This window comes from Arthrobacter sp. NPDC080073, from assembly GCF_040686575.1.
In the GTDB taxonomy this organism is placed as follows: domain Bacteria; phylum Actinomycetota; class Actinomycetes; order Actinomycetales; family Micrococcaceae; genus Arthrobacter.
The window spans coordinates 110,710-165,689 of sequence record NZ_JBFBKR010000008.1 but is presented as its reverse complement, the minus strand read 5'-3'; the positions used below and the strand labels follow the sequence as shown (position 1 = coordinate 165,689).

56 protein-coding genes (2 of these 56 only partly in view) are annotated in these 54,980 nt (G+C 64.9%); 18 read left to right on the top strand and 38 right to left on the bottom strand.

What is annotated here, in order from left to right; all coding sequences use genetic code 11:
• Window positions 1-459: the start of a LacI family DNA-binding transcriptional regulator gene (locus AB0O52_RS11815; RefSeq protein WP_364537745.1), read on the bottom strand. The gene continues 660 nt to the left of window position 1, outside the view; 459 of the gene's 1,119 nt are visible here — the first part of the coding sequence; the start codon lies at window positions 457-459; its stop codon lies off the left edge, out of view.
• 167 nt (window positions 460-626) lie between these two features.
• Here AB0O52_RS11815 and AB0O52_RS11810 point away from each other — a divergent pair, with 167 nt between their 5' ends.
• Genes AB0O52_RS11810 through AB0O52_RS11800 form a run of 3 tightly spaced genes read left to right on the top strand, consistent with a single transcriptional unit; the run spans window position 627 to window position 3,873 of the window.
• Window positions 627-1,808: a Gfo/Idh/MocA family oxidoreductase gene (locus tag AB0O52_RS11810; protein ID WP_364537743.1), complete on the top strand. Its 1,182-nt coding sequence runs from the start codon at window positions 627-629 to the stop codon at window positions 1,806-1,808.
• Complete coding sequence (locus AB0O52_RS11805; protein WP_364537741.1) at window positions 1,808-3,022, top strand: dihydrodipicolinate synthase family protein; 1,215 nt, start codon at window positions 1,808-1,810, stop codon at window positions 3,020-3,022. Before AB0O52_RS11810 ends, AB0O52_RS11805 begins: the two co-directional genes overlap by 1 nt.
• Entirely contained in the window at window positions 3,019-3,873 is an 855-nt protein-coding gene (locus AB0O52_RS11800) for a sugar phosphate isomerase/epimerase (protein ID WP_364537739.1), read from the top strand. The genes AB0O52_RS11805 and AB0O52_RS11800 overlap by 4 nt, the downstream gene beginning before the upstream one ends.
• Window positions 3,874-3,928: 55 nt before the next feature.
• On the opposite strand, the gene AB0O52_RS11795 is transcribed toward AB0O52_RS11800, so the two are convergent.
• The gene (locus tag AB0O52_RS11795; protein ID WP_364537737.1) at window positions 3,929-6,022 is read right to left on the bottom strand and encodes a DUF6807 family protein; all 2,094 of its coding nucleotides are present in this window, start codon (window positions 6,020-6,022) and stop codon (window positions 3,929-3,931) included.
• Window positions 6,023-6,143: 121 nt separating this feature from the next.
• Window positions 6,144-6,980 (bottom strand): DUF1684 domain-containing protein, encoded by an 837-nt coding sequence (locus tag AB0O52_RS11790; protein WP_364537735.1) that lies wholly within the window; start codon window positions 6,978-6,980, stop codon window positions 6,144-6,146.
• A 279-nt stretch (window positions 6,981-7,259) separates the two neighbouring features.
• On the opposite strand from AB0O52_RS11790, the gene ppc reads away from it, so the two are divergent.
• On the top strand, window positions 7,260-10,058 hold the full coding sequence (gene ppc / locus AB0O52_RS11785) for a phosphoenolpyruvate carboxylase (protein ID WP_364537733.1): 2,799 nt from the start codon (window positions 7,260-7,262) through the stop codon (window positions 10,056-10,058).
• Window positions 10,059-10,084: 26 nt separating this feature from the next.
• On the opposite strand, the gene AB0O52_RS11780 is transcribed toward ppc, so the two are convergent.
• From AB0O52_RS11780 to AB0O52_RS11770, 3 genes are read right to left on the bottom strand one after another with little or no spacing between them, the layout of a single operon-like run.
• Window positions 10,085-10,894: an ABC transporter ATP-binding protein gene (locus tag AB0O52_RS11780; protein ID WP_364537731.1), complete on the bottom strand. Its 810-nt coding sequence runs from the start codon at window positions 10,892-10,894 to the stop codon at window positions 10,085-10,087.
• Window positions 10,887-12,050 (bottom strand): iron ABC transporter permease, encoded by a 1,164-nt coding sequence (locus AB0O52_RS11775; RefSeq protein WP_364537729.1) that lies wholly within the window; start codon window positions 12,048-12,050, stop codon window positions 10,887-10,889. Before AB0O52_RS11775 ends, AB0O52_RS11780 begins: the two co-directional genes overlap by 8 nt.
• Complete coding sequence (locus tag AB0O52_RS11770) at window positions 12,043-13,332, bottom strand: ABC transporter substrate-binding protein (protein WP_364537727.1); 1,290 nt, start codon at window positions 13,330-13,332, stop codon at window positions 12,043-12,045. The genes AB0O52_RS11775 and AB0O52_RS11770 overlap by 8 nt, the downstream gene beginning before the upstream one ends.
• Before the next feature lie 3 nt (window positions 13,333-13,335).
• On the opposite strand from AB0O52_RS11770, the gene AB0O52_RS11765 reads away from it, so the two are divergent.
• Window positions 13,336-14,109, top strand: a complete 774-nt coding sequence (locus AB0O52_RS11765) for a DUF6390 family protein (RefSeq protein ID WP_364537725.1) — start codon at window positions 13,336-13,338, stop codon at window positions 14,107-14,109.
• A 40-nt stretch (window positions 14,110-14,149) separates the two neighbouring features.
• Here AB0O52_RS11765 and AB0O52_RS11760 read toward each other — a convergent pair whose 3' ends face one another.
• The 12 genes from AB0O52_RS11760 to AB0O52_RS11705 all read right to left on the bottom strand — a co-directional run bounded on the left by AB0O52_RS11760 (window position 14,150) and on the right by AB0O52_RS11705 (window position 23,380).
• Window positions 14,150-14,491 (bottom strand): hypothetical protein, encoded by a 342-nt coding sequence (locus AB0O52_RS11760; protein WP_364537723.1) that lies wholly within the window; start codon window positions 14,489-14,491, stop codon window positions 14,150-14,152.
• Window positions 14,492-14,507: 16 nt separating this feature from the next.
• Window positions 14,508-14,798, bottom strand: a complete 291-nt coding sequence (locus tag AB0O52_RS11755; RefSeq protein WP_364537721.1) for a HypC/HybG/HupF family hydrogenase formation chaperone — start codon at window positions 14,796-14,798, stop codon at window positions 14,508-14,510.
• Window positions 14,799-14,808: 10 nt separating this feature from the next.
• Window positions 14,809-15,384 carry a hydrogenase maturation protease gene (locus AB0O52_RS11750; protein WP_364537719.1) on the bottom strand — a complete coding sequence of 192 codons (576 nt, stop codon included), beginning with the start codon at window positions 15,382-15,384 and terminating at the stop codon, window positions 14,809-14,811.
• Window positions 15,381-15,503: a hypothetical protein gene (locus AB0O52_RS11745; RefSeq protein WP_269317249.1), complete on the bottom strand. Its 123-nt coding sequence runs from the start codon at window positions 15,501-15,503 to the stop codon at window positions 15,381-15,383. The genes AB0O52_RS11750 and AB0O52_RS11745 overlap by 4 nt, the downstream gene beginning before the upstream one ends.
• Window positions 15,500-17,008, bottom strand: a complete 1,509-nt coding sequence (locus AB0O52_RS11740; protein WP_364537717.1) for a hypothetical protein — start codon at window positions 17,006-17,008, stop codon at window positions 15,500-15,502. Before AB0O52_RS11740 ends, AB0O52_RS11745 begins: the two co-directional genes overlap by 4 nt.
• Window positions 17,005-17,658 carry a DUF6084 family protein gene (locus AB0O52_RS11735; RefSeq protein WP_364537715.1) on the bottom strand — a complete coding sequence of 218 codons (654 nt, stop codon included), beginning with the start codon at window positions 17,656-17,658 and terminating at the stop codon, window positions 17,005-17,007. The genes AB0O52_RS11740 and AB0O52_RS11735 overlap by 4 nt, the downstream gene beginning before the upstream one ends.
• Window positions 17,655-18,353 (bottom strand): DUF5947 family protein, encoded by a 699-nt coding sequence (locus AB0O52_RS11730; RefSeq protein WP_364537713.1) that lies wholly within the window; start codon window positions 18,351-18,353, stop codon window positions 17,655-17,657. The genes AB0O52_RS11735 and AB0O52_RS11730 overlap by 4 nt, the downstream gene beginning before the upstream one ends.
• A gap of 1 nt (window position 18,354) precedes the next feature.
• Window positions 18,355-19,302: a NifU family protein gene (locus AB0O52_RS11725; protein ID WP_364537711.1), complete on the bottom strand. Its 948-nt coding sequence runs from the start codon at window positions 19,300-19,302 to the stop codon at window positions 18,355-18,357.
• Between the two features lie 7 nt (window positions 19,303-19,309).
• Window positions 19,310-21,103 (bottom strand): nickel-dependent hydrogenase large subunit, encoded by a 1,794-nt coding sequence (locus AB0O52_RS11720; protein WP_364537709.1) that lies wholly within the window; start codon window positions 21,101-21,103, stop codon window positions 19,310-19,312.
• Window positions 21,104-21,133: 30 nt separating this feature from the next.
• Window positions 21,134-22,192, bottom strand: a complete 1,059-nt coding sequence (locus tag AB0O52_RS11715; protein WP_364537707.1) for a hydrogenase expression protein HypE — start codon at window positions 22,190-22,192, stop codon at window positions 21,134-21,136.
• A 30-nt stretch (window positions 22,193-22,222) separates the two neighbouring features.
• The gene (hypB, locus tag AB0O52_RS11710) at window positions 22,223-22,975 is read right to left on the bottom strand and encodes a hydrogenase nickel incorporation protein HypB (RefSeq protein WP_364537705.1); all 753 of its coding nucleotides are present in this window, start codon (window positions 22,973-22,975) and stop codon (window positions 22,223-22,225) included.
• A 75-nt stretch (window positions 22,976-23,050) separates the two neighbouring features.
• A complete protein-coding gene (locus AB0O52_RS11705) occupies window positions 23,051-23,380 on the bottom strand; it encodes a hydrogenase maturation nickel metallochaperone HypA (protein ID WP_364537703.1) in 330 nt (109 codons plus the stop codon).
• Between the two features lie 137 nt (window positions 23,381-23,517).
• Between AB0O52_RS11705 and AB0O52_RS11700 the strand changes: the two genes are divergently transcribed.
• Together AB0O52_RS11700 and AB0O52_RS11695 are read left to right on the top strand one after the other, a co-directional pair.
• Entirely contained in the window at window positions 23,518-24,633 is a 1,116-nt protein-coding gene (locus AB0O52_RS11700) for a HoxN/HupN/NixA family nickel/cobalt transporter (RefSeq protein WP_364537701.1), read from the top strand.
• Window positions 24,634-24,654: 21 nt separating this feature from the next.
• Window positions 24,655-24,960: a hypothetical protein gene (locus tag AB0O52_RS11695; RefSeq protein WP_364537700.1), complete on the top strand. Its 306-nt coding sequence runs from the start codon at window positions 24,655-24,657 to the stop codon at window positions 24,958-24,960.
• Window positions 24,961-25,101: 141 nt separating this feature from the next.
• Here the strand turns inward: AB0O52_RS11695 and AB0O52_RS11690 are convergent, their stop codons facing one another.
• Window positions 25,102-25,725, bottom strand: coding sequence for a VTT domain-containing protein (locus tag AB0O52_RS11690; protein ID WP_364537698.1), 624 nt, complete (start codon window positions 25,723-25,725; stop codon window positions 25,102-25,104).
• 57 nt (window positions 25,726-25,782) lie between these two features.
• Between AB0O52_RS11690 and AB0O52_RS11685 the strand changes: the two genes are divergently transcribed.
• Window positions 25,783-26,310, top strand: coding sequence for an O-acetyl-ADP-ribose deacetylase (locus AB0O52_RS11685; protein ID WP_364537696.1), 528 nt, complete (start codon window positions 25,783-25,785; stop codon window positions 26,308-26,310).
• Between the two features lie 57 nt (window positions 26,311-26,367).
• On the opposite strand, the gene AB0O52_RS11680 is transcribed toward AB0O52_RS11685, so the two are convergent.
• From AB0O52_RS11680 to AB0O52_RS11670, 3 genes are all read right to left on the bottom strand, one after another.
• Window positions 26,368-26,808: an SRPBCC family protein gene (locus AB0O52_RS11680; protein WP_364537694.1), complete on the bottom strand. Its 441-nt coding sequence runs from the start codon at window positions 26,806-26,808 to the stop codon at window positions 26,368-26,370.
• A gap of 385 nt (window positions 26,809-27,193) precedes the next feature.
• Window positions 27,194-28,141, bottom strand: a complete 948-nt coding sequence (locus AB0O52_RS11675) for an RluA family pseudouridine synthase (RefSeq protein WP_364537786.1) — start codon at window positions 28,139-28,141, stop codon at window positions 27,194-27,196.
• A 55-nt stretch (window positions 28,142-28,196) separates the two neighbouring features.
• On the bottom strand, window positions 28,197-29,822 hold the full coding sequence (locus AB0O52_RS11670; protein WP_364537692.1) for an alkaline phosphatase family protein: 1,626 nt from the start codon (window positions 29,820-29,822) through the stop codon (window positions 28,197-28,199).
• Window positions 29,823-30,080: 258 nt separating this feature from the next.
• Here AB0O52_RS11670 and AB0O52_RS11665 point away from each other — a divergent pair, with 258 nt between their 5' ends.
• Window positions 30,081-30,713 carry a helix-turn-helix domain-containing protein gene (locus AB0O52_RS11665; protein ID WP_364537690.1) on the top strand — a complete coding sequence of 211 codons (633 nt, stop codon included), beginning with the start codon at window positions 30,081-30,083 and terminating at the stop codon, window positions 30,711-30,713.
• Window positions 30,706-31,398, top strand: a complete 693-nt coding sequence (locus AB0O52_RS11660; RefSeq protein ID WP_364537688.1) for an SRPBCC domain-containing protein — start codon at window positions 30,706-30,708, stop codon at window positions 31,396-31,398. The genes AB0O52_RS11665 and AB0O52_RS11660 overlap by 8 nt, the downstream gene beginning before the upstream one ends.
• Window positions 31,399-31,501: 103 nt before the next feature.
• Here AB0O52_RS11660 and AB0O52_RS11655 read toward each other — a convergent pair whose 3' ends face one another.
• The gene (locus AB0O52_RS11655; RefSeq protein ID WP_364537686.1) at window positions 31,502-32,077 is read right to left on the bottom strand and encodes a TetR-like C-terminal domain-containing protein; all 576 of its coding nucleotides are present in this window, start codon (window positions 32,075-32,077) and stop codon (window positions 31,502-31,504) included.
• A 92-nt stretch (window positions 32,078-32,169) separates the two neighbouring features.
• Here AB0O52_RS11655 and AB0O52_RS11650 point away from each other — a divergent pair, with 92 nt between their 5' ends.
• Window positions 32,170-32,664: a DUF4188 domain-containing protein gene (locus tag AB0O52_RS11650; protein WP_364537684.1), complete on the top strand. Its 495-nt coding sequence runs from the start codon at window positions 32,170-32,172 to the stop codon at window positions 32,662-32,664.
• Between the two features lie 4 nt (window positions 32,665-32,668).
• Here AB0O52_RS11650 and AB0O52_RS11645 read toward each other — a convergent pair whose 3' ends face one another.
• Window positions 32,669-34,165, bottom strand: coding sequence for a PLP-dependent aminotransferase family protein (locus tag AB0O52_RS11645; protein ID WP_364537682.1), 1,497 nt, complete (start codon window positions 34,163-34,165; stop codon window positions 32,669-32,671).
• A 59-nt stretch (window positions 34,166-34,224) separates the two neighbouring features.
• On the opposite strand from AB0O52_RS11645, the gene AB0O52_RS11640 reads away from it, so the two are divergent.
• Window positions 34,225-34,845: a hypothetical protein gene (locus AB0O52_RS11640; RefSeq protein ID WP_364537680.1), complete on the top strand. Its 621-nt coding sequence runs from the start codon at window positions 34,225-34,227 to the stop codon at window positions 34,843-34,845.
• Window positions 34,846-34,938: 93 nt separating this feature from the next.
• Here AB0O52_RS11640 and AB0O52_RS11635 read toward each other — a convergent pair whose 3' ends face one another.
• The 10 genes from AB0O52_RS11635 to AB0O52_RS11590 all read right to left on the bottom strand — a co-directional run bounded on the left by AB0O52_RS11635 (window position 34,939) and on the right by AB0O52_RS11590 (window position 48,079).
• Window positions 34,939-35,892, bottom strand: coding sequence for an Fpg/Nei family DNA glycosylase (locus AB0O52_RS11635; RefSeq protein ID WP_364537678.1), 954 nt, complete (start codon window positions 35,890-35,892; stop codon window positions 34,939-34,941).
• A complete protein-coding gene (locus AB0O52_RS11630; protein WP_364537676.1) occupies window positions 35,885-40,924 on the bottom strand; it encodes an ATP-dependent helicase in 5,040 nt (1,679 codons plus the stop codon). Before AB0O52_RS11630 ends, AB0O52_RS11635 begins: the two co-directional genes overlap by 8 nt.
• A gap of 78 nt (window positions 40,925-41,002) precedes the next feature.
• Window positions 41,003-41,659, bottom strand: coding sequence for a DUF4232 domain-containing protein (locus AB0O52_RS11625; RefSeq protein ID WP_364537674.1), 657 nt, complete (start codon window positions 41,657-41,659; stop codon window positions 41,003-41,005).
• A 104-nt stretch (window positions 41,660-41,763) separates the two neighbouring features.
• Window positions 41,764-42,492, bottom strand: coding sequence for a YcnI family protein (locus tag AB0O52_RS11620; protein ID WP_364537672.1), 729 nt, complete (start codon window positions 42,490-42,492; stop codon window positions 41,764-41,766).
• Between the two features lie 85 nt (window positions 42,493-42,577).
• A complete protein-coding gene (locus tag AB0O52_RS11615; RefSeq protein WP_364537670.1) occupies window positions 42,578-43,201 on the bottom strand; it encodes a hypothetical protein in 624 nt (207 codons plus the stop codon).
• 124 nt (window positions 43,202-43,325) lie between these two features.
• On the bottom strand, window positions 43,326-44,540 hold the full coding sequence (locus AB0O52_RS11610) for a hypothetical protein (protein WP_364537668.1): 1,215 nt from the start codon (window positions 44,538-44,540) through the stop codon (window positions 43,326-43,328).
• A 64-nt stretch (window positions 44,541-44,604) separates the two neighbouring features.
• Window positions 44,605-45,834 (bottom strand): cation:proton antiporter, encoded by a 1,230-nt coding sequence (locus tag AB0O52_RS11605; protein WP_364537666.1) that lies wholly within the window; start codon window positions 45,832-45,834, stop codon window positions 44,605-44,607.
• A gap of 39 nt (window positions 45,835-45,873) precedes the next feature.
• Complete coding sequence (locus AB0O52_RS11600) at window positions 45,874-46,269, bottom strand: hypothetical protein (protein WP_364537664.1); 396 nt, start codon at window positions 46,267-46,269, stop codon at window positions 45,874-45,876.
• Window positions 46,262-46,834, bottom strand: coding sequence for an SRPBCC family protein (locus tag AB0O52_RS11595; protein ID WP_364537784.1), 573 nt, complete (start codon window positions 46,832-46,834; stop codon window positions 46,262-46,264). Before AB0O52_RS11595 ends, AB0O52_RS11600 begins: the two co-directional genes overlap by 8 nt.
• Window positions 46,835-46,927: 93 nt before the next feature.
• Window positions 46,928-48,079, bottom strand: coding sequence for a sulfite oxidase (locus tag AB0O52_RS11590; protein ID WP_364537662.1), 1,152 nt, complete (start codon window positions 48,077-48,079; stop codon window positions 46,928-46,930).
• Window positions 48,080-48,448: 369 nt separating this feature from the next.
• On the opposite strand from AB0O52_RS11590, the gene AB0O52_RS11585 reads away from it, so the two are divergent.
• Together AB0O52_RS11585 and AB0O52_RS11580 are read left to right on the top strand one after the other, a co-directional pair.
• On the top strand, window positions 48,449-49,051 hold the full coding sequence (locus AB0O52_RS11585) for a DUF1214 domain-containing protein (protein WP_364537660.1): 603 nt from the start codon (window positions 48,449-48,451) through the stop codon (window positions 49,049-49,051).
• Between the two features lies 1 nt (window position 49,052).
• The gene (locus tag AB0O52_RS11580; RefSeq protein WP_364537658.1) at window positions 49,053-49,706 is read left to right on the top strand and encodes a DUF1254 domain-containing protein; all 654 of its coding nucleotides are present in this window, start codon (window positions 49,053-49,055) and stop codon (window positions 49,704-49,706) included.
• Between the two features lie 58 nt (window positions 49,707-49,764).
• Here the strand turns inward: AB0O52_RS11580 and AB0O52_RS11575 are convergent, their stop codons facing one another.
• Window positions 49,765-50,406, bottom strand: coding sequence for a dihydrofolate reductase family protein (locus AB0O52_RS11575; RefSeq protein ID WP_364537656.1), 642 nt, complete (start codon window positions 50,404-50,406; stop codon window positions 49,765-49,767).
• Between the two features lie 690 nt (window positions 50,407-51,096).
• Here AB0O52_RS11575 and AB0O52_RS11570 point away from each other — a divergent pair.
• Entirely contained in the window at window positions 51,097-51,408 is a 312-nt protein-coding gene (locus AB0O52_RS11570) for a DUF4259 domain-containing protein (RefSeq protein WP_364537654.1), read from the top strand.
• 119 nt (window positions 51,409-51,527) lie between these two features.
• Here AB0O52_RS11570 and AB0O52_RS11565 read toward each other — a convergent pair whose 3' ends face one another.
• A complete protein-coding gene (locus tag AB0O52_RS11565) occupies window positions 51,528-52,445 on the bottom strand; it encodes an NAD-dependent epimerase/dehydratase family protein (RefSeq protein ID WP_364537652.1) in 918 nt (305 codons plus the stop codon).
• A 66-nt stretch (window positions 52,446-52,511) separates the two neighbouring features.
• On the opposite strand from AB0O52_RS11565, the gene AB0O52_RS11560 reads away from it, so the two are divergent.
• The 3 genes from AB0O52_RS11560 (at window position 52,512) to AB0O52_RS11550 (ending at window position 54,123) form a co-directional block, all read left to right on the top strand.
• The gene (locus AB0O52_RS11560) at window positions 52,512-52,844 is read left to right on the top strand and encodes a metalloregulator ArsR/SmtB family transcription factor (protein WP_364537650.1); all 333 of its coding nucleotides are present in this window, start codon (window positions 52,512-52,514) and stop codon (window positions 52,842-52,844) included.
• A gap of 341 nt (window positions 52,845-53,185) precedes the next feature.
• Window positions 53,186-53,572 (top strand): hypothetical protein, encoded by a 387-nt coding sequence (locus AB0O52_RS11555; protein WP_364537648.1) that lies wholly within the window; start codon window positions 53,186-53,188, stop codon window positions 53,570-53,572.
• An 80-nt stretch (window positions 53,573-53,652) separates the two neighbouring features.
• Entirely contained in the window at window positions 53,653-54,123 is a 471-nt protein-coding gene (locus AB0O52_RS11550; RefSeq protein ID WP_364537646.1) for a MarR family winged helix-turn-helix transcriptional regulator, read from the top strand.
• 28 nt (window positions 54,124-54,151) lie between these two features.
• Here the strand turns inward: AB0O52_RS11550 and AB0O52_RS11545 are convergent, their stop codons facing one another.
• Together AB0O52_RS11545 and moaA are read right to left on the bottom strand one after the other, a co-directional pair.
• Window positions 54,152-54,418, bottom strand: a complete 267-nt coding sequence (locus AB0O52_RS11545) for a hypothetical protein (protein WP_364537644.1) — start codon at window positions 54,416-54,418, stop codon at window positions 54,152-54,154.
• Window positions 54,419-54,604: 186 nt separating this feature from the next.
• A protein-coding gene (gene moaA / locus AB0O52_RS11540; RefSeq protein ID WP_364537642.1) for a GTP 3',8-cyclase MoaA crosses the window boundary here: on the bottom strand, window positions 54,605-54,980 show its final stretch. Its footprint extends 686 nt past the window's final position; 376 of the gene's 1,062 nt are visible here — the last part of the coding sequence; its start codon lies beyond the right edge, outside the window; it ends in the stop codon at window positions 54,605-54,607.

Below are 54,980 nucleotides of genomic sequence, written 5' to 3'. Positions count from 1 at the left end.
GCCGCCATTGCGGCAATACCGGTCGAGCTCAGCGGCCAGTTCTGCGTTGTCGTCCTTGTCGCCGGGCTGGGTCGATCGCGATCCCGCTATCACGATGGAGTCCGCCCTGCGCGCGGCGAAGGCTGCGACGGCGGCCCGTTCGTCAGCGGGTGTGCCCTCGGTGGTGGCCAGGAGAACCATCTTGTGCTGTTCCCGCGCCGCAGCCTGGACGCCGCGGGCTATGGCCGAGAAGTAGGGGTCGGCGATGTCGTGCACAATCAGCCCGATCAACCCGGAGCGCGCCTTAGCGAGGCCCTGGGCCTGGGCATTCGCGATGTAGCCGAGGGTGTCAGCCGCCTGCCGGACGCGCTCGGCGATCTCCGGTGCAGGCGTCCTGGTGGATCCATTGAGAACCCGGGAGGCCGTGGCGGGGGAGACGCCGGCCAGTTTGGCCACTTCGGACAGCGTGCTTGCAGTCACGGACAACTCCTCTTCAAAGCCTCAGTCTCGGGCACTTTCAGCAACATCCGATTATTGCAGTCCTAACCAGCCTCGGGAAAGCGATTGCCAGGCCGGGAGTGGCGTGTCATCATGAATGCATTGGGAATGCGCTTTCCCACTTCATTTACTTCCATTGAAGAGGACTCATGGGCACCAATTCTGTTACAGCAACAAAGACGATCCGCATCGCCATGAACGGCATCACCGGGCGGATGGGCTACCGCCAGCACCTGCTGCGTTCCATCCTCCCCATCCGGGACGCCGGGGGCTTCACCTTGGCAGACGGCACCCGCGTCCAGGTTGAACCGATCCTGGTGGGCCGCAACGAAGCGAAAATCCGGGAACTCGCCGAACTCCACAAAGTCTCCGAGTGGTCCACCGACCTCGACGCAGTCATCAACGACCCCACGGTGGACGTCGTCTTCGATGCGTCGATGACCAGCCTCCGTGCGGCAACGCTGAAGAAGGCAATGCGCGCCGGGAAACACATTTTTACTGAGAAGCCGACGGCGGAGACGCTGGAGGAAGCGATCGAACTGGCCCGCATCGGCAAGGAAGCCGGCGTGACCGCGGGCGTCGTGCACGACAAGCTCTACCTCCCGGGCCTGGTCAAGCTGCGCCGCTTGGTGGACGAAGGCTTCTTCGGCCGCATCCTCTCCATCCGCGGCGAGTTCGGCTACTGGGTGTTCGAAGGCGACATCCAGGCCGCGCAGCGCCCGTCCTGGAACTACCGCAAGGAAGACGGCGGCGGCATGACAACGGACATGTTCTGCCACTGGAACTACGTCCTGGAAGGCATCATCGGCAAGGTCAAGAGCGTCAACGCCAAGACCGCCACCCACATCCCGGCCCGCTGGGACGAACAAGGCAAGGAATACAAGGCCACGGCCGACGACGCGTCCTACGGCATCTTCGAGCTCGAAACCCCGGGCGGGGACGAAGTCATCGGCCAGATCAATTCCTCCTGGGCCGTCCGCGTCTACCGCGACGAACTCGTGGAGTTCCAGATCGACGGCACGCACGGTTCCGCCGTCGCGGGCTTGAACAAGTGCGTTGCGCAGCAGCGCGCCCACACGCCCAAGCCCGTGTGGAATCCGGACCTGCCCGTCACGGAGTCCTTCCGCAGCCAATGGCTGGAAGTGCCCGCCAACGCCGATCTGGACAACGGCTTCAAGCTGCAGTGGGAAGAATTCCTGCGCGACGTGGTGGCCGGCCGCGAGCACCGCTTCGGCCTCCTTTCCGCAGCCCGCGGCGTGCAGCTCGCCGAGCTCGGCCTGCAGTCCAACGACGAGCGCCGCACCATCGATATCCCGGAGATTGTGCTCTGATGACTTCCCTTCTCCTCCCAAACCCCGACGGCGGGACCCGCCTCTACAACATGCAGCCGCCCACGTCGTGGGCCAGGCCGACGGCGCCGCTGACGTCCCGGCGCGCCTACGCCGCAGCGCACGTGATTCCGGAAGCGACGGCCGACAATACCCCGGGCGCCCCGGCGCACTTGGACTGGGACGCCACGATGGCGTACCGGCACGAGCTGTGGTCCTACGGCCTGGGTGTTGCCGATGCCATGGACACGGCCCAGCGCGGCATGGGCCTGGACTGGGCCGCGACGCAGCAGCTCATCAAGCGGACCGGCGTCGAAGCGGCCTCCGTGGTGGCGTCCTGCAACGCCGCCACCGCCGGAAAGACCGTCCAAGACCTTGTGTCCTGCGGCGCCGGAACCGACCAGCTGGACCTCGGCTCTGTTCCCGACGGTCCCGCCGGCATCAAAGCCGTGCTGGACGCGTACCGTGAGCAGATCGCCGTCGTGAGCGAAGCCGGACCGAAGGTCATCATCATGGCGTCCCGGGCACTGGCCAAAGTGGCAACCAGCCCGGAGGACTACCTGCACGTCTACTCCACGCTCCTGAGCGAAGTTGACCAGCCCGTCATCCTGCACTGGCTCGGGAGGATGTTCGACCCCGCATTGGCCGGCTACTGGGGCTCGGACGACGTTGCCGAAGCAACCGAAACCTTCCTTGGCCTCATCCGCGCCCACGCGGACAAGGTGGACGGAGTGAAGGTCTCGCTGCTCGACGCTTCGCATGAAGTCGCCCTGCGCGCTGCCCTGCCGGACGGCGTCCGCCTCTACACCGGTGACGATTTCAACTACCCCGAACTGATCGACGGCGACGGCGCCCGCCACTCGGACGCACTGCTGGGCATCTTCGCCGCGATCTATCCGGCCGCCTCGGTGGCGTTGCAGAAGTACGACGCTGGCGACGCTGCGGACGCGCGGGCCATCCTGGACTCCACCCGCGAACTGGGCAAGCACATCTTCAGCGCCCCCACGTTCTACTACAAGACCGGGATCGCCTTCATGTCGTGGCTCAACGGAAAGCAGGCCGGATTCCAGATGGTCGGCGGACTGCATTCCGGCCGCTCCGTGGTCCACCTGGCACGCACATTCGAACTCGCCGACCAGGCCGGGCTCCTGCGGGACCCCGCGCTGGCCGCCTTCCGGATGTCCGACTACCTTCGCATAAACGGAGTCGGCGCATGAGCGGCTTTTCGCGGTTGTCACTGAACAGGCTTTCCTTGAACACTGCCACCACGAAGAAATGGACGCTGGCCCAGGCAGTGGACGGTTGTGTCCGGGCCGGAATTCCGGCGATCGGGCCGTGGCGGGACGTCGTCGCCGATGCGGGCCTGGACAAGGCCGCCAAACTGATCAAGGACGCCGGACTTCGCGTCTCGTCCCTCTGCCGGGGCGGCTTCCTCACGGCGGCCGACGCCGAAGGGCGGGCAGCTGCGCTGGCGGACAACCGGGCGGCCATCCTGGAAGCCGTCGCGCTGGATACGCAGGAGCTCTTCCTGGTGGTCGGCGGCCTCGCGCCCGGGGAGAAGGACGTCGTCGCAGCCCGCCAGCGCGTGGCCGACCGTCTCGAGGACCTGGTGCCCTTCGCCGTCGAGCATGGCGTCCGCCTGGTGCTCGAGCCCTTGCACCCGATGTACGCGGCAGATCGTGCGCTCATTTCCACGCTTGGCCAGGCACTCGACCTCGCCGCGCCGTACGACGCAAGGGCCGTCGGCGTCGCCGTCGACACCTTCCACGTCTGGTGGGATCCGGAACTGAAGCAGCAGATCCAGCGGGCCGGCCGGGAAAACCGGATCGCCTCCTACCAGGTGTGCGATTTCAACCTCCCCATCGCCGCCGACGCCCTGCTCTCCCGCGGCATGATGGGCGACGGCGTGATCGACTTCCCGACGATCGGCACCTGGGTGAGGGACGCCGGCTACACCGGCGACATCGAAGTGGAAATCTTCAACCAGGACATCTGGGACGCCGACGGCGACTCGGTCCTGGACACCATGAAGCAGCGCTATGCAGAGCTAGTGCTGCCCTACGCCTAGACACTGAACACAAGAAAGGCGGGGCGCGCTTTGCGTGCCCCGCCTTTCTCCGTGCCTACTCGTTGGCGGAGGACCGGCTTGCGGTCAGCTCGGCGGCCTCGGCCGGAGACAGCTTGGCGTCGACGATCCACACGGTGAAGGTGCGGACCAAGGAGTCGCCTGCGGCAAGCTCCACCGGCCGGTCCCAGGCGAGGGCCGAACCCACTGCGGGATAGTCCGCCTGCCGCACGAACCAGGGATCCAGTGCCTCAGTCGGGGCGGCGAACACCAAAGTGGCGGGGCCTTCGGGGAAGTCCGCGGCCCAGGCCAGCCACGGCGACGCCGAGCCGTGGACTGCGGGTTCACCGCGACCTTCCAGCGTGAAGACTTCTGCGGCGGTGCACCCAGGCAGGCGCCAGAAGAAGCCGCCGTAGCCGCTTCCGGGGGCGCCGTTGGAACCGGGGCCGCCCAGCGAGGAGTCGACGACGGCGGTCAGTTCCGTTCGTAGCTCGAGTTGCCACGTGCGGCGGTCAACCAGCCGGGAGCCGGTGGTGCGGCGTTCGCGGAGCAGCTCAGTACTGTCCGGTGCCTGCCAGCTCAGTTCCTGCTCCAGCAGGCCTGCCCCGGACTGTACGGACCGTTCGATGATGCGGCCGTGGTCCTGCCGTTCTTCGTAACGGCCTGCAGCGCGCGTGTAGGTCTTGCCGCCCCAGAAATTGCTGCCGTTGACGTCCTGCAACGCGAATCCCGCGCCGAGGTGCCAGGGGTGGTCCGCCGGAAGGTGGTCGGTGACCTTGACTCCGGCGAGTGTTCGGACCGGATGCAGGTAGGGTCTCGGGGAGAGCCGCGCGGCAAGGCCGGCACCGCTCTGCAGGGTTGCCAAGACGACACCGGAGTGGTCGGTGTCAACATCAGCACGGCCCGGCAGGCCCCCGTCGGGCAGCCTCAAAACCGGCCTTCCGGCGTCGACGGCTGGCCGCGCCCAAGGCAAACCGAGTTCGCTGAAGGTGGCATGCGCCGCCGTCGAGCGTTCCAGGGCGTCTTCGATTCCGTTGATCACGGCACGGGCGGCGTCGCCTTCGCCCTCCCACGTGACGTACTGCCCGGGGATCAGTGCGGGGGATTCTGCGGTGCGGATGGCTTCCAAGACCTGCATGAAGGCGCCGCTGTCCGCGAGCGGACTGATCAGCGGCGCTCCGGTTGCGAGGCCCATCGCGGAGCGCAGCTGGTGGCGATGCTCCAGCAAGTCCTCGGTGAGGTCCACCCGGCTGTATATCGTTTCGCGTTTCCCGGCGGCAGAGCTGACCGTGAGGCGGTCTTCGGTGTAGTGGAACAACGCTGTGCCCTCGCTGCCCTGCAACGTGATGTACGGTTCCACGGATTCGGCGGCGCACAGGGTGAGCGCACACGTGATCGGGAGGCCCGCGGCGGTGCGGATCCGGATCGCGGAGGTGTCGTCGGATTCGATGTCATTGGCGCGGTACAGGTCCGTTTCCACAGAGGCCAGATCGTCAACCGTCCGCGCCCCCGCGATCCTCAGCGCCGTGGCGATCGCGTGTGCCAGCGGGTTGGTTGCTACCCCGTCGACGACGTCGACGCCGTCCAGGCTGCGTTTGCCCGCCCAGCGGGAGCGTTTGTAATAGGCGCGGTCGCGCACCCAGCGTCCGGTGGCCGAGATGCCCAGAAGCGTGCCGATTTCCCCCGCCGCAAGCAGTTCCTCAATGGCCGGCAGGGCCCGGGATCCGAGGCTTTGGAAACCGACCTGGACGCTCCTGCCGGCCGCGCTGGCGGCCTCCTGCAAAAGATTGAAGTCGGCGAGGGAAGCGACCGGAGGCTTCTCGAGGTAAAGGTCTGCGTGGGGGAGCGTTGCGAGGGCGAGCTGCGCATGCGTCTGGATGGGTGTGGCCACAATGACCAGGTCCAGTGCGGGGGTTCCGGCAAGGAGTTCGTCCAGGTTGCTGAATACAGCAGTTCCGGGCGGGAGGGCGCCGGGGGTAGGCGGATTGGGATCCGCTACGGCAACAAGGCGCACGACACCGTTGGCTTGGAGTCTTTCGAGGTTCTGCAGGTGGTGCACGCCGAAGCCGTGGACCCCCACAAGGGCTACCCGGCTTGCTTCGTGGCTGGGCTGTTTGCGTTCTGCCGGGACGGGCGTGGACAGGGTGCCCATGGCTCTCCTCATCTGTCCCCGGGGGCGGGGTTGCTGACGTCGGTGTCGTTCCGAAAGCACTTGGTAAGCGCTTTCCAAGAAGAGTGTACCTTGCGTATTGGGAGATGTAACGCCCTTGGTTTTAGACGATCCGGCCTGCCGGCAGCTTTTCCCCGGCCTCGACCGCCACGTCGATCGAATTTCCCGCCACGGGCATCGGGCAAGTGCCGTACGGAGTGAAGGCGCTGGGGTAGTTGATGGCGCGGTTGAAGTCGAGCACCACCGAGCCATCGGGCCGGGGACGTGAGACGGCCAGCTTGCGCCATTCGTCCGTGGTGTTGCCGTTCGTTTCGTCGTGGAAAGTGACGGTGAGGGCTCCGAGCTTCTCTGCCTCGGCATGAAGGCGGACTTCGTGGGGAAGGCCCGGCGCCCGGAAAACCACCTCGCCTACGGATCGGTGCACCCCGTCCACCAAAGGGTTGGCTGTTCCGATCGGAACATCCACCGGTTCGGGGTATTCCTCGAAGCGGCCTTCAAGCACCCATTCCGGGTTGTATTCGTAGGTCGGAACGGCGTCGAACTCCGTGAGCACCGGCGAGGAGTTGTCCCGGGTGCGGATGGCGTACTTGTCCGCGCGCATGGCCAGCTCGACCACCACCTCTGTGCCGTCCGCTCCGCCGAACTGCACCCACATGAGCGACTCCTCATCCTGGAGCGTGGCCGAAATCGTGCCGTCCACGGGAGCTCCCGTCTCCACAAGCGTGAGCCCGTCGGCCGCGCTCGCGGTGAGTGTCGCCGTCGTGCCGTCCGTTGACCAGAGCCCCGGGACGAGCTCGACGGCGGCGGGTGCCGATTCGAGCCACTGGAAGGACGTAAGGGTGAGCCAGCCGTGGTCCGCTGCGAGGGCGGCGTTGCGGCCGTTGCGGAAACGCTGCCAACGTTCCAGCTGGGCGTTGCTTGCGGGGGCTGTTGCGCTCATGGTTCCTCCAGCGGCTTGGGCGGTGTTCGTTGGCTTAACCATGCACCTCTCGCCGCCATTCCCGTAACCCAACTGACTCGCATTAGTTGTCGTTTTGAGGGCTCATAACGACAACAACTGCGAGCCAGTTGGGCGGCCAACGCGGACGCAGCGACAACATCTGAGACGGATTGCCACCCCCTCTGGAGCTGCGGGTAAGATTCCCTAGGAATATTAGTAAGCCGGCTCACAGTATCCAGCGCAGTGTACGGGCCACACCCAACCCCAGAAGGTATTTTCATGGTTGACACTGCACATCTCAGCACGGACCTCGCCGCGGAACTGCGGGCCGATGTCCGCCGGGTCTCCACGCTTCTCGGAGAGTCGTTGGTCCGCCAGCACGGCCCCGAGTTGCTTCGGCTCGTCGAGCAGGTGCGCCTGCTCACCAAGGAATCCAAGGAAGCCGCCCGCGGCGGCGCCGACGCCACGGGTCCGTGGAGCGCGCACGACGTCGTCGCCCAGGTCCGGGAGTTGCTCGCCTCATTGCCCCTTGAGGAAGCCACTGAGCTGGTCCGCGCCTTCGCCTTCTATTTCCACCTCGCCAACGCCGCCGAGCAAGTGCACCGCGTCCGCGGACTGCGCACCCGCCAGGAAAAGGACGGTTGGCTGGCCAAAGCCGTGGCCGAGATCGCCGACGAGGCCGGAACACAGGCCCTGCAGGACGTCGTCAATGAGCTGGATGTCCGTCCTATTTTCACCGCGCACCCTACCGAAGCCTCCCGCCGTTCGGTGCTCGACAAGATCCGCAAGCTTTCGGATGTCCTGGCAGAATCCACGGTTGAGGGCACGGCAGCCCGTCGTCGACAAGACCGCCAGCTCGCCGAGATCATCGATCAGATGTGGCAGACCGACGAACTGCGCCAAGTCCGCCCCACTCCCGTGGACGAGGCCCGCAACGCCATCTACTACCTGAGCAGCATCCTGACCGATGCCATGCCGGAAATGCTCACGGACCTCTCTGAACTGCTGGGCGAGCACGGCGTGGTGCTGCCGGCGCACAACGCCCCCATCCGCTTCGGTTCATGGATCGGCGGAGACCGGGACGGCAACCCGAACGTCACCGCTTCCGTCACGCGCGAGGTCCTGCAGTTGCAGAACCAGCACGCCGTGCGGATCAGCATTTCGATGATCGACGAACTGATCTCCATCCTCTCCAACTCGACCGCACTGGTGAACGCGGAAGAGGACCTCCTTGACTCGATCGCCGTCGACCTCAAGAACCTGCCCGGCTTGGACAAGCGCATCCTGGAGCTGAACGCGCAGGAGCCCTACCGCCTCAAACTGACGTGCATCAAGGCCAAGCTCATCAACACCGGCCGCCGCGTGTCCGCATCCAGCCACCATGAACCCGGCCGTGACTACGCCTCCACCTCGGAACTCCTCGCAGAGCTCGAACTGTTGGAAACCTCGCTGCGGAAGCACTCCGCCGTGCTCGTGGCCGACGGCGCCCTGGCCCGGGTCCGCCGCGCGATCGCCTCCTTCGGGCTGCACCTGGCGACCCTGGACATCCGCGAACACGCTGATTACCACCACGACGCCGTCGGGCAGCTGATGGACCGGATCGGCGACGGAACTCCCTACGGAGAGTTGAGCCGCGCCGAGCGCTTCGAGCGGCTGAGCGCTGAGCTGGCTTCGCGCCGCCCGCTGTCCGGCCACCCCATCAAGCTCGACGGCGACGGCGACCGCACCTACGACGTCTTCCGCAGCATCCGGCACGCCCTCCAGACGTACGGACCGGACGTCGTCGAAACCTACATCATCTCCATGACGCGCGGCGCGGACGATGTCCTGGCCGCCGCGGTGTTGGCCCGCGAAGCCGGACTGATCGACCTGTTCGGCGCGGCTCCGTATGCCAAGATCGGCTTCGCTCCGCTCCTGGAAACCGTCGAGGAACTGCGCGCTTCGGCCGAAATCGTGGACCTCCTGCTCTCCGACCCGTCCTATCGTTCGCTGGTACGGCTGCGGGGGGATGTCCAGGAGATCATGCTGGGATACTCGGACTCCAACAAGGAATCCGGCGTCATAACCAGCCAGTGGGAGATCCACAAGACCCAGCGCAAGCTGCGCGACGTCGCCGCCAAGCACGGCGTGAACGTCCGCTTGTTCCATGGCCGCGGCGGCTCGGTGGGCCGTGGAGGCGGACCGACCTACGACGCCATCATGGCCCAGCCGAACGGCGTGCTGGAAGGCGCCATCAAGTTCACCGAGCAAGGCGAAGTCATCTCGGACAAGTACTCGCTGCCCGAGCTCGCCCGCGAAAACCTGGAGCTCTCCCTGGCCGCCGTGATGCAGGGTTCCGCACTGCACCGCACCCCGCGCACATCCGATGACGAGCGCGAACGCTACGGCCACGTCATGGAAATCATTTCCGACGCCGCGTTTGCCCGGTACCGCTCGCTGATCGACGATCCGGACCTCCCCGCGTACTTCCTGGCCTCGACCCCGGTAGAGCAGCTCGGATCCCTGAACATCGGTTCGCGCCCCTCCAAGCGCCCCGATTCCGGAGCCGGACTGGGCGGTCTTCGTGCCATCCCGTGGGTGTTCGGCTGGACCCAGTCCCGGCAGATCGTTCCGGGTTGGTTCGGCGTGGGCTCAGGCTTGAAGGCCGCCCGCGAGGCCGGCAACACGGCCGAGCTTGCGGAGATGATGAAGCGCTGGCACTTCTTCCAGTCCGTGATTTCCAACGTCGAGATGACCCTCGCCAAGACGGACATGGACATCGCCGGGCACTACGTGTCTTCGCTCGTTCCGGAAGAGCTGCACCACTTGTTCAAGGCGATCCGCACTGAGTACGACCTCACAGTTGCCGAAGTGGAACTCCTGAGCGGGGAAACCGAACTCCTGGAAGCGCAGCCGACGCTCAAGCGATCGCTCGAAATCCGCGACCAATACCTCGACCCCATTAGCTACCTGCAAGTGGAACTCTTGCGTCGCGTCCGCGAAGCCTCCATTTCCGGCGCCGAGATCGACGAACGCCTCCAAAGGGCCATGCTCATCACCGTCAATGGCGTGGCCGCCGGCCTCCGCAACACCGGATAGCCAGTTCCTTCCCTTCCGACGCTCGCTCACTTATGTGGGTGTTTTTGGAAACGCTCGCTCACATACGTCGGTGTTCGCCGGAAACGCTCGCTCACATCATGTCCGTAGTCCACCACGATCGCCATGCGGGGCACGCCGTCGTCGGAATACGAGAGGGTGTTGACTGAGACGCCATAGAGGTGCGAGAGCTCGACGTCGGTCAGCAGCTCGGCAGCGGGGCCAGCGCGCGCGCCGGTTCGGGCCAAGAGGACCACCTGGCTGGCAAGGTGCATCGCGTGGTCCGGATGATGCGTGCTCAGGAGCAACGCCATGCCGTCCGCCATGAGTTCGCGCAGCAGTGTCAAGACACTCACTTGGTTCTTCAGGTCGAGTCCTGTGACCGGCTCGTCGAGGACCAGGAGGGGTGAACCCGCGGCGATGGCCCGGGCGATCAGGACCAACTGCTGTTCACCGCCGCTCAAGGTGGGGAAGAGTCGGTCCCGGAGCTCGGCGGCGCCCACCCGGTCCATTGCTTCCAGGGCTGCGGCGCGATCGGCATTGCCCGGAGTGCGGAAGACTCCCACATGCCTCGCCCGCCCCATCAACACCATGTCCATGGCGCGGTAGGCGAAGGCGCTCCCATGTGCCTGGGGCACGAAACCCGCGCTCTGCTCCCGGAGAACCACACCTTCCACGGGCGTCAGCAGCCCGGCAGCGCACCGGACCAAGCTGGTTTTGCCACTTCCGTTGGGCCCCAACACCGCGGTTGCCGCGCCCGGGGAGACCCTGAAACTCACGTTCCGAAAGACCCAGTTCCGCGGGGTGTAGCCAAAGCCCACCTGCTCCAGCTCAAGCACTCTCCCAGATCCTCTCCCGGTTGTGGCGAAGGAGCAGGAAGAACACGGGGGCACCGATCAGCGCCGTGAGGACGCCCAGCGGTATTTCGCCGGCTGTCGCCGTGCGGGCAACGGTGTCCACCAAGACGATGTAGGCGGCGCCGAGCAGGAAGGACACGGGAAGCAGTACCCGGTGGTCGGGCCCGACCCACATGCGGGCAAGGTGCGGGATCACGAGCCCCACCCAGCTCACCGCCCCACTGACGGCCACGGCTCCGGCCACGATCAGGGCCACCGCAAGCAGCACCACCCAGCGCAGCGGCCGCGGCCGCACGCCCAGGGCCGCGGCGTCGTCATCGCCCAGAGAAAGCACATTGATTCGCCAGCGCAGGGCCAGGAGTACGACGGCGCCACCCAGGATGGGGATCACGGCCACCAACACTTTGGTGAAGGTGGCTGTGGCGACGCTGCCGAGAAGCCAGAACACGATGGCGGGCAGGGTGGTGTTCGGATCCGCGACATACGTCACCAACGCGACGAGGGCCGAGAAAAACGATCCGGTGACCACGCCGCCCAGCACGACCATCAGCATCGGTGTCCCGCCGCGGCCCGAGGTGATCAGGAACAAGGTTGCGAGGGCGATCAGGCCGAACGCAAAAGAGCCAGTGACCAGGAGCGCTGACTCCAGGCCCAGGAACAAGGCCAGCGCGCCACCGAACGAGGCCCCGGCTGAGACGCCGATGATTTCCGGACTGACCAGCGGATTGCGGAAAACGGCCTGCAGGGCTGCTCCGCCGAGCGCCAGCCCGCCGCCTACCAATGCGGCAAGCAGGATCCGGGGCATCCGGACCAGCAACACGATGTTCTGCTCCGTGCCGCTCGCTTCGTTGGGAACCGGGGCGAGCCGGGAGGCCAGGATCTCGACGACGTGCCCGAGCGGAACGCTGTAGCGGCCCACGGCGAGCGCCAGCAGCGCTGCCGCGACAAGGAACAGCGCCGCCAGACCGATGGGCACGACGACGGTGGGTTCGCGCCGCTGGTCGCGCGGTGCCAGCCTGGTTCCTTCCCGTGTGAGAGGAGTACGCCGGCGCGCGGTACCTGGACCGGCGCGGTTCAGGCCGCGTTGCTTGGGTTCGTGGCGGCGGCGCAGGCGGGGAGGGCTGGTTTCATCAAGCATTGAATTGCTGGTAGTTGGCGGAGGCACTGTTGGTGGAAGTCCAGAGCATCTTGTTCAGTTCCTCGGCCGTGGGCTCGTGGTTGTAGAGGAATCGGAAGTAGTCGCCGACCTTGCTCCGGAGCGGAGATTTGTCCTGGGGGAAGGCGATATCGGCGAGCCAATGCCACATAAGCGGCGACTCCTGCCCGGGGGGATCCCAGCGGTACCCGCCAAGGGGCACTTTGTAGACGCGGCGCGAGCGCACGGCGGAAACGTTCTGCCATACGGGGTCAGAATAGATGTCTTTGGGCATCGCATTGTCGAAGTTGCCGAGCAGAATGACCTCAGGATCCCACTTGAGCACTTGTTCCACGTCCAGGCCGATCATCCCTGATCCCGGCAACGGGTCCTTTCCCGTGGCAGGGTTGGTGGCCCCGATGAGCTTGATGTAGAAGTCGTTGTAACTGTTGGCGCCGGCAACCTTGAGGCCGCCCGTGAACCTGTTGAAGTACAGGACGCTCGGGCCTTTGCCGGTGCGTGCAGCCGCCTGCGACTTGATGGCGTCCAGTTCCTGGTCGCTCCGTGCCTTGATCTGGACGGCACGCTCGGGTTTTCCCAGTATTGCCGCAAACATCGTGATCCAGGCGTCGACGTCCTGCTGGGTTCCTGTGTTTTTCAGGCCAATGACGGTGAGCCCGGCTTTCTCAAGCGGCTCGACGAGCTGCGCATCCGACCACTGGATCACGACGTCGGGATTCAGGGCGCGCACGCTCTCCACGTTCGGTGTGAAATCCTGGGCCGCGATGTCGTGCGGAATGCCCAGGACGTGGGGAAACATGGTCCCCATGACGCCGTCGCGCATGGCCACCCACGAAACGTTGTGCATCGCGGCCAAGTGATCCGAGCTTTGGTCGACTGCGACAAGCAGCGACGCCGCCGGCATCGGGATCGTGACCACCCGCGTGACGGGACGGGCAAAAGTCGCAGTCTTGCCGCGCTGGTCGGTCACGCTGATGGCAGACGCGGAAGACACTGTGGAAGCGGTCGACGGCGGTGCGGAGCCGGCTGGGCCGGCGCATCCGGCAAGGAACGCGGCCGAGCCGCCAGCCACCAGGACCTGGAGGGCAGTGCGGCGGTCTAGCTCCGAGGTTCCCATGGTCTGACCCCTCTGTGCGTCGGTCTTCACAGCATCCGCTCGTAGGGTTTGGGTGTCAACGATTTCGCGGCTGCGAAGGACCGCGAATCCCTTGTTCCGGGTCTGCGCCGGTGCTACTTTCGAAAGACCCTTGAAGAAGGTGGCCACGCGATGATCGTCGATGGTGCGCAGTTGTTCGTCCGCTACGCTTATCCGCCGAATGCCCGGGGCAGCTGCGGGCCTCCGGACAGCGATGCCTTGCTTCACTATGGCCAATCCGGCGTCACCGATCAGGGCCTGCGGCAACTCGCCAAGGGCTTCGCGGGGGCGTGGCCGTACCTTGAACTCATTGCGGGTTCCACCGGGATAGCCGATCCGCTCGATGCCCGCGTAGTGGAGGCCTATTGGGTGGGCAACCGACTGTTGGATTCCGTCGGAATCAAGAACATCGGGAACTCGATGGAAGATCGATTCCGGGCTCGTACTGGCTGGCAATTCCCGCACTTGGTTGAAGGCGTCCTGGCAGGCGGAGTGCCGCACCACAGCTTTCACGTCTTTGAAATCTATCCTTGGCTGGGCTTGCTCCGAGACGAACGGCGGTATGCAACCGCTTTGAACGTGCTTGACCGCTGCCGGATCCGGTGGGGCGAGGTCTTGGCCATCACTGGCGACGAAGCCGTGGTCAGTTCGAGGCCGCTCGTGTGGGACGGAGTGGCGTTGCGCGTTGGTGAACCTGTCGTGGAGTCCGCGAAGTTTGCCGTGAACGGAATGGGGTTCATCTCCGGACTGAGCGTTGGCGACACCGTCTCGCTGCACTGGGATTGGGTGTGTGACCGGATCACTCCGCATCAGCTCCAGCAGCTGAAGCATTTCACGGCCCGCCATCTCCAGATCGCCAACACCGGCGTTGAACACCGTGGCGCCGCGATCGCTCTGGAGCACTAGCTGTTGGACGGAGCGGGTCTGGAATCGAGGTGGCAACTCCTTATGGTGAATGGGGGCCTGCGTCGCTTTCGGGGTCTTCCGTGGGATTCACCCCGCTCGAACTGCGGGGAGTCGATGTTCCAGTCGGGCGCTCGGCCGGCGTGTCATCAGTTCCTTTATTCTCGCGCCCGGCCTCCGTTCCCCCTTGCTTGATCACGTCCTCGCCGCGCCGAGTGGTGCTCACGCCAACATCGTCCGGCGCCATAGCCGCATCGTCGGGGGTTTCGTCCGAACCTGGCTGTGCCGGCTCCTCAAGTGGTGGCTCGCTGCCGAAAGCGCGGGCCGTACCCGGGGCTGTCCTTTCGACGGGTTCTTCGGCATTGGAATCGTTTGTACGTGCCATGATTTTCTCCTTGTTATCAGTCGGGTGGGTCGTGCCGCCATGGCCGTTCCTGGCCGGCTTCCGCTTGAGGCTCCCGTGGCTGGCCCATCAACTCCAGGCCGCTGAGGGCCCGTTCCGCGCCTGCGGCATCCACGCGCTCCAAGGCGAATCCCATGTGGATGAGGACCCAAGTCCCGGGTTCAAGCGGGCCCTCGTCCAGGAGCCCGATGTTGATTTTCCGTTGCACACCAGCCACGTCCACCAGGGCGAGCTGGTTGCCGTAGCCCTCAAGAAGCTCGATGACCTGGCCGGGTATTCCAAGGCACATGGGTACTCCCTTAAGCGGTTAGGGATGGATTGGCGGGCGTGTGGCGGGCGAGGAGGGAAACGACGGCGGAAACGGCCTCTGGCACGGCCTCCGACACCAGGTCCGACAATCCGATCCCCTCGCTCACGTCTTCCGGTACGCAGCCCACGACGTAGGTGGTGGGCAATTCGCCGCCGAGCGTGCGAAGCCGGCCCAGCACGGCTGCGGGGTTCATGCCGTGCGGGTCCAAAGCCGCGCGACCATCAAGGTCTTCAGGACGGATTCTCATCACACGGATGCTGCCCGCCCCGGAGCCTGCCTGCTCCCCACCTTCTCCGGGGGGCGCAGGCTCAGCAGGTACTGCGTCCACCAGGACCAGGACATCCACATCGTCGAGCAAGTCGTAGGCCAAATGCATCCCGCGAATGCCGTAGTCCACCACACGGACATCGGACGTCAAGAGCCTGGGCTCGGATGCCAGCCGCTGTGCCACCTCGGGCCCGAAGCCGTCGTCGTGCAGGAAGATATTGCCCACGCCCGCCACCAGGACCCGGGCTGCCGCCTGCGGTACAGGCGCGGCCGACGCTTCAGCAGGTAGCGAGGTCACATCCGGCGCACCTTCATGTAGCGCTGGATATCCGGGATTGAACGAAGTCCGACGTACACGGCGCCAAGACCCACAGCGGCCAGCAGCCAGACGGTGGCCATTCCAATAACCCTCATCACGGGCCTTCCTTTCCCTCCTGCGTTTCGGGATAGCTGCCGGACGGCAGCGGTCCAAGCGGTTCAAGCTCGTCGGGGGCGTAGTAGAAGGACCTCCCGTAGCCTTCGTGGAGGTCTGCGGCGGGATCCTGCTCGAGGACCAAACCGACGTGTGTGCTGCCGTCGACGTCGAAATGCACGCTGGTGACCCTGCCGGTTTGCCCGGCGAAGAACAGGTCCTGCGCATCGGCCCGCCTCCGGGGGTTGACCCTCACCCGGCTGCCCCGTGCCACCGGAACACCATTGATGACGACGGCGTCTACTTCCGGCTTGACTCTCGCTTCCGCCTCGGGCTCCCACCATGGGAGGTCGGCGGCGTCGGGAGCAAGGGAACCATCGGCAGTCTTGGCCTCCGGCCAATCGATCAACGGCTCGCCAAAGGACAGCTCCGCGAGCGCCGGTTCGGCCAGGGAATGCGGATTGCGCAGGATTCCGTGGAGCTGCTGCAGTTCTTCAGGGGACATCGCTTCACAGCGGTCGATGATGGCCGCCGCGCGCGGGTCCGTGGCCCTGGCCTCGGCCTTCTCTTCATCCGTGAGCGTCAACACGCGAAGCGTCAGGATTTCGTCGATCTCGGTGGAATCGTACAAAGGGACTGAACTTTCCGGGGCCACCGCGGGGTGGTCGTAGAGAATAATCGGCGAGACCAGCAGTACATCGCATTGCCCTTCCGGGCCCGCAAGCACGGGCCAGCAACGATGCTGGGCACACGATTGCGCAGCCGGGAGCGCCTCCTCCGGGGGCTCAAGCAACGAAACGAAATCGGCATCATGCGCGCTCAGCAGCAGGTGGGTTCCGATGAACGAGTTGGCGATGGCATCCTGCTTGCTGATCGGCTCCGGCAATGCGGCGGCATTGTTCATCGCGGTCACCCGCAAACGCACGAGTCCGTTCCCGAGCTCGGTGGCCTCCAACCGGATTTCGCCGTGGAGCGCACGACGGCGGCGCACCAGCCGGCCGGCCGGCGGCACCGCGCCCGTGGTCCCCTGGTCGACGCTGCCCGCGCTCCCCAATCCGGAAGCGCCCAAATCCTCGACGTCGGTGCCCTCTGCGATCTCGACGGGAAGAACCAAGGGCCCTCCCGTCAGCTCGGCCACGGAAAACGGCCCGAGCGCAACCTCCTGCTCAACTGCCTCGTCCCAACTCAGCCAACGTTTGGCCCCGATGGTGAGCTCATCGACGGGACTGAACCCTCCGCCGTCGTCCGCTTTTTCCGCCGTGCGGGTCTGCAGTTGAAGGAATCGGAGGTGGGCCTCCACTTCGGCGAGCGGGCCCGGGCTGAGGAGGCAGTCGGCGAACATTTCAGGTTCTTCACCCGTGCCGGCCAGCGCGGCCCCCGGCGGCCCAAGGATACCGAACTGCCAGCGGGACTGGTTCTTCTGTGAGGATGCGCGGTAGGGGTACAGCAAGTAGCCCTCGTAGAGGACAGCGTCCGCGACGGCGCGCGCAAGGCTCAAGCTCATGTTCATGGCAGGGGCTCTCCCGCCACGGCCGCCCTGCCGGAAAGCAACTCCTCCACCGTGGCGTCCCACGAGGTCAGACCCCGCGCCGATCTGTACTGCGACAGGGCCGCCAAAACCTCCCGGTCTAGGCGGATCCACCCGGTGTTGGGGAAATATAGGTCCATCAACTTCCGCCACGCCGCGACAGGCAAACGGTAGGACGCCTCAAGGTCCCACGGCACCTGTTCCACGCCGAATCCCGTGCTGCCCTTGGTGAACACGGTGCCGGAGAACAGGAATTCGAGCGGGATCTCGCCGTCGCGCAGGGCGTGGAGGTACTTGGAGGCGGCCACATCGAAGTCAAAGGTGCACGGGAGCGGGAGGTCGACGTCGGCGCCACCGTTGAATCCCTGCACCATGGTGCTGCACTGCAACCACAGGAAAGACTTCAGGGTGGTGGGCCACCGGCCGCGCTCGCCGAACAGGTCAAGCAGGCCGGGTTCCTCCTCCGGCGCGTAGCCGCGGCGCTGGGGGAGGATGCGCACTTGGCAGCGCAGGGCGATGGCATGTACCTCGGCCCCCGTGGATTCTGTCACCCGCAACCGGGCCGTCAACTGCGGAGAGGCGGCGTAGGGCTCGGGCTGGAGGTCCAGCACGGTGAAGGCGAGCACTGTCATTGCCGGCCTCCCGGTGCGGACACACGGCCGCCGTCGCGGCCCCGGTTGTCCTCGTGAAGGGGCTTGCTTCGCGAGCCGAGCCGCTCGAAGAACCCGGCGAGCTGCTCGCGGGCCTCTTGTCCGCCGTCGAACCCTCGCCAGACGCGCCGGAGGTGCCCGACCAATTCGTAGCATGCGTCCACAGGGACCAGATGGCAGTCAGCCTGCGGACGATCGGTACCGGGGCCACGGATCAGGAGGGCCTCGGTGTCCGGAGCAGCCGCGGAAAGCGCAGGATTGCGGGCCAGCACCGCGTCCCAGGCGTCGAGGGGAAGCTCGGATTCCGTAGCGCCCGCGGGACCGGGATAGAAGGCGACCGTCCGGTCAAGCTTGGAACTCCGGAAGAAGAAAGCCAAGCCCACAGGAATCTCCAGCTCGTCCCACTGGCCTGGACCCAGCTCGAAGTCAGGGAAGGAGACATACCTGTCCGGAACGGAGCGGTATCGCAAGTGGGCCGTGCTGTCGGTGAAGAGAAGATAACAGGGGCGGCAGGTGCACATCATGGCATGGCTCTCAATGTCCACCACATGCTGATGCTCGTCCGCTATGGGCTCCCCGCACATCTCGCAGCGCTCGCCGACGACAGGAGCTGGCCTGGCGGAGGCGATCTTCCGTAGCAAGGCAACCGGCAAGCCGTTCGCGCTCGTTCCGGCCATATCAGCCTCCATGCCCGGAGGTAGCCGGGACGGCCACTGACATCACGCCGTCGCGGACCAATAGCGGGAGGGGATCCAGGTGGAGGGACTTGTCTTCAAGGCAGGCGCCGGCCCGACGCACGTCGAAGTGGCCTCGGCACGTGGGACAACGCAGCAGGCCGCCGCCGGCTGGTGCCGCGAGCGCGCGCTGGAGCGCGGCACCTGTCATGGGGCCCATGCAGCGTGGGCAATAGTCCCGGTAAGCGTAGACATCTTGGCCGGTCCGGCAGGCCAGGACCGCATAATCGCCCACCAGGAAGCCGGCAACCTCGCCGGGCTCAAGGCCCGCGATTTCGGGCACGGGCTCCCACGAGCCGGCAAGCCCGTGTTGGGAACCGTGCCCGACGGCGGCAGGCCCGTGATCGGCGACCCGCACCATCAGTGCCTCCACAGGGATGAGCGCCGGGGTGGCGGCGTGCTTTTCCTCCTCGACCACTTCGATCGAGGTCACTTCCGGGGCTGCGGTTTCGATCGCCTCCTCGACGGCGTACTTGAGCGTGACCGACGACGACGGGCAGCCCTGGCAGGTCCCGAGCAGCTTCAGCCGCACCACGCCCTCGGCACTGATGTCCAACAACTCCACGTCGCCGCCATGCGAGCCGAGGTACGGCCTGACGCTGTCGAGCGCGGCCGCCACCCGCAGTTCCAGGTTCTGCGGGTGCAGCCCATGGATGATCAGGAGCCCGGCGACGAGTTCGTCCGCGGCCAGCGCGCCGAGAGTGTCGTCGTCGAGCTTTCCCTGGTCATGGAGGATTTCCAGGATCCGCTCGAGTCCCGCGCCATAGAGATCCGTCACCTCCCGCACGAGGTCCTCGGCGCGTCCGCGGGCAATCGCTCCGCCAGCGCCGAGTGCATCGAGCAAGGTACTGATTCGGTCGCCCGCCTGCTGCGCCCGGTCCCCGCCGTGCATGGCGTTCTTACTCTCCAGTCAGGGTCTGGGTGGGTGAGTGCAGCTTGTCCAAGGTCTGGCCGTTGCCCAAGTACATATGGACGCCGCAAGGAAGGCACGGGTCGAAGCTGCGGACTGTGCGCATGATGTCGATGCCCTTGAAGTGCTCCCGGTCGTTCTCCTCGAAGATCGGCTGCCCTTGGACGGCGTCCTCGTACGGGCCTGCGGTTCCGGAGGAGTCCGTGGGGCTCGCGTTCCAGGGAGTCGGGGGATACGGGTGGTAATTGGCGATCTTGCCATCCCGGATGACCATGTGGTGGGACAGGACACCCCGCACAGCCTCCGTGAAGCCGCAGCTGATGGCTTCGTCCGGGACCGTGAAGGTTTCCCACGTCTTGGTCCGGCCTGCGCGGATCTCTTCCAAGGCCTTTTCTGCGAAGTGCAGGGCGGCCGCGGCGGCATAAGCTTGGAAATACGTGCGGGCGCGGTTGCGCTCGATGGTGTTGCTCCACTGCGGGATGTTCCACTCCAAGGACACGGGGCCCTTCAACGCGGTTTTCGGCAGGTTGATTTGAACGCTCGTTCCAGTGGATTTGATGTAGCCGATATCAACCAGTCCGGCCAGCGCTGTCGCCCAGAGGCGGGCCAGTGGTCCGCCGCCGGTGTCCAGTGCCAGGTTGTCCTGGCCGTCGAACCAGCGCGGAGACATGACCCAGCTGTATTTCTCCGAGAGGTCACGCTTTTGCGGCCTCGGGTTGGTGTGCTGGTTCCACGGGTGCCGGCGGTCCACCGGGTTGCCCAGGGGATCGTGCGTGACGAACATTTCCTGGTCTTCCCAATCCTCGTAATACGAGGAGCCGAGCATGATCCGGATGCCAAGGTTGATGCGTACCAAGTCAGTGGTGACCAGTTTTCCGTCCACGACCACGCCGGGGGTCACGAACATCTTCCGGCCCCATTGAGTCATGTCCTTGTACTCAAAGTTGCAGTAATCAGGATCCTGGAGGGAACCCCAGCAGCCAAGGAGGGTGCGGCGCAGGCCTACTTGTTCGTAACCGGGGAGCGCTTCGTAGAAGAAGTCGAACAGGTCGTCGTGCATGGGGACGACCTTCTTCATGAACTCGACGTAACGCATGAGCCGCGTGATGTAGTCCGTCATCAGCTGTATGGTGGCAACCGTTCCCACACCGCCCGGATAGAGCGTTGAGGGGTGGACGTGGCGGCCTTCCATGAGGCAGAACATCTCACGGGTCGCCCGGCTGACTTGGAGTGCCTCGCGGTAGAACTCCCCGGTGAACGGGTTCAGCGAGCGCATGATGTCCGCGATGGTGCGATAGCCGTGTTCGGCTTCATGCGGGGCACGGGTGTTCTCAGCCTTGGCCAGGACGCCGGGGTTGGTTTCGGACACCATCTTTTCGCAGTAGTCCACCCCCACCAGGTTCTCCTGGAAGATGTTGTGGTCGAACATGTACTCGGCGGCCTCGCCGAGGTTCACGATCCACTCACCCAGGTTCGGCGGCTTCACTCCGTAGGCCATGTTTTGCGCATAACAGGAACAGGTTGCGTGGTTGTCGCCGCAGATCCCGCAGATGCGGCTGGTGATGAAGTGGGCGTCCCGCGGATCCTTGCCCTTCATGAAGATGGAGTAACCCCGGAAGATTGAGGACGTGCTCTTGCATTCCACAACCTGGTTGTTCGCGAAATCGATTTTGGTGTAGATGCCGAGGCTGCCGACGATCCTGGTAATGGGGTCCCAGTTCATCTCCACCAGATTGTTATTGCCCGTTTCGCTCCCGGAATTCATGGGAATAGTGGAGGTCATTGTGCTTCGCCTATCTGGAAGAGGGGGTGGTTACCAAGTGCGCTTCGCGCCAGTAAGAAGTTCCGGTCCGGGCCGGCGCCACTTGGGCTCCTGGTCCAGGGTCTGGGTGGTGATGTGCCGCAAGGCCCGGATGGTGGAGCCGTACGGCCTGATCGAGCTGGTCGAGAGCTTGCCGCCGGGAGGCTCGTCCATGAACGGCATGAACTTATCCGGGAAGCCTGGCATGGTGCAGCCGATACAGATGCCGCCGACGTTCGGGCAGCCGCCGATCCCGTTCATCCAGCCGCGCTTGGGCACGTTGCACTTGACCACGGGCCCCCAGCATCCGAGCTTGACGATGCACTTGGGGGAGCCGTATTCGGTGGCGAAGTCGCCCTGTTCGTAGTAGCCGGCCCGGTCGCAGCCTTCGTGGACGGTCTTGCCGAACAGCCAGGTTGGCCGCAGCGCGTCATCCAGGGGAATCATCGGAGCCTGTCCCGTGGCCTGGTACAGCAAGTAGGTCATGGTTTCGGAGAGGTTGTCGGGCTGGATGGGGCAGCCCGGGACGCAGACGATCGGGATGCCGGCCTTGGACTTCCAGTCGTAACCCAGGTAGTCAGGCACTCCCATGGCACCCGTCGGGTTTCCGGCCATTGCATGGATGCCGCCGTACGTCGCGCATGTTCCGGCGGCGATGATCGCGGTGGCTTTGGGTGCGAGGCGGTCCAACCACTCGCTTGTGGTAATCGGTTGGCCGGTGTTGACGTCGTTTCCGAACCCGCACCAGTAGCCGCCTTGGTCGTGCAGTTTTTCATTGGGGATGGACCCCTCGACCACCAGGACAAATGGTTCCAGTTCACCGCGGTCGGCTTTCCTAAACCATTCCAGGAAGTCGTCGGCTCCCTCCTGGGGGCCGCATTCGAAGTCGATCAGGGGCCAATGCATGGCAATGCGTGGCAGCCCGGGCAGGGCGCCGAGCGCGATCTCCTCGACGCTCGGTTGGGTGGCTGCCGTCAAGGCGACCGAATCGCCGTCGCAACTGAGCCCGGCGTTGATCCACAGCACGTGAATAAGGGCTTCTTCGGCCTTGAGGGAAGTTTCAGTAGGCATCGTTGCCTCTTTCAGCAGCCCGAATCGGGCTCAATGTGCGTCTGATAGAGATTCAGTCAAGGAATTTGACCGGAATGAGGAGCCGTCCAGCCAGGCATACCAAGCGGCGAGGCCGTCACCGGTGGTGGCGGAGAGGACCAGGAAATCGGCGTGCGGGTTGATCTGCCGGATCTGCCGCAGGCAATCGTCGACGTCGAAATCAACGTAGGGGAGCAGGTCCGATTTGTTGACGATCACCAGATCAGCTGCCATGAACATATGTGGGTATTTCCGGGGTTTATCATCACCTTCCGTGACTGAAATGACGACGACCTTGGCGGTTTCGCCGAGGTCAAAGAGTGCCGGGCAGACCAGGTTACCGACGTTCTCAATGAAAACCGTGGAGCCCGGCTGCGGATCCAAGGCGTCGAGGCCGCGCTGGAGCATATCGGCGTCGAGATGGCAGCCGGCTCCGGTGTTGATCTGGATGACCGGACGGCCGACGGCCCGGATCCGGTCCGCGTCCAGGGACGTCTCCTGGTCCCCTTCGATGACGCCGGCCTGCAGCTGCCCGCCGAGGTCTGTAAGCGTCCGGACCAGAAGGGTGGTTTTTCCCGCCCCAGGTGAACTCATGACGTTCAGCGCCCTGATTCCCCGGCCCGCCAGCCAGCCGCGGTTCCTCGCCGCAAGCAGGTCGTTCTTGGCGAGCAGGTTTTGCTCGAGGGTGATGGTTGCGGGGTGGTGCGTGTGCGGGTGGTCGTGGTCATGGGGATGGCTGTGGTCATGCGGGTGCTGGTGCTCCACGATGGGTTGAATCCCATCAAGGGTGGAGACCCTTGTGTTCGTCTCGTCGCCGCATCCGCATGTAGTACACATTCCTCAAGCCACCTCCACTGACATCAGCACGAGTTCGCGTCCGCTGAGGATTTCGACCTCGGCGCTTCCGCATGGACAGAGCAGGATCAAGTCCTTTAGTTCAAATTCCGTGCCACAGCTGCGGCATCGAGCCAGGCCTTGCGGTTCATCGATCTTCAGTTGTGCTCCGGCGAGCGAGGTGCCAGCGGAAACTATGTCGAAGCAAAAGCGGATGGCATCCGGCAGCACACCGGAAAGCGGTCCGATTATAAGATTCACGCCGGTGACCGGCCGTTCTCCTGTGCGTTCCAGAACGGCATCAACAAGGCTCTGCGTGATTGAGAGTTCGTGCATGGTGGCACTCCTTCTTGCCAAGATAGGCTTGCTTCGAAGAAAGCGCAACCACCCAACTTGACTCCGGCGTATACTTCCGCTACATGGGCAGGCTATTCACTCGCCCTGCATCGCACGTGGGACCCGAGGCTCGAATTATGAAGCAAACGGTGGCTACGGTACCGGCCGGAATGAGCGGCTTCCGCCGCGGCCTCACGCGACCGGAGCGGGTGTCGATCGGTGGCATGACAGCGTTTATCGCATTCCTGCATGCTGCCGGCTGGGGCACGCTCGCGGCGGTGACGGCATCGGGACGCCTCGACGGTGTTCCGGCAGGAGCTTTCGGCGTCGGCCTCGGCGTGGCCGCATACACACTCGGCCTGCGGCACGCATTCGACGCGGACCACATTGCCGCGATCGACAACATCACCCGGAAACTCTGCAACGATGGCCGTCGGCGGATGTCGGTAGGGTTCTGGTTTTCCCTGGGGCACTCCAGCATTGTCTTCGGCATGTGCGCCTTGCTTGCCGCGGGCATCCGAAGCCTTGCGGACAACACGGGCACGGCCGGAACGGAAGTCCACTCATTCTTCGGGTTGTTCGGCACGGCCGTCTCGGGGTTCTTCCTCTATACCATAGGCCTCCTGAACCTCGGAGTGCTCCTAGGTATCATCAAAACTGTTCGGCGCATGCGGCAAGGTGAGTGCACCGCCGTCGAGCTTGATCAGGCGCTGTCGGTCAACATCGGACTATTGAACAGGGCGTACCGCCGTGTCACGCGCCTGGTCAGCCGGTCGTGGCATGTCTACGGCGTGGGATTGCTGTTCGGCCTGGGGTTCGATACCGCCACCGAAGTGAGCCTACTGATCCTTGCGGGCGGGGCCGCGGCTTCCGCCCTTCCCTGGTACGCGATCCTGACGTTGCCCGTGCTGTTTGCCGCCGGGATGAGCTTGTTGGACTCCATTGACGGCGTCTTCATGAACTTCGCTTACGGGTGGGCGTTGTCCCGGCCCGTCCGTCGGGCCTACTACAACGTCGTGATCACGGGGTTGTCTGTCGCGGTGGCCCTCGGCATCGGTTCGGTCGAGTTGTTTTCGATCCTCGTCCAGAGAACCGGGATCAGCGCCGGCCCGCTGGCCGCGATAGGCAGACTGGACCTCGACGCCGTCGGGTACCTGATCGTGGGGCTGTTCATTGTGACGTGGGTTCTCGCGCTGTGCATCTGGAAATGGGCTCACATTGAAGAGCGTTGGTCCGGGAAGCCTCATAGCTGAGCGGGCGATTAGGGTTGATGGATGCCGTCGTTCCAGACCAAGTTGAAGATCACCGGGCTCAAGCCAGGCAATCCGCCGGAGTCCGTAATGGCCGCTGCGCTTGAGGCCCTGGAAACTCGTCATCATGTCGAATCCAGTCAGCTGGACATTGTTGGTGGCGTCGCCCAAATCAGCCTCCGCTTCCTGGTGGAGCCCCGCGACTACCCGGGTGAGAACAGCGAAGCGCGCGCTTCGGCAGCCATGATGCGCGACGCCGTCGAACGCGTAGCGCTCACTGGGAACCTTTACGTACTTCGCCGCAAGCGGGGGAAATGGTCGCCGGTCTGAGCCCGGCGTCGGGGAAGCGCGTCACGCCCTGCAGTTTTTCGCGGACGTCGACGGCGTACACCCCCTGAAACTCGCGGCACAGCGACGGACGGTACCGCAAAAAACCGCTCAGCGTGACGGCCCTGCCTGCCGAAAGGGCGCCTAAAGGTGCGGTTGGTCGCCCGGCTCGTCCACCGGCGAGCGGTCGCCCCGGCGACGAGTGACGATCACACCTACCACGACGCCGATCAGCAGCCCCAAGCCGACGCCGATCAGTGAGCTCGCCCAGAACGGAAGCTTCGTCGTCGAGCCCGCAAAGTAACCCAGCCCGGCTTGCCACGTGGCCCACAACAGGCCGCCCAATCCGGCGCAGAGGCTGAAACCGCGGGAGGAAACCTCGGCGATCCCGGAAGCGGCCGACGCAGCAAGCCGCCCACCAGGGACGAACCGGGCGCCGATGATCGCGCCGTAGGTGGAGGAGCGCCCGGCCCTGGCGATGGCCCGGTGGATGCCCTGATGGACTTTGCGGCCCCAGGCCCAGCGGTCCAGGACATGTCCCAAGCGGCGCTTGAAGAGCTGGAAAACGATGATATCGCCCAGCCAAGAGGCGACGGCGGCCATCAAACCCACCAGCCACAGGTTGACCCGGCCCTCCGCGGCCAGTGCGCCACCTGTGATCACCAGCATCTCGGACGGGATGGGCGGGAAAATCGCGTCGCCCACCACCATGGGGATGATCCAGACATAGATCGCGGCTCCCCAGCCTTCAGCCGTGGTGATGTCCATGGGCACAAATTACCCCACTTTGGTGCATCCGCAGGAGTGTCGTGCAAGACTGGCGCCATGCGGCTCGAAATCCTGCAAGGTGACATCACCACGCGCGACGTCGATGCGATCGTCAACGCTGCCAACTCGTCGTTGATGGGCGGCGGCGGAGTGGACGGCGCGATTCACCGCGCCGCGGGCAGGGAACTCCTGGCCGCGTGCATGGAGGTGCGCGAGCGGTACCCGCACGGACTGCCGGTGGGCCAAGCCGTGGCCACTCCCGGGTTCAAATTGCCTGCCCGATGGGTGATCCACACCGTGGGTCCCAATCGGCACGCGGGCCAGAACGATCCGGAACTGTTGGCGTCCTGTTTCCGCGAAAGCCTGAAAGTCGCAGCGTCCCTGGCGGCGCGTTCCGTCGCGTTCCCCGCAATCAGCGCGGGTATCTACGGCTGGGACGCGCTTGAGGTCGCCACAGTGGCGCTCGACGCCGTCCGCCGGTTCGACGCCGAAAGCTCCGGTGGGCTGGAACTCGTCGAATTCGTGCTCTTCAGCTCCGAGACGACGAACGTGTTCCGGAACGTGTTTGCGGCTTCGGAAGGGTAAGGAAGCCCGCGGGTTTTCGCGGGTGCCTTTTCAGTGCGCGGGTTTTCGCGGGTGGCGTCAGGCGGACTGCCCCTCGAGCACGGACTTCAACTGCCCGAGTTGTCCGACTTCCGACTCCATGGTCTTGGTGATCATCGACCCCATGAGCTTCATGAAGCCCTTGGGCTGGAGATCCAAGGCAAAGCGTACGGTCGTGCTCCCGTTGTTCTCGTCCAGGGTGAAGGATCCGGTCGGGCGGGCGGGCCCGGCAATGACCTGGAAATCGAGTCGCTTGCCCGGCTGGGCCGCGATGATTTTGTAGTCGCCGGCGATCGTGCGGCCGCCGGGGCCAGCCATCGTCTGGGAGTAGACGGCACCCTGGTTGCCCGCTTCGCCGCTTGCGAGGGCGACAGTCTTGACGGCCGGACGCCACAGCTTATTGTTCAGTCCGTCCGCCAGGAAGGCGTAGACGTCGTTTGCGGTGCGGTTGATCGAGACTTCGTTTTCAGCGTGGGCCATGTGGTTCCTTTGCGCGAGATCGAACTCCGCCCGCGGTCAGCGAGCCGGCAAAACTGAGCATATACGCCCGGTCCGGTTCGCAACGGGGAACCGGACCGTTTTCTCTGCCCCGCCGCTGGAAACTCGCCCTTGACTCTCGTCTCCCGACGCTCGCTCACTTGTGACGGTGTTTGGCCGGACGCTCGCTCACTTGTGTGGGTGTTTGGCCGGACGCCCGCTCACTCACTTGTGACGCCCTATTGCCCGGCCTCAAGGTAGACATGCCCCTCACGACATTGGTGAGCGGGCGTTCCGGGGAAAGCCGCCATTGGTGAGCGAGCGTCCTGGGGAAACCGTGTATTGGTGAGCGAGCGTCCCGGGGAAAGCCGCCATTGGTGAGCGAGCGTCAGTCGGGGCGGGCTTCGCTCAACTCGAGGCGGCTCCGGTATTCCACGGCTTGCTTGCTGATGGGGTCAACGAATCGGATGCCACGGGCGAGCAGCTGCAGCGGCTTGGAATAGTCGTCCGGGGCCTTGTCCAGGAGTTCGGGGTAGAACGCGTCGTTCACGATTCCCAGCCCGAGCGAAGCCATGTGCACGCGAAGCTGGTGGGTCTTGCCGGTGTGGGGCTCAAGCCGGTACAGCGCTCGGCGAGCCACACCGCCGTCGTGAGTGCCGCCGTCGAACGTTCTCAACAGCTCAATACGCGTTTCCGCGTTGGGCTCGCCGTCGATGACTTCCGCGAGGAGGTAGCTGCGGGATTTGGTCATGCGGTTGCGTACGACGGCGGGGAACCCGACGGCGGGAAAGCCTGCGGCGGGTGCCGCGGCGGAGACGCACTCGTACTCCTTTTGTACCTGCCGTTTTTCGAAGAGCACCTGGTACTTGCCGCGGGTCTCCGGGTTGGTTGAGAGCAGCAACACCCCGGCCGTCATGCGATCGAGGCGGTGCATAGGGATGAGGTCCGGCAGGTCGAGCTGGTTCCGGAGCCGGACGAGCGCGGATTCCTGAATGTAGGTGCCGCCCGGGGTGGTCGGCAGGAAGTGGGGCTTGTCGACGACCAGGAGGTGCTCGTCCTGGTGGAGGATGTTGATCTCCACCGGCATCCGGGTTTCCGGCGGGAGGGTGCGGTAATACCAAATGAAGGTGTGTTCTTCGAGGGGGGTGCCGCGGTCAAGGGGCGCGCCGCCTTCGCCGACGATTTCGCCGGCGTCGAACCTGTCCTCGATGCCTTGGGGGTCGATATGGCCCCAGCGGTGCATCATGTAGTCCATTGCGGTGTCCCAAGGCCCCTCGTCCGGGAGGCGCAGACGGGTGGCGTTGACGCCGTCGCGCACTGGAAGGGGGGATTGCATCACCGGTCCATTCTACCGGGGGTGCAACAAGGGCCGCCTCGGGGGCCGCTAACACCTAGTACGTCGTGCCGCCCGGCAAGATGACAGGTTTGATGGGCTGCTGGTTGAAGTTGAAGTCGTTCACCAAGTTGCCGAGCTGCGGGTTGGCCTCACGGACGCCGGGCCGGGGATCTGGCCGTCCGTCCGTGGCCGGGTCGAGGCGCTGGCCGTGGAGGAAGTCGTCTTCGATGAACTTGGCGTAGGCGTCGTGGCTGAGGGTCTGGTGGTCGATGTTGCCCTGTTTGGCGTAGGGACTGATGACGATTCCGGGGACTCGCAGGCCGTAGCCGTTTTGGTCCACGGTGGGCGGGGCGACGTGGTCGTAAAAGCCGCCCCAGTCATCCCACGAAAGGAAAATGGCGGTGCTGTTCCAGTCAGGGCCGGACATGACGGCGTTGATCAGGCCCGTGACGTACGCCTGCCCGGTGCTGATCAGCGCCGGAGGGTGTTCGCTGACCGCTCCGGTGGGGTCGATCCAGCTCACGGCGGGCAAGGTGCCATTTTTGGCTGCGGCGTAGAAGCTGGTGAGGGACTGGATGTTGCCGAGCTGGCCGTCCTGCTTCACGGTGTCGAAGTAGGGTAGCGGATTCCAAATGCCCGGTGTCTTCGCGTTCTGGGCCACGGGAGCGCAGCTCATGGCTGCGTCGTCCCGGCAGTCGGGCTCGGTGCCATTGAAGACGTAGTAGGCCCAGGGCACGTTTTGTTTGTGCAGCAAGTAGGTGAGATCGGTCCAGGCGTAGTCAGGGGGAGCAAGCAGTTTCGCGGCGGCGAGCAGCTTTTGCTTGAGCGCTTCGGGGAGGGTTGCTTTGTCGATCGCGGCCTGGCAACTCGCATAGGAATCCGAGCCGGCGCAGTTTTGCGCGATGAGGGTGTGCAGTTGGGCGGCCATGTCCGCGGTGATCCCCGCCGCAGCGAGTGCGTCCTGGCAGGCCTTGTTTTGCAGGCCGGCCCGGCATTTGCCGATGAGGGTGGACTGGATCGAGGAGCTGAAGTCCGGCGGACTGCCCGGATTCTGGAGGGCGTTCACGCAGGATTGCGGGTCGCCCGCGCGGCTGCATTTGGCCGACCATTCCGAGACCATGTACAGGTGCTCGGGCAGGCTCCAGGAGGCGTTGGGTTCGAACATGCGGTCCTGCAACGTGAAGTCCTTGGCATACGCCCAGTAGTTGGGGAGGTCGCGAGCGTCGTGGTAGCCCATCACGTCGCTTCGCTTGCCGCCCGCGCAGGCTGGGGCGTTCGGTGCGCAGTTGGTTGAGGCCTTCTCGGCTTGCGCGATGAAGCCGTCCATTTTCCCGCCGTTGATGTCCGCCGCGGCATTGCTCTGGCTGTGCGGTCCACCGGAGTTCCGGTCAGCGGGGTCGTAGTACGGTTTCACGCACGAGGCGTGGGCCGGATCGGGAACGCACACCGCGGGGGAGCCGTCCTGCATCGGTATCCCGTCTGCTCCGGGGAAGGTCCCGAAGTAGCTGTCGAACGAACGGTTCTCCTGCATGATGACGATGACATGCTGGATCTTCGAAATCCCCGTATCTACCGCAGGGGCGCCGGTACCCGGGGTCCCGGCCGCCACTGGCGTTCGGGACCAGGAGGCGCCGAAAAAGACGGCAGCGCCCACAAGCGCGATAACCGCGACAATGGACAACGCGGCGAGGCCAGGACGCCGTAACGCCCAAGCTCGAATCCGCCCCCTGCGAGGCCCGATTGACCGATCGGCTCCGGACCCAGCGGGCGGACTCTTGAACCTCATCTTGCACCTCATGGACAGCGATACCCGCAGGCTACTCCTTCACCGATCGCAGCGGTACAGGCCGGCAGGGCTCCCCCCCCGACGGTGTCCAGCAGCCATCCGACGATAAAAAAGTTATTGACAATAAAAGTTGTCGGTAGGCACAATTGAAGCATGTTGGACATCGAAGTGATCGAGGACCCCGCCGCGGCGGAAGCCTCGCTGGACCCGATCCGCACCCGCATTCTGCAGGAGCTTGTCGAGCCCGGATCCGCCACCCAGCTGGCGGTCAAGGTGGGCCTGCCCCGGCAGAAGGTCAACTACCATCTCAAGGCCCTTGAGCGGCATGGGCTCGTCGAGCTTGTGGAGGAACGGAAGAAAGGCAACGTCACCGAACGCGTTTTGCGCGCGACGGCGGCGTCGTACCTGATCTCGCCGGTGGCGCTTGCGTCCGTGGCGCCGGATCCGCGACGCTTCTCGGACCGCTTTTCCGCCTTCTGGCTCCTGGCCCTCGCGGCCCGGACGGTCCAGGAGATGGGCAAGTTGATAGCGGGCGCGGCCGCGGCCAAGAAGACGCTTGCGAGCTTCGCGATCGACGGCGAGATCACCTTCCGCTCGGCGTCGGACCGCGCTGCTTTTGCCGAGGAACTTGGCGTCGCGGTGACCCGGCTCGTGGACAAGTACCACGACGGCGGTGCTTCCGCGCTGGCGAGCGGCGCACGCAAGCACCGGCTCGTCGTCGTACTTCATCCCGCACTCAAGACAACCACGCAGCACTCTCCAGAAAAGGAACAGGACAATGACTGACAACCGTGAATTCGAAATCGTGGCCGACACTGAACTGCCCGGCACTCCTGAACGGGTCTGGCAGGCTGTCACCAAGGACACCTCGGCCTGGATGTTCCCCACCGATCAGTGGCCGGCCGTGAAGACCGTGGACGAATACCCCAGCCATCTCGTGACCCGCATGGACGGGCCGGACGGCTGGTTCAACCAGCTCGAGCACGTACTCGAACCGCTCGAGGGCGGCCGTGCCAAGCTGCACTATGTCCACAGCGGCATCTTCGCGGACAACTGGGAGGAGCAGTACGACGGCGCCAGCAAGCACACCGAGTTCTACCTGCACACCCTGGGCCAGTACCTCCAGTACTTTGACGGCAAGCCCGTGGTATTCACCGATATCCAGGGTCCGGCGGCCTCGCAGACGCCCGACGGTTTCGTGCAACTGAAAAAGGCCCTCGGCGTGGACGGCGTGGCGCAAGGTTCAACGGTTCAGGTGGACGTCGACGGCGTGGGGCGGCTGAGCGGGGAGCTCGACTTCTCCAACCAGCACTTCCTGGGCCTGCGGACCGCCGACACGCTCTACCGCTTCTTCGGCCGCAACTCCTTCGGAGCCCCCGTGGGAATGACGGTTCATGATTTCAGTGGCAGCGGCGACTCCGAACTGACCGCGAAGGCCTGGGGCGCGTTCCTGGAGAAGGTGTACGCCTAGAGCCTGATTCCGCACCGCCCAACTGACTCGCAGTTAATGTCGTTTTGGGCCCTCTAAGCGACAACCACTGCGAGTTAGTTGGGTTGGGGGAGGTGAAACCGGCTCAGGCTGCCCAGCCGCGTGCCACGGCATCCAACGATGCGGCGTAGATCCCTTCCCAGTCGGTCCCGGGGTCGTCCATGTTCGCCAATTCCAGGCTCACCAGCCCGTGGACCTGTCCCCAGATGGACATCGCGATCGTCGTGGCCTCGGCGTCGCGAAAGGTCCCCGCTTTCTGCGCGGACGTCACTCCTTCCATGAGGGGACGCATGGCTTCCGAGGCGACTGCCGGCGTCGGGCTGCAGTCCACGTAGGTGGAAAGCGCGCCGCCAAACATGAGCCTGTACAAGGCCGGATGTTCCATTGCCCAGGAGCGGTAGGCGAGGCCCAGGCCTCGGAGCCCATCGCTTTCGGCGAGGCGTTGCGACTCGCCGAACGAGCGGAATCCGTCGTCGACGGCGGCCGTCAGCAACTGGGCCTTGCCGCCGAAAAGTGAGTAGATCGCAGTGGTCGAGGTCTGGGCGGCGGCGGCAACGTCCCGGAGCGTGACTCGCGCGGGGCCATCCCGGTCCACGAGTTCGGCCGTTGCCCGAAGAAGCCGCTCCCGGACGAGCTGGTCATGAACGATGGGTCTTGCCATGCCTTCAAGTGTTTCATAACATTGTTTCATAACAGCGTTATGAAACACGAAGAGCGGAACTCGAGCTATCGTGACCAGACCGAAGGATTCACATGGCACAGGAAATCTTCCCCGGGCGCTTCACGGCGGATACCGGGCGCGAGTCGGTGACCGTATTCCTTATCGGAATGCGGGCCAACCGTTGGTGGAAGATCGGCAAAGTGGCGCGCGTGGCCTCGGCGATGCCCACCATGCTCCGTCATCTTGCTGCACATCCGGAGTCCGGGATGCTCGGCTGCGAACAGTGGTTCGGGCGCACCACCATGTTGCTCAGCTATTGGGAGAGCCCCGAGCATCTAAGGCGTTTCGCGGCCGACAGGGATTCGCCTCACGTGGGGCCGTGGCGACGTTTCATGAAGGAAGTCTCGGGAAGTGGAGACATTGGCGTGTGGCACGAAACCTATCAGGTGCCGGCGTCGGGAATTGAGGTGGTCTACAACGGCATGCCGCAGTTTGGCCTTGCCAGAGCCACCTCGCATGTCCCGGTCGGGCCGGGCACCAACACCGCCAAGCAGCGCATGGGCTCCTCTTCCGCACCGCGCCAGTAGCCCCCTACGCGACCGCGGCGGCTTCCTTGGGTGCCTTCAAGGTCCTTCGCAGCTGCGGTGACGCGTCGATCCTGGCTTGTGCATCGCGCAGCGCCAGCACCGCCGTCTCAAGCTGGGCCGGCGAGAGGGTGTACGGGACGCGCATGAAGTGCTCGAAAGCGCCCCCGACGCCGAAGCGCGGCCCGGCCGCCAGCCGCACGCCGAAGTCCGGGGCGACGACGGTGAGCGCCGTACTCGACGGCGTGGGCAACCTGCACCATGCCGTGAGTCCGCCGCGCGGACGTTCCACGTGCCAACCGGGCAGGTGCTCGGCCAGTAGGCCAAGGAGCGCTTCCCGGTTCCGCCGCAGGTCCGCGAGCCTGGCGTCCAGAGGTTCGGTGAAGGCCCGGAGCAGTCGAGTCGCAGCCAATTGCTCGACGACGGGTCCGCCAAGATCCATCGTTGTCCGGGTCTGCACGAAGCGGCTGATCAGCTCCTCGTCAGCGCGGATCCATCCGGTCCGGAGTCCGGCCCAATGCGACTTGCTGAGCGAACCGATGGTCACCACCGCCGGGCTGAACGCCGCGAGCGGCGAGGTGCTGACGTCGTCGAGGTTCAGCTCCCGCAGCGTTTCATCCACCACCAGGACAGTGCCCGTCCCTGCGGCCTCGCGGACCAGGCGGCGCCGCTGAAGGTTGGACATGATCCGCCCGGTGGGGTTGTGGAAGTCGGGCACGAGGTAGGCCATTGCCGGACGTTGGTGCCGCATCGTGGCCACCATGGCGTCGATATCCCAGCCGCCCGACGTAGGCTCCGCGGCAGGCACCGCGCTACCGCCCGACGCCGGCTCCGCGGCAGGCGGCATCGGCACCGGAACCGTGCGGGATCCGGAAGCGCGGATTGCGTCGAGCGCGTTGGGGTAGCTGGGATGCTCCACGAGGACTTTCTGTTGCCGCCCGGCGAGGGTCTTCAAGATTATGTTCAGCGCGTGCTGGGCTCCCGAAGTCACCAGTATCTGCGCGGCCGTCGTGGGAATGCCGGCCGCCGTATAGCGGTCCGCGATGGCTTCCCGGAGGGGCGGGAGGCCGACCGCGTCGTAGCCAAAACCGGGCAGCAGTGCCGGAAGGTCAATCAACGCCTCAGCGAATGCGCGGTGCACCACCTCGCCCGTGGCTGGCAGTGAAGCGTAGGCGAGGTCAAGAATCCCCTCCGGGATGGCCAGTCCCGGTCCGCTGACGGGAACCGTCCGGTGCGGAATGCCCGTCCTGCCCCTGCTGCCCTGGCCGCCGCTGAGGAACCCTTGCTCGCGCAGGCTGGCGTACGCGGCGGTGACGGTGGTCCGGCTGACGCCCAGGGAGGCAGCAAGCGCCCGCTCGCTGGGCAGTGCGACGTCGAGCGGGATACGCCCGTCCATCACCAAAAGGCGAACGACGTCGGCAAGCTCGCGATAGGCGGGAGCGTGGCCAGTGTTCCACGGGCCAAGGAGACGCACCATGGCTGTGGGGTTCAGGGAGCCGGACATAAGACCAGTATTGCAAACTGGCTATGGAAAGCAATGCCAGTTTTCGGGAGCATGGTTTCATGATGACCCGCAGAATCGCCCAGCTCCTGATCGGCCTCGCAATGTATGGGATCTCCCTGGCCATGTTCATCCGGGCTGGCCTTGGCCTGGATCCCTGGGATGTCTTCCATCAGGGCGTCGCGGGGAAGATCGGGTGGAGCATCGGCACGGTCGTGGTGGTTGTCAGCTTCCTGGTCCTTCTCCTCTGGATCCCGCTGCGGCAGATGCCCGGCTTCGGAACCCTCGCCAACGCCGTGCTGGTGGGTGTCTTCGCGGATATCGGCCTGGCGCTGATCCCCGCGTTCTCACACCTGGGTGGCCAGATCGCCATGCTCGCCGGCGCCGTAGTCCTCAACGGGATCGCCTCGGCGTGCTACATCGGCGCACGTCTTGGACCGGGTGCCCGCGACGGACTCATGACGGGACTTGCCCGCCGCACGGGCTGGTCCGTGCGCTTGTCCCGCACGTTGATCGAGGTTGTTGTGCTCGGTGTGGGTTGGGTGTTGGGTGGATCTGTCGGCGCGGGAACCGTGGTCTACGCCTTGGCCATTGGACCGGTCGTGCAACTGTTGCTGCCCCTGTTCACGGTTCCGGTAAAGGCTCCCAAGGCTGCCCCGGAAGCGGTGCCGGCCGCTCCGTGACGCCGATTCGTCCTGGCGACGCGCGAATTTCCCTACGCACTCGAATTCCGGCGTCGCTGGGGAATTCCCACGTCGCCGGGGAATGGGGCGGGATCAACGGGCGGGCTGGCACTTCGGGCAGAAGTAGATCGTCCGGTCTTCCAACCCCGACGCCGGTCCCAGCAGCCCGCGCCGAATGGGCGTTCCGCAGCGAAGGCACGGCTGGTGCTCGCGGCCGTACACCCAATAGCCTGAGCGGGGAATCCCCCGGACTCCAGGGAACGCGGTGCCGCGTGTGATCCTTCGCCCGGGTCCTAAGTTGGCTTCGAGCAGGACCTTGGCCTCCCCGAGCATCCCCGCGAGGTCCGGCACAGCTGATACCGGCGCGGCGGGATGCACCCCAGCCAGGAAACACGCCTCGCAACGGTAAATATTGCCGATGCCGGCGAGGTTCCGCTGGTCCAACAGTGCGACGCCGATCGGTGTGTCCGGGGCAGCCCGCAGCCGACGAACGGCCTCTTCTGCGTCCCAACCCGGCCCGAGGACATCCGGCCCAAGGTGCCCTACTACGCGGGACTCGTCCGGGGTGGGGATCACTTCCAGGATTCCCAAGGAGAAGCCGACGACGTCGGCCGTCGCTGTGCGGAGGACGCACCTGGCCGTGTGGCCCGGTTTCCTCCAGCGGCCGCCGGGGGCATAGACCTGCCAGCTTCCCTCCATTTTCAAGTGCGAATGGATGGTCAAGGCGCGCCGGGGCCGCCCAGCTGCCGGCGAACCGGCCTCGTCCGGCGAAGCCGCTGCCGAACCGGCCGCGTCCGGCGAAGCCGCCGCCGAACCAGCCGCGTCCCGCGAAGCGTCCGCCGAACCAGCCCCGTCCGGCGAAGCCGCGGGCTCCAGCAAGCGCATGAGCAAGTGCTTTCCGCGCGGCACCACCTCGGACACGGTCCAACCGGCCAGGTTCAGCGTGGCAAACCTGGGCACGCGGAAGTCCGAGGAGACAAGCGTCTGCCCGGCAAGGGCACGATGCAGCTCCACGGCAGCCCGCCAGATCGAGTCGCCCTCAGGCACGGATCCTCAAACCCTTCGGCGTGGAATACGCCCCGGCAGCCGCCAGGGCAAAAGCCACTGGGGTGTCCAGGAGGTCATGACCGTTGACCTTTTCCATGATCAATTTGTCCACGGCTCCCCGACGCACCACGCCTACGAGCGCCGCAGCGGCAGCCGCCAGGACGGCGTCGTCATCGCTGAAAGTGAGCAAGGTCTTCCCGCCGCGTTCAACATACAAAACCAAGGCGCCGTCGACCATCACCACCAGGGCCCCCGCTTTCCGCCCCGGACGGTGACCCGATCCGGCGTCGACTGCCAACGCGGGCCACGGGAGGGCCGCGCCGTACGGGTTGGCGGGATCCGTTGAGGCCAGGGCCAAGGCGACAGGCTCGGCCTTGGCGAGTTGGGCATCCTCCGTGAAGGAACGCAATCGGTCTACGGTCGCCGACACGGCAAACTGGGCGGCTCCGAGGTGCTCGATGAAGTAGCCGCGGCGGCACCGCCCGGCTTCTTCGAGGCGCGCGAGGACCTTGTACATCAGCCCGAATCCGCCCACGATGTTCTCCACCATGACGGAGCCGCGGGTTACTACGCCGTACCTGTCGAGGAGGAGTTCGGCGGTGCCGCGCGCATGGATAGTGGGGTCGAGCTCAGGAGCCGGCAATGCCGACCAGCGTCCAACGGCGAGCGGGGGAGTCGGAGCTGTTCCGGTGACCGAGCCGTAGCGTCCGCCCGTGAGCCCGGGCGATCCCATCAAGCCCGTTCCGTGCGAGCGGCCGAGCCTGCTCATGCGCAGGGACCTGGCCCGGGGTGGCCGGGCGGGCTGCTTGTGTGCCGTGCGGCCGCCCGCAATCATGGCGCGGATCGGGGCGAAGGTGTCGCCCGTGATGCGCCCGGCCCAGACGAGGTCCCACAGGGCGGCCACCACGGCGTCGTCGCTGAGGACCGCATCCAGGCCCCCGGCGACCTCGGTGAGTTGCCGGAAGAAATAGGCGCCGCCCCCCTGCAGGTATTCCAGAAGGCGCAGCTGCGCATCGCCGGGCTCGAAATCAGGGTCCGGGTTAAGCGTCAGTTCCGCGGCCTCGGCCACATGGAGGCTGATCCATCCGTCGTTCCCGGGCAGCGACCCGGCTCCGGACCACAAGACTTCGCCTGCGGCCATGAGCTCGTCCAACATGGCTGGCTGGTAGTCGGAGATCCGGCTGGCCAGCACCAACGGCTCCCAGGCCGACGCCGGAACAGGCACGCCGGAGAGTTGATCGATCGCGGTCATGATGCCGTCCAGTCCGCGCAGCGCCGGGGCACCCGTGCCTCCGGAAGAACCAGGGCGGCCGGCAGTGGGAACGGACACGTTTTGCCAGGCGGGCAGGAAGCGGCCATACGCAGCAGCGTCCACCGGCTCCACTTCGGCGCGAAGCGCGGCCAGCGAACGACGCCGGAGCTTGCGTAGCACTTCAGAATCGCACCATTCGCTGCCAAATGGGACTCCGTGGAGCGGGACGGCCGGCGCCTCCAACAACTCCGGCGCCTCCAACAACTCCGCAGCCGCATCGGGAACCGTGTCCGGTGCACTTGGGTGCGGCCGGAACTCGCCTTCAACTACGCGGCCGTCCGCCGCCAGGCGTTTCAGCGCGGTGCCCACGACGGCGACACCCAGCCCCAGCCTCGCTGCAGCTTCCTCGGCCGTGAACGGTCCGTGGGTTCGTGCATAACGGGAGACCAGATCCCCGAGCGGATCGTGGACGGGCTCGATGAAGGCGAGCGGCACTCCCATGGGCAGCGGAACGCCGATGGCATCCCGGAGCCGGGCCGCGTCCTCGATGGCCGCGAATCGTTCAACGCCGCTGAGGGTCACGGTGAGCGCGCGATTGGCCTTGACCAACGCGGCCAGATGCAATGCGGCCAGATGCGATGCGGCCGCCGGATGCAACGCGGGCGAATCCGGGGAAGCATCCGGGGACGCTTCCACCCCTTCGGGTTGCAAACGGGCAGCCACTTCTTCGACGCTCAGGGGGCCCAACAGGCGCAGCAAGTCCGCGACGCCTTCCATGCCGCGGACCTGCCGGTCCGGTGCCAGCCGCTGGAGCTCGAGCTCGGTGGCCTCGATGACCTTCGCGTCCAGGAGTTCGCGCAGTTCCACCCTGCCGAGGAGCTCGTTCAGGAGCGTGGAGTCGAGGGCCAAAGCGGCGGCCCTGCGTTCGGCGAGCGGGGAATCGCCTTCGTACAAGTACTGGGCCACGTATCCAAAGAGCAGCGACTTGGCGAAGGGTGAGGGCTGCTGCGTGGTGGTCTGCACCAAGCGCAGTTCCCGGCGCTCGATCGAAGCGGCAATGTCTTTCAGTGCCGGAAGGTCGTAAACGTCCTGCAGGCATTCGCGCACAGTTTCGAGCACGATGGGGAACGAGGGGTATTTCTTGGCGACATCCAGCAATTGCGCCGAGCGTTGCCGTTGCTGCCAAAGCGGCTGCCTCTTCGCAGGATTCTGCCGCGGCAACAACAGGGCGCGGGCCGCACACTCGCGGAAGCGGGAGGCGAACAAGGCACTGCCGCCAACCTCCGCCGTCACGATCTGCTCAAGCTCATCCGGATCGAACAGGAAAAGCTCGGCCCCGGGAGGTTCGTCCTCCATCATCGGCACCCGGAGCACGATGCCGTCGTCGGCGGCCATGGCGGAACCGTCCAGCCCGTAGCGCTGCTGGAGCCGCTGCCCGACGGCGAGGGCCCACGGTGCGTGGACCGGCATGCCGAAGGGGCTGTGCAGGACTACACGCCAGTCGCCGAGTTCGTCATGGAACCGTTCGACCACGAGCGTCCGGTCATTCGGGACCACTTCCGTGGCCTGCTTCTGTTCGCCCAGATACTGGAGCAGGTTGCCGGCGGCGTAGTCGTCCAGCCCGCTCGCCTTGCAACGTTCCAGTGCTGGACCTTGATCCGAAGCGGAGAGCTCACGCACGAATGCTCCGAGTGCGCGGCCGAGATCCACCGGCCGGCCCAAGGAATCGCCCTTCCAGAAGGGGAGCTTTCCGGGTTGGCCGAAGGCAGGCGAGACAAGGACACGGTCGTGCGTGATGTCCTCGATTTTCCAGCTGGTGGCACCCAAAGCGAAGATGTCCCCGACGCGTGATTCGTAGACCATTTCTTCGTCGAGCTCGCCGACGCGTCGGCCGCCTTTGGCAGCGCGCGACGCCGGACTGGGCTCCTGTGCGGACGCCCCACCGCTCTGGCCGGAGCCAGAACCGGAACCAGAGGCAGGGCTCGAACCGGAGACTTCGGTGCCGATGATGTAGACGCCGAAGAGCCCGCGATCGGGGATGGTTCCGCCCGAGGTCACGGCAAGGCGCTGTGCTCCCGGGCGGCCTTCGATGGTGCCGGCGTTCCGGTCCCAGATGATGCGCGGCCGGAGTTCGGCGAATTCGTCCGAGGGATACCTGCCGGCCAGGAGGTCCAAGGTGGCTTCGAAAGCGGAGCGGGGTAGCGTTGCGAAGGGGGCCGAGCGGCGGACGGTGGCGAACCACTCCTCGACATCGATGCTTCCCAGCGCGGTGGCCGCGACCGTTTGTTGGGCGAGGATGTCCAGGGGGTTGGCAGGAACATGGAGGCGTTCGATCTTCCCGCTCAGCATCCGTTCCACGGTGATGGCGGTGTGGACGAGGTCCGCCCGGTGCTTGGGGAAGAGTACGCCTTCGGAAATCTCACCCACCTGGTGGCCGGCGCGGCCCACCCGTTGCAATCCGCTGGCCACGGACGGCGGCGACTCGACCTGGACCACCAGGTCCACGGCACCCATGTCGATGCCGAGTTCCAGGGAGGACGTGGCTACAACGCAGCGCAGCCGGCCGGACTTGAGGTCGTCCTCGATGAGTGCCCGCTGGTCCTTGGACACTGAACCGTGGTGCGCGCGGGCCAGGACCGGGTCGGCCCCACTCGTGCTTCCGGCTTGGGCCATCATGTGCGCCGGTGTCGCCGTCGAGGTCGGCAGCCCAGAGTCAGCCACGGCAGAAAACACCTCCACGGCCATGAGCTGGCGCTCCGCGTAGATCTCGTTCAGCCGCGCAGTGAGTCGCTCAGCGAGACGCCGGGAGTTGGCAAACACAATGGTGGATTGCTTCGACAGCACAAGATCAACGATCTTCTCCTCGACATGCGGCCAAATGGATGCTTGCGGCTGGAGTCCGGAGGCTGGCCCGGAGTCGAAGGCGCCGGCAGCTCCCGCGAGGTCCGACATGTCCTCCACAGGAACGCTGACGCTGAGGTTCCAGTTCTTGTGCGACGGCGGTGCGACGATCTCCACCGGTGCCGAGCCAGCGAGGAACTGTGCGACGAGCTCGCGCGGCTCCACGGTGGCCGAGAGGCCGATCCGTTGGGCGGGATTCGGCAGCAATGCATCAAGCCGTTCCAGCGACACCGCGAGGTGCGCGCCACGCTTGGTACCTGCAACCGCGTGGACCTCGTCGACGATCACGGTGTCCACCTCGCTGAGCGTTTCCCGGGCTTTGGACGTCAGCATGAGGAACAAGGACTCAGGCGTGGTGATGAGGATGTCCGGCGGGTGGCTGAGCAGCGCTCGGCGGTCCGCCGTCGTCGTATCCCCTGAGCGGACGCCGACGCTCACAAGCGGTGCCGGCAACCCGAGGCGTTTTGCGGTCTGCGTGATGCCGATCAGCGGGGAACGGAGGTTCCGTTCGACGTCGACGCCGAGTGCTTTGAGGGGTGAGATGTACAGCACGCGGGTCTTGCGCTTGGGGGCTTTGGCACGGGCGCGGCCGCTTGTTTCCTCAAGCCCTGGAAGCGCGTCGGCCGAAACATGGGGGGACACCGACAAGAGCCGGTCCAGCGCCCACAGGAATGCTGCGAGCGTCTTGCCGGAACCGGTGGGTGCAACCACCAGGGCGTGCGATCCGGAAGAAATGGCTTGCCACGCGCCGTCCTGGGCAGGTGTGGGCGCGGAGAAAGCACCAAGGAACCACTCGCGCGTGGCACGGCTGAATCGGTCCATGGCCGTATTGCCAGGACCGCCGTTCCTTGGACCCTGTTGAGGCTCCTGCTCCTGCATTCCTCCATCATGCCTCACGGCACTGACACAATAAGGAACAGCGCAAGACATGGATCAGGGACTAAGCCCCCCGCCGCCCTACCCCGCCTGGAACGCCTGGACGCTCAGGAGGTTGATATTGGTGTTGCTGCAGGCCGTGCGCTGCTGCGGGATGAACAGCGAGGCAGTGTCCTCGGGCGGGTAGACCCGGAAGCCTGCGGCAGGGACCTGGGTGCATTCGGGGTAGTTGCCGGCCTGGGTGTAGCGGAGCTGGGCGAAACCGGCCTTCCCCGGAGCGAGAACCACTTGTGTCACAGGCTGGGAGTCGTCGCGCGTGGCAGCCGCGCCGATCGGATCTCCCGTGGCTCCGGACGTGAGCGAGACTCCCGGGAAGCCATTGAGGACGCAGGGTTCCGTGCCGGAGTTGGTGAGGATGAGTTTCATGTAGACGCTGCCGGCCGCTCCGCCGCCTGCGGAGTCGAGAGAAGCTGTCAGCGAACCCGCCTTGCAGAGAGCGACGCCGGATGCCGTCGTCCCTGTGCTTGTTGGGGTGGAGCTACCGCTTGAGGTCGGAGTCCCGGAGGTCGAGGTCGAGGCCGAGGTCGAGGCCGACGGTGACGACGAGGCCGAAGCCGTGTCGCTGGGTACGGCTGAGCCCGAGGGCTGGGCCTGGCTTTGGAAACAACCGGAGAGCAGGAATACCGAGGCTGCTGCCATCGTGAGCAGGAGACCGTTCTTGACTCGCATATTCGTCATGCGCACAGCTTTTCGTCGTCGTTTGCCGGAGTCAACTGCGGCGCGGCAGCGGCGCCGGATTGGCGTCCGGATCGTAATGTTCCGGACGCCAACCCGCGGAACCGTTACTTGGACACTGAAGCCTTCGCGGAACGGTTGCGGAAGAAGGCCGCGCCACCCAGCCCCAGCCCTGCCACACCGGCGATCAGCCCGGCCCAGCTGCGCGCCTGTGATCCGTCGTCGGTCACGGAAGCTGCCTGCTCAGTGGAGATTGAAGCAGCCATGTGCCCATCGCCCGCGGCAGCACCCGGGGCTGTGACTGCCACTGACGGAGCCGGAGCCTTCAGCGAGTGCGGGTCCTGGCCATCCTTCGGGATTTCAGCCCAGTTTGTCTGCCCTTGCTCGCAGTTCTGGAGCGTGGGGAAGTAAAGGGTCTTGCCAGCCGCGTCGGGCAGCTTCACGGACAGGACCAGTGCGTCGCGCAAGTGCGGGTCCAGCGGGGCCTTGGCCGTGTAGACGATCTGGCTGGTGCGTTTGGTGATCGATGTGCCGTCGGCCAGCTTCTTGGGCTCGGGCAGCGTCTGCGTCACCTTCTCGACCGTCCAGTTCGGGTTCACCGTGGGCGTGGCGTCCGTCAGTTCCTCGGGCAGGTTGATGGTCAGCTTGGTGGTGCCCGAGGTGTCGCAGCCGTGCGGGACGCCGAACGTCAGCAGGGCGTACGAGTTGGCCGTGGTCTTGTCCGGGTTGATGGAGACGTGGGCAGATGCGCCTGCGAGCCCGGCCATCATCAGTGCGGCGGTGCCGCCGGCGATTCCGGTAGCGGAGAGGGCACGGCGGAGTGGGGACTTGGTCATGGTTGTTGCCTTTCAACGGGCGCGCGAAAGCGCGCCAAAGTGCGGGGATGTGCCCGTCACCAGTGGAAGGCGGTGCCGGGCGGAGTCAGGAGGGTACGACGACGGCGGGCGGGCCGCGTCTGCTGTCTTGCCTGAGGTTCCGCCATGGGCGGGGGATGAACACGGCAGGTGCGCTGAACGCAACGGCTGAGCTGCCGGCGTCGGGCCTGAAGATCAGGCGGAGGAGCTGCAGGAGGGGACGGAGCCAGGCCTCGAGCTGCCATAGCGCCTGCTCGCCCTTGGCCAGGAGCAATGCCGATGCGGCCGTGGCGAGGGCGTGCCCGGCCAGCATCAACCAGCTGAGGGGAGTGTCGACCTCGTGAAAATGCACTGTTTCAGCGCCCAGCGGCGGGGAGAGGTGCTCGGCCGCCAAATGGTGTGCCGGCGACCCCGGAGCCGGGACGGTGAGCGGACCGAACGCGGTGAAGGCTTCGTGCAGAACCAGCTGGCCGGCTCCCAGAAGTGCGGCAATGAGCGGGAACCCGAGCCTGAACCGGGTGGCAAGAGTTGTGACGAGCCCGGTCAAGGCGAGGACGGCCAGCAGGACGGGCGCGACGGGAAGCGCGCCGCCGGAGAGGACGTGGGCCCCTGCCGCGAGGGCAACAATTGCGACTGCAAGGGCGCCCGAACGCATGGCATGGAAGGGCGTCCGGGAGTGCGATGCGCGCACGGGTTCCTCCCTCGGTAGCGTTCAAGCGGTGGTTGACTGTCGAGTTTCCGGCTGGTCAACCGGGTCATTCTACCGGTGGTTCGTGGCTGGTTGGCTGTCGGATGGGTCGTGTGACGCGCTTCTGCTAGCCAGGGTGGACCGGGCCCGGTTCTAAGTCGTCTTCCATGGCAAGAACCAGGGCGAGTGCTGGGATCACGCACTGGACGACCACCGGGGAAACCGTGTAGTGGGTGTCCACAATGACGAGGCCAAGATCGGCGAGCCTGGTCAGTTCATTTCGTGCGCGCATCGCTTCGAACGCGAGCAGTAGCCCGTCCGCCGAATCGATGTCTGCCGCGCTGTCGATTTCCTCCACGCTGACGGGCTCTCCAGTGGTTCCCTTCAACAGGACCTTGGCTAGGGTGGCATTGTCCCGTGGACCGTCCTCCCACGTGCTGCCCGAATCCATCACGGCACTGGCAAGGAATACCGTGAGGAACTCACGCCGGATCTGGAGCCTGGAATCGAGGTCCTTGGAGTGCCACGATTCGGCGCCGGCGCCGGGTGCAGCACGCGTCGACCCAATCGACAGGACATCGATGTCCACCAGCGCGGCCCATATATCGCTTAGGACGGGAACTTCGTGCATGGAGCCGACTTCGAATGACTCAGGATCTTCGCCCTCGGCGTAGCCCTCCGGAAGAGGCCGTTTCCCGGTCTTTTTCCCTCTGGCCTTCACTCCTACTGCTCCGGCTGCACCTTCAATGTCCTTCAGCCGCAACACCCCGGTGCTGGTGACGTCCTTTCCGGCCCCAATCCACTCCAACAAACGTCCGGTCAACTGGAGAACGGGGAGTTCCTGGAACGCCCGGTCCTGCTCTTCCTCGGAGAGTTCCGGGATGTCCCCACGAAGATCCATTTCCCCTACAGCCTCTTCGCTGAGGAGCATATGGACGACGAAGTAGTCCTCCTCGGTCCCCGACCAGCGGCCCGTTTCAAAGAGGAATTCAACATAAAGGTGCAAGTAGTCGAAGATCTTGAGAAGCGCCTCATCGCTGTCTGATTCGTCAAGCATGCCGGCAAGGGCAAGGGCTGCATCGTCCAAACTGTCGGGGTCGATGCTGGTTGCGGAGCTTTCTTCACTGATCGCGTGGCTTGCCGTGATGAAGAGTTTCACTATTGCCAAGCACTGAAGGGCGTCTTCGGCGTCACTGAATCTTTTGTACCAGTGAACGAAATCCGGGGTGAGGGAGTCGACCGCACGATGGTTGAGTACCACCTGCAGGGGCATTTTCGGGGCCGAAGGCACTGCCTTGAGGTGTCCGCCGCGCGACTTTGGCTTTTTCGGTTTCCGGCTCATGGCGATTCCTTCGTTCCGAGGACACAGCTATTGCATTGAGGTTACTCGACGCCGTACGGGGGAATCACGCAGTGATTGCCGGACCACCTTCCGACGGCTTGCCTGCCGGGCCTTTGCTCGCTGGCCCCTCGCCTGCTGACCCCTCAACCGCGGGGTCCGGCGCAGCTTCCGAAAAGCTGCGTGCCGCGCGCGAACCCGCGATCGTGCTCGCCCCGATGCTGATGAGGGCACCGAGGATCATGGCGGCGGCTTCACCCGGTTCCAGCAAATGCAATTGGGAGCCGATGGTCGCGGCTGCAACCGGCACTCCCAATTGGGACGAGGCCAGCACAGCGAGCGGCAGGGGTTGGCCGAGGGCCCGGAGGCTTCCATGCACCAGCAGCGTTCCAAAACCAAGGCAGATCCCGAGGAGAATCATTCTCGGGCTGCCCGCGAGGGTCCGCAAGTCAAGCGATGCGCCGAGCCAGACGAAGAACACCGGCCCCAGGAAACCATCACTCACGGCGAAGAGTTGGTGCGCCAGCCTACGTGGTTCGCCCACCGCGGAGACCACCAGGCCGAAGGAGAACCCGGCCAGCATGATCGAGACGTGGCCCAGGACCGCGAGCCCGGAAAGCGCAAAGAGCAAAGCCAGTTGGATCCGCAGTTCCAGGGCGAACTTCCGGTCCTCGGAAATGTCATGCAACCGTCCGCGGTTGCCGCTGTTCTCCAGCCAGCGAAGCACAAAGAACAAGACCAGCGCGCAAGCCGCGACGACGGCAGCCCCCACCGCCGCCCGACCAGCGTTAGGCGGGTCGACGGCTAACGGAAGCGCCACAATGCAAGCGATGTCAGCGATAGCCACTTGCGCCGTCGTCGTCAGGACCTTCGGCCCTGTCAGCCGGAGCGAATCGACGATCGGCAAGACCAGTGCTGCGGAGGAGGACGCGAGCAGAACGATGTAGAGGGGAGCATGTCCGGTGCCGAAGGCAAAAGCGATGACGACTCCGACGACGGTGGCCAGCACCGCGGCGATCCCGGCGCGCAGGGCGCCGCTACCCAGGGCGGGTCGGATGGCTTTGTCCCGCACGGGAACATGCGTTCCGGCGACGAACATGATGAGGGCGAATCCGACATCGGCTACAAAGGTGAACGTGGGATCCGAGGAGTCCACCAGGCCCAGCCCCGTGCGTCCGATGACGATGCCCGCCAGCAACTGTCCCAGCACCACGGGAAGGTGCCATTTCCGGGGGAGCGCCAGAAGCGGCCCGAGGAGCGCGACTGCGGCGATCAGCGCAAGCTGAAAGAACGACACGTTCCTCCTTCTCCGGGCATGGCGGTTGGTCTGCGGTGGTTACCGGGGCGCATCAGCCAGTTTCAGGGGAATGTCCGTGTTCTCGTCGGTGTAGTAGCTTGCGCACACGCGGTGATATCCATCGGCCACCTGCGCGGCCATGCCCGTGGCCAGATCTCCGCGCACCATCAGGATGGGCGAGAGCTTCTTGCCCTCCTTGATCTTCTTCAGGTCCGAGGCAACGTGGGCGTTATCTTCCGGGAGCAACGCCAACCGGGCTGCCCGGAGGATGTCCTTGGCCTTGCGGTGCTGGATGGGCGCGGACCTGAGGGCGGCGACAACCGAGGCCACCACGTGGTCGGATTCCAGCAGGGAAAGGTAGTCTGCGGCGTTCGGATAGTCCTGGTCCTCGGGCTCCAACAACCAGCGGACTTCGCCCTTGTTCTCGTCAGGCATGCGTTGTACTCCTTGGCCAGCGGTATCGGCTTGCAAACGTTGGCGGCGCCGGACGGGGGACCTTGGAGAGGTCTGTGCCGGGACGTCGTCGTCGCAGTTCCAGGGCGAGGCTTTCTTGGCCGCGTGCCATCGCCCAACGGTGGTTCGCGGCGAAAGCGGGCTTGAGGAGCCAGCTTAGCCGCCGGAGCAGCGGTTTGGACGCGCTGACCCGCCAGTCATAGGTGACCACAGTTTCCGGGCCGTCCTGTTCGAAAGTCCAGCGCCCGGTTCCCCGCAGGTCACCGCTCGCCGCGATCGCGAAGCCTCGCTCCGTGATGGGTTCGGTGACCGTGAACCTCCAGCGCAGGGTGTACGGCAGCCAACCTTTCGTGTGCAGGGAGAAGGCTTTTCCCGTACCGTCGGCATTTCCAGGATCCAGCGGAACAACCCTCAGATACACCGAAGGCCACCAGCGGGGCAGTGTTCCGGCGTCGCCCAGAATATCCATGACCTCATGCGGGGTTCCCGCGACGCGCCAGACGGTGAGGAACTCGTAGTCGGCCTTGCTCTTGGAAGTGCCGCCCATTGCTGCCTCCAGGGCGCGGATGGATAGTGGACTCACAGTACTCATGCCGTTGCACACGGTCAACGGCCCGGCTTCGGAGTGCCCGCGGGCCGGTTACTCCCGGACGGTCACAGTCAGCCGTTGGATGTCGTTGTTTCCCATGCCTTGGTAGTTCCACTCCGGCGTGTCTGGCTGGGTCTGCCCGGTGGAATCCGTTGCACGGCATGCCAATTCGTGGGAACCCGGTGTTGCGATCCACGTGAATGTCCATCCGCGCCACGCATGCCTGCCGGTCGGGGCTTGAAGTTGGGCCTGCTCCCAGGCCCCGTCCACGCAGACTTCCACGCTGTCTACGGTTCCCCTCCCGGACCAGGCCCGGCCGCTCAGCTGGACCGGTCCCGCGTCCACGGTGCGTTGCCGGGTGAAGAAATCGGGAACGCCGGGAGGAACCATGAGGGAACGGACTTTGATCCGCTGGACGGGCTCGCCGGGATCGTTTGCATCTTGGGTATAGCGGTAGGAGTGGAGCTGTTGGTAACCGTCGAAGCTGTGGTCTATTGCCTGGATGGATTGCAGCCATTTGACGCTCGTCATCCCGTACCAGCCCGGCACCAGCAGCCGGACGGGATAGCCATGCTGCGGTGGCAGCGTCTGGCCGTTGACCTCATAGGCGAGCAGGACGTCGTCGGACATTGCTTCCGCGGGCGTCAGGCTGCGTGCGTACTGATGCTCCACGCCGCCCTGGATCCCGCGGTCCGCGCCCGTGAAGACGAGCTCGACGGCGTCGGGCGAGACGCCGGCGTCGAGCAGCAACGGAGTGAGCGGGGTCCCGGTCCACTCGGCGGTGCCCACTCCGCCCTGGTCCCATGGCTGGCTCACCGGCCGCGGTTCCAGCCGAGAGCGGCCGTTGCCTGCGCACTCCATCGTGACTGCCTGGGTGCGGCGCTCGCGGTGCTGGAGGTCAGGCAGGGTGTACTCGTGCGGATGGTCCACGAGACCGCCGATATTCAGCCGCCACGAGACGGGATCGATCTGGGGAACGTCGAAATGGACCAGAAGATAGTGCGTGCCCAGCGGTGTGACGGGCCATCGGAGCATCTCCAACGGCATGGCGTGGTTGCGCGAAGCTAGTTGCAGTTCTTCGCGGGTAATCGGACCGGTTGTTGGGGTGGCCGGTGCGGTTGGTTCTGTCGGGGCAGCAGGGGCGGTGGGGGCCGGGGTGGCAACAGCGGCGCCTTCCGCTGTGCGGCGGGTGTTGACGCTCATGCTCCCAGTATGGGCGCCCGGGACTGCTTTTGGGGAAGTATTCTTCATTGGGTTGGTGTTCGGTGCTCGCGCTCCTGGACTGAGACAGATGAAAGAAGGAGAGCCTCCATGAAGATCCGAGCACCGCGAGTCGACGTGAGTGGCGTTCTTCTTGTCTGGGCCCTGATATTCGGGCTTTGGCAACCATTTGTCTGGTGGCGCGGGATTGTCGCTGCGGTATGTTTGATCGTCGCGGTGTGGGGTTTTGTTGCTTGGTACCGGCGTCGTTCCAGGCAAGCGCGTTAGGGCATTTAATTGCAGGGCGGCTGGTGATTATCTGTTTTTGAAGAAGATGACCGAAGCCCTTTAGTGCAGTGGTAGTTTGCGGTTATGGCAAATGCCCTCGCGTGGTTCTCACAGTCCGGTGTGGTGCAAGGGCTGATTCTCGGTGCCGTGCTGGCGTTTTTGACGGCGATCCTCATAATGAATGCCGTAGGCAGGGCCATCACGACGACTGTCAACGGTTGGAGCGCCATCCGCAAATGCGGCCAGCCCGGCAATGGAGTCCTCGTGCGGGCCGCCTGCGCCAAAGCCCTTCCCGTCGTGAATGTGTTTGAAGAGGCCGCGTACTGGACCGCCACTGTGGATGGCTCAGGGCAAACGCTGAGCGGCGCGCATGGATACGTCCTGCATTTTCCTCCCGGGAAACTTCCGCCGAATGACGCCTTCTGGTCGCTCACTCCGACCGACACGGTCGGGTACATGGTGGGCAATCCGACTAACCGCCACAGCGTTGGTGACCGTTCCCCTCTCGCGGAGAACGCCGACGGTTCAGTCGATGTCTATCTCCAACATGAGGCTCCTGGCGGGCACGAGCAGAATTGGCTGCCAATTCCTTCCGGGAAGTTCAAGCTGATGTTCCGCGTGTATCTGCCTGCCGCGGCGATTCTCGACGGCACGTACCAATTGCCGCGCATTGTCAGGGCGCATTGAGATGAACCGTCTCATCTTGAAATACGGACGTACGGTCACCGTCGTCATACTCGCGGTCTTCGCTTGGGTCATCTACCGGCGGATCGCCAACGGGGACGGGATCATTCCACTAGTCATAGCAGCAGTCATCGTCTGGGGGGTAGGCGCACCCGCGTTCATTTACTTCTGGCCGCGGCTTACGGTCAATGGATACAAGAGGGCGATCCTCAAGCATGGGTTCGGTGAAGGCCCGATCCCCGTCAACACGCTGTACGCCGTGCCCGGCACCTCTTCCCCGTCGACGTCGCGCGGGAGTCTTATGGCCACCGGAGCCGACGATTTGCTCTATGTCGGCGGCTGGCTCGATGTGAGCAAGGGGCCTCAAGTCCTGCACGTACCGGACATGGCCGGGCGCTACTTCAGCGTGCAGTTCACCGACCCGTCGAAAAGCACAAACTTTGCCTACGTCGGCAAACGCGCGACGGGTACCAAAGCCGGCGACTATGTGCTCAGTGGGCCCGGTTGGAAGGGTACCGTGCCGAACGGGATGACGCAGATTTCTTCGCCAAGCCATTCCGCGCTCGTCATCGGCCGTGTCTTCGTCGAAAGCGACGGTGATCTTCCGACCGCTTACGCGCTTGCGAAGCAAATACAGCTCGCGCCGCTGAAACAGTAGCGGTCGACGGGACCGGCCCGGATATACGACGGCGAACGGCTCGCCGCCGAGGTGGGGGCTATCGCCGAAAGGTGACGTGGATGATTCCGCTTTCGGCGGTCTCTGACGTGACGGTGTATCCGCTTTCCAGCCCCCGGAGATCGTCCCAAAGCCGTATCCCACTACCGAGCAGGATCGGTGTGATTCCGACGTGTAGCCGATCGACAAGTCCGGCCCTGAGGTAGTCGCGCACCACAGTGGGACCCCCTCCGATACGCACGTCCATTTCACCCGCTGCGCTCAGCGCCTGTTCAAGCACTTCTTCCGGGCTGGCACTTACGAAGTTGAAGGTCGTGCCGCCGGCCATCGTGATGGCAGCGCGGGGCGTGTGAGTCAGGACGAACACCGGGACGCGGAAGGGAGGCTCCTCGCCCCACCAGCCCTTCCAGTCAGGGTCATCGGGGAAGTTATGGAACCCGAACATGCCGGCACCCATGATCTCCGCTCCGACCCCTTCGAAGTAGGCTGCTGCGTATCTGTCATCGACGCCGGTCGTTCCTTCTCCACTGGTGTCGTGCAAGACCCGCTCACGGAACGTGCGGGTGGACGTATAGGCATCGACCAGGCGGCCCCAATCCGACCCGAACGGATTCTCCGGAGTTGCGTCGGTGGTCGTGGCGAAACCATCCAGCGAGATATTCAGGTCAACTCGAACAGCCATGGTGAAGTCCCCTCAGATCATTGGTTGCGTTATGCAACCACCATACTGGTGGCGAGATCGTCATCACGGAGGCATTAGGGATCCGCGGCCTGAGAACGTGGTCAACGCAGCGGTTGGGGCGCTCGGTGGTCTCCGGTGCGCGAGATTCCTGCCGACGTCCGGCAGCCCCGCCGTGCAAGTACCGACTCCGTGGCTATATTGGGCAAATGACCGCGCCCAGCGATCTGACGAAGGCTCTAGAAGGAGACCGCCGCAGTGTTCCGTTGCTGCGCCGTCCGGAAGGGAAGAGAGCGTGAGCGCGCGGAACCATGCGGGGCATTTGAGGCTGCGGAGGAATTTCGGCGTCAGATCGATGAGGAAGTACGACATCGGCACGATCACGCGGTGGCAAATGGTGAGAAGCGCATTCTCGCGCGGACCGGGGGATGCAGGACTTGCGAGCGGGGACCATGCGCAAGGAACGTGGGGTTCCTGAGCCATTGCCGTGCAAAACCCCGGTATCGACCAATCTTCGAGGGGTCTCGTAGCCTTGATCGCGCTGTTCAGCCGGCCCCGGCGGCATGTCGGCAAGCTTGTTGCCCCGGGACGCGATCGGCGGATCCACCCTTTGCCTTCACTGGCGTGCATGCAAGAATCGCAGCTAAGCCGCTAATTGTCGGCCGAAAAGGTCGCTTCAGGGGGCATTACTTTATGGGCTCATGGGATTCATCCGTCTTTAGCAACGACGACGCGGCGGATTTTTCGTTCGAATTCGGTGACGCCAACACCGTAGCGGAGGTTGCGCCGATTATTGAAAACGCACTGGACGTCGTGCTCAACTCGACGCTCGACCTGGAGGCCCCGGACGGTGCGACCGGGCTGGCGGCTGCCGCACATGTTGTCGCGTGGAATGAGCCGGAGCTGCTAGGAAACGACGCCGCCTATGCCCCGGCGCCTTGGCCTCGAACGACCGAGCCCCTACCTAGAAACCTGATCACGAAAGCCGCGTATGAAAAACGTTGAAGGAAATGAACTGGCTCAACTGTGGGCGGAATCAGGAGAAGCCGCCGAGTTCGCTGCTGAAATTGCCCGCTGGCGCTCACGCCTGTCATGAGGCCTCCGATCTATGAATTACCGGCAGGCTAGAAGCCACTACGGCGACGCTGCTCGGCCCACCATTTCGTGAGTCGGAGGTCGCCGAGGCCAAATCGACCGTCGGGCAGCGCGGCCCGGATACGCTCGTCGTCAAACATGAGAGTCGGGCGGATTCCTTCGGGGAGTTCGGGTGCGAACGGTGCGGGCTCGCTAACACCTTCGGCGAGCATTCGCGTTTGTGCTTTCGCTACGAGCGGCACGACCATTGTCCACTCCGTTAACTTCGCGAGCGCGCAGATGGCCCAGACCGGGGCGCGTACGTAGACAGGTCGCCGCCCGGCAACGCGGGCGATTCTGCGAACGGCTGTGCCGAACGTAAGTTCCTCGGCGCCCAAGACGGCGACGGTCGGGTTGGGAACGCGCCCCTCGATAGCCGCGAGCAACACGTTTACTGCTTCCTCGACTGGGAGGGGCCGAACCGTCCGGTCCCGGTACCCGACAGTCGCGAAAACCGGCCACGTGCGCTCGGCACGAGCCACATGGTCCACCATGTGATCGCCCGGGCCATAAATCATCCCCGCCTTAAGGATCGTGTGGTCGATCCCGGACTGCCGCACGAGCTCCTCAGCGGCCCATTTCGTTTCGTGGTAGCCCGAACCGCAGTCGGATCGGGCCCGAAGGAAGCTAAGCATGACGATACGTTGCACGCCTGCTCGGCGGGCCGCCTCGACCACGGCCCGGGTGCCGTCGACGTGCACGTGCGCGAAGGTCTGATCGCCGATCTCGCGGTTGATCCCCGCGCAATGTACGACCACATCGCAGTCTGCGAACGCCGCCGTCAATGCGTCCACGTCATCGATGGGCACGCCCGTCCGACGAGACACGACGACGGTGTCCACGGGATCAAGCCGCTCGGCGAGGTGACGCCCGACGAACCCGGTACCGCCCGTGATGGCAACACGCATGATGTTCTCTTTCGCTTATTAGCAATGAAGCTAAACTGTATATAGCAATTGTGCTATATTGCAAACATGACAGACGCAGCGTCAGACATCTTCGCCGCCCTCGCGCACCCGACGAGGCGGCAGATCTTGCAGGACCTCAAGGACGGGGAGCTTGCCGCCGGCGAGATTGCCGCGCGGTTCCGTGCCACCGGACCGACCATCTCCCGGCACCTGAGCGTGCTGCGCCATGCGGGCCTGGTCACTGAGCGGCGCGACTCCAATCGCATCCTGTACTCGCTCGTGGGTGAGCGGCTTGCTTTGTCGGTCGGTGACTTCCTCTCGACCGTCTGCCCCGAACAGATCGTGCTACGCGAGGTCCGGAAGCGGAGCGCCGGCCGCGCAGCGGAGGCGCAGGCTTGAGGGCCCTCTCTGCGCTGATCACTCCCTGGTACAGGCGCATCCCGGATCGGGCCGGGGGTGGCTCAGAACACCACGGCTCCGCAGCCCCAACGCCGATCCTCCACTATGAAGCATCGGGGATCGCACGACTGGTTTCTCGATCAAAGGACCTCGCGCAGTCGACCGAGCAAGTGGCTGTGCTCCAAGCAGCCCACTCGATAATCCGTGATGAAGTGCGCGCCGTGTGCGCACTGGAAGAGAGTACACCTGCCTCCCGCACGCTAGCGCGCGGCTTCGGATCATGCAGCCAACGCCTCGCAATTCTCGAAAGCGCCGCGCGAGGAATCGGAGCTGCAACGAGAGTGCGCGCCCTACTTATCGATCGATCCTTCTGGTACCCGCGTTTCCCCCACATCGGCCTCGCGCTTCCGGACCGCATACTGCTTGCATGGCCGGAATTCAACATTGACGAGTGGCGGCCCGCATCCGAGCTCTTCGGTACGATCGGATGCCGCGGAGGTGGATCATTCACGAACCGCGGCTCGGAAACGCTGTTCGAAGCTGCCGGCCGTTGCGCAGTTGACTGGGATGGCCGAGCAGCCGATAACGCCTATGACCTTTCACGGTTCATCCGGGCCGACTACGGGTACTTCGCGAACCGGGATGACGTCTTTAGGCAACTGGGACAAACCCTGTGCGCACCGTCTCGCGTAATCGCGGACCCTATTCTCCGCCGCATCTCCGCCTGAATAGACACCCCCAGCAGACGCCGCGCGAGTAGTTAACCCCCCGATCCCCACAAAATCTCCTCCCGGCTACAATGATAAATATGCCGGACATTGAGCGTTGGCCCACCGGTCGGTTGCTGTCTACAGCGGCGCGGCTAGTTGAACACGCTTGGGATGAGAATCTCAGATCCATCGGCCTTACTCACGCCGGTGTGATAGCCCTTGAGGTCCTTTCAGCCACCGGCCCCATCACCCAGACCACGCTTGCGCAGATCGTGCGGGTGCAGGCCCAGACAATGGGTCAGACCCTCAGCAGGCTCGAAACCCACGGCCACATCAGTCGCCGTCGAAGTTCCGAGGACCGCAGGGTGCACGTCGTTTCGCTGACTGACGCCGGCAGGGAAGCGCTGGAGCGGGCAGTCGAATCGGAGCAACAGGTTCTCGCCCAAGTGTCCATCGATACGTCGATGTTCAGGCAGGAATTAAAAGTGGTCGTGCGCGAACTGGCAGGTCAGCAGGCGCCCGGGCGTGTCGCTGCCGGCGTCCCTTATGCCGGCGGGCGCGAAGACTAGTCCCGGCGCGAAGACTAGTCCGAGACCTTCACTCGGGCTTCTCTTCGAGGAGGCCCCAACGGGCCTTGGAAAAGTCGACGGCGGACTGGTCGCCGCGCGCGGGCCACTCACCGCGTGCTGCCAACTCGTCCAGGACCGCGTCGTACCAAGACTTGACCCCGAACTCAGGTTTCCCGACGTCGAGCAGCCTGAAGAGGGCATCAGCCAAGAAGTTGAGTTCGGCAACGGACAACTTCGCGAGCCCCTGGACCGGATCCAGCTCGCCTTCCAAGCACGAGGCGAGTAGCGCGTTCACAGCGCAGCTCCGAGCTTGGGGGTAGCCGCACAAGAAGACTTGGAAGCGATGGGGGTCCGGCGGGTCATGGGGTTACTCCATGGAAAGAGTTCCGAGGGCCGGCTGCATAACCCACCTTGATGATATCGACGCTGTGAGCCGCGCCGCAAGCACGCCGCGCCGCGCCCGCGAAGCGGGCCGGTTCGCCTATCCGCCGATGTACGACATTTCGATCTTGTGTGGCGCGGCGGGGTCTTTAGCTTTACGGGCGCCGTCTTGAGGGGTGTGGGCACCGCGCAGTTCCGAGTAGCGGTCGGTGCGGCCGCCCCAGAGGGCGGACAACGCCGTCGAAAGCTCGACGTCGGACGCGCCGCCTCTCAGGAGCGCCCTCAGGTCCGTGCCGGCTGTGGCGAAGAGGCACGTGAAGAGCTTCCCGTCGGCGGAGAGCCGGGCCCGCGTACATCCGCGGCAAAAGGCCTGGGTCACGCTGGAAATGACTCCGATTTCGCCGCTGCCGTCCGCGTAGCGCCAGCGATCCGAAGTCTCGCCGGGGTAGTTGGGTGCCACGGGTTCGAGCGGGAAC

Excerpts from the sequence above, each read along its gene's own strand:
- AB0O52_RS11590 (WP_364537662.1), bottom strand. The coding sequence starts at position 48,079 with ATGAGCGTCAACACCCGCCGCACAGCGGAAGGCGCCGCTGTTGCCACC.
- AB0O52_RS11730 (WP_364537713.1), bottom strand. The coding sequence starts at position 18,353 with ATGGCCGGAACGAGCGCGAACGGCTTGCCGGTTGCCTTGCTACGGAAG.
- AB0O52_RS11630 (WP_364537676.1), bottom strand. The coding sequence starts at position 40,924 with ATGCAGGAGCAGGAGCCTCAACAGGGTCCAAGGAACGGCGGTCCTGGC.
- AB0O52_RS11760 (WP_364537723.1), bottom strand. The coding sequence starts at position 14,491 with ATGGCACGTACAAACGATTCCAATGCCGAAGAACCCGTCGAAAGGACA.
- AB0O52_RS11665 (WP_364537690.1), top strand. The coding sequence starts at position 30,081 with ATGTTGGACATCGAAGTGATCGAGGACCCCGCCGCGGCGGAAGCCTCG.
- AB0O52_RS11755 (WP_364537721.1), bottom strand. The coding sequence starts at position 14,798 with ATGTGCCTTGGAATACCCGGCCAGGTCATCGAGCTTCTTGAGGGCTAC.
- AB0O52_RS11810 (WP_364537743.1), top strand. The coding sequence starts at position 627 with ATGGGCACCAATTCTGTTACAGCAACAAAGACGATCCGCATCGCCATG.
- AB0O52_RS11765 (WP_364537725.1), top strand. The coding sequence starts at position 13,336 with ATGATCGTCGATGGTGCGCAGTTGTTCGTCCGCTACGCTTATCCGCCG.
- AB0O52_RS11660 (WP_364537688.1), top strand. The coding sequence starts at position 30,706 with ATGACTGACAACCGTGAATTCGAAATCGTGGCCGACACTGAACTGCCC.
- AB0O52_RS11685 (WP_364537696.1), top strand. The coding sequence starts at position 25,783 with ATGCGGCTCGAAATCCTGCAAGGTGACATCACCACGCGCGACGTCGAT.
- AB0O52_RS11655 (WP_364537686.1), bottom strand. The coding sequence starts at position 32,077 with ATGGCAAGACCCATCGTTCATGACCAGCTCGTCCGGGAGCGGCTTCTT.
- AB0O52_RS11600 (WP_364537664.1), bottom strand. The coding sequence starts at position 46,269 with ATGCCTGACGAGAACAAGGGCGAAGTCCGCTGGTTGTTGGAGCCCGAG.
- AB0O52_RS11565 (WP_364537652.1), bottom strand. The coding sequence starts at position 52,445 with ATGCGTGTTGCCATCACGGGCGGTACCGGGTTCGTCGGGCGTCACCTC.
- AB0O52_RS11570 (WP_364537654.1), top strand. The coding sequence starts at position 51,097 with ATGGGCTCATGGGATTCATCCGTCTTTAGCAACGACGACGCGGCGGAT.
- AB0O52_RS11560 (WP_364537650.1), top strand. The coding sequence starts at position 52,512 with ATGACAGACGCAGCGTCAGACATCTTCGCCGCCCTCGCGCACCCGACG.
- AB0O52_RS11610 (WP_364537668.1), bottom strand. The coding sequence starts at position 44,540 with ATGAGCCGGAAACCGAAAAAGCCAAAGTCGCGCGGCGGACACCTCAAG.
- AB0O52_RS11550 (WP_364537646.1), top strand. The coding sequence starts at position 53,653 with ATGCCGGACATTGAGCGTTGGCCCACCGGTCGGTTGCTGTCTACAGCG.
- AB0O52_RS11775 (WP_364537729.1), bottom strand. The coding sequence starts at position 12,050 with ATGCTTGATGAAACCAGCCCTCCCCGCCTGCGCCGCCGCCACGAACCC.
- AB0O52_RS11585 (WP_364537660.1), top strand. The coding sequence starts at position 48,449 with ATGGCAAATGCCCTCGCGTGGTTCTCACAGTCCGGTGTGGTGCAAGGG.
- AB0O52_RS11580 (WP_364537658.1), top strand. The coding sequence starts at position 49,053 with ATGAACCGTCTCATCTTGAAATACGGACGTACGGTCACCGTCGTCATA.
- AB0O52_RS11720 (WP_364537709.1), bottom strand. The coding sequence starts at position 21,103 with ATGACCTCCACTATTCCCATGAATTCCGGGAGCGAAACGGGCAATAAC.
- AB0O52_RS11790 (WP_364537735.1), bottom strand. The coding sequence starts at position 6,980 with ATGAGCGCAACAGCCCCCGCAAGCAACGCCCAGCTGGAACGTTGGCAG.
- AB0O52_RS11680 (WP_364537694.1), bottom strand. The coding sequence starts at position 26,808 with ATGGCCCACGCTGAAAACGAAGTCTCGATCAACCGCACCGCAAACGAC.
- AB0O52_RS11645 (WP_364537682.1), bottom strand. The coding sequence starts at position 34,165 with ATGTCCGGCTCCCTGAACCCCACAGCCATGGTGCGTCTCCTTGGCCCG.
- AB0O52_RS11795 (WP_364537737.1), bottom strand. The coding sequence starts at position 6,022 with ATGGGCACCCTGTCCACGCCCGTCCCGGCAGAACGCAAACAGCCCAGC.
- AB0O52_RS11640 (WP_364537680.1), top strand. The coding sequence starts at position 34,225 with ATGATGACCCGCAGAATCGCCCAGCTCCTGATCGGCCTCGCAATGTAT.
- AB0O52_RS11695 (WP_364537700.1), top strand. The coding sequence starts at position 24,655 with ATGCCGTCGTTCCAGACCAAGTTGAAGATCACCGGGCTCAAGCCAGGC.
- AB0O52_RS11620 (WP_364537672.1), bottom strand. The coding sequence starts at position 42,492 with ATGACCAAGTCCCCACTCCGCCGTGCCCTCTCCGCTACCGGAATCGCC.
- ppc (WP_364537733.1), top strand. The coding sequence starts at position 7,260 with ATGGTTGACACTGCACATCTCAGCACGGACCTCGCCGCGGAACTGCGG.
- AB0O52_RS11805 (WP_364537741.1), top strand. The coding sequence starts at position 1,808 with ATGACTTCCCTTCTCCTCCCAAACCCCGACGGCGGGACCCGCCTCTAC.
- AB0O52_RS11595 (WP_364537784.1), bottom strand. The coding sequence starts at position 46,834 with ATGGGCGGCACTTCCAAGAGCAAGGCCGACTACGAGTTCCTCACCGTC.
- AB0O52_RS11705 (WP_364537703.1), bottom strand. The coding sequence starts at position 23,380 with ATGCACGAACTCTCAATCACGCAGAGCCTTGTTGATGCCGTTCTGGAA.
- AB0O52_RS11690 (WP_364537698.1), bottom strand. The coding sequence starts at position 25,725 with ATGGACATCACCACGGCTGAAGGCTGGGGAGCCGCGATCTATGTCTGG.
- AB0O52_RS11625 (WP_364537674.1), bottom strand. The coding sequence starts at position 41,659 with ATGACGAATATGCGAGTCAAGAACGGTCTCCTGCTCACGATGGCAGCA.
- AB0O52_RS11800 (WP_364537739.1), top strand. The coding sequence starts at position 3,019 with ATGAGCGGCTTTTCGCGGTTGTCACTGAACAGGCTTTCCTTGAACACT.
- AB0O52_RS11735 (WP_364537715.1), bottom strand. The coding sequence starts at position 17,658 with ATGACAGTGCTCGCCTTCACCGTGCTGGACCTCCAGCCCGAGCCCTAC.
- AB0O52_RS11575 (WP_364537656.1), bottom strand. The coding sequence starts at position 50,406 with ATGGCTGTTCGAGTTGACCTGAATATCTCGCTGGATGGTTTCGCCACG.
- AB0O52_RS11715 (WP_364537707.1), bottom strand. The coding sequence starts at position 22,192 with ATGCCTACTGAAACTTCCCTCAAGGCCGAAGAAGCCCTTATTCACGTG.
- AB0O52_RS11675 (WP_364537786.1), bottom strand. The coding sequence starts at position 28,141 with ATGCAATCCCCCCTTCCAGTGCGCGACGGCGTCAACGCCACCCGTCTG.
- AB0O52_RS11725 (WP_364537711.1), bottom strand. The coding sequence starts at position 19,302 with ATGCACGGCGGGGACCGGGCGCAGCAGGCGGGCGACCGAATCAGTACC.
- AB0O52_RS11700 (WP_364537701.1), top strand. The coding sequence starts at position 23,518 with ATGAAGCAAACGGTGGCTACGGTACCGGCCGGAATGAGCGGCTTCCGC.
- AB0O52_RS11740 (WP_364537717.1), bottom strand. The coding sequence starts at position 17,008 with ATGAACATGAGCTTGAGCCTTGCGCGCGCCGTCGCGGACGCTGTCCTC.
- AB0O52_RS11650 (WP_364537684.1), top strand. The coding sequence starts at position 32,170 with ATGGCACAGGAAATCTTCCCCGGGCGCTTCACGGCGGATACCGGGCGC.